At 38.4% G+C, this 57671-nt stretch carries 43 protein-coding genes and 1 tRNA gene (2 of these 44 cut by a window edge); 13 read left to right on the top strand and 31 right to left on the bottom strand.

Annotation, left to right across the window (positions count from 1 at the left end; all coding sequences use genetic code 11):
• A protein-coding gene (locus AC07YT_RS07135) for a hypothetical protein (protein ID WP_086545398.1) crosses the window boundary here: on the top strand, positions 1 to 71 show its final stretch. 238 nt of this gene lie to the left of the window's left edge; 71 of the gene's 309 nt are visible here — the last part of the coding sequence; its start codon lies off the left edge, out of view; the stop codon is at positions 69 to 71.
• A gap of 436 nt (positions 72 to 507) precedes the next feature.
• Entirely contained in the window at positions 508 to 1707 is a 1200-nt protein-coding gene (gene sucC / locus AC07YT_RS07130; protein WP_086545396.1) for an ADP-forming succinate--CoA ligase subunit beta, read from the top strand.
• 338 nt (positions 1708 to 2045) lie between these two features.
• On the opposite strand, the gene AC07YT_RS07125 is transcribed toward sucC, so the two are convergent.
• Together AC07YT_RS07125 and AC07YT_RS07120 are read right to left on the bottom strand one after the other, a co-directional pair.
• Positions 2046 to 2252 (bottom strand): helix-turn-helix domain-containing protein, encoded by a 207-nt coding sequence (locus AC07YT_RS07125; protein ID WP_086545395.1) that lies wholly within the window; start codon positions 2250 to 2252, stop codon positions 2046 to 2048.
• A gap of 5 nt (positions 2253 to 2257) precedes the next feature.
• Positions 2258 to 2815: a DUF2975 domain-containing protein gene (locus AC07YT_RS07120; protein ID WP_086545394.1), complete on the bottom strand. Its 558-nt coding sequence runs from the start codon at positions 2813 to 2815 to the stop codon at positions 2258 to 2260.
• 454 nt (positions 2816 to 3269) lie between these two features.
• Here AC07YT_RS07120 and AC07YT_RS07115 point away from each other — a divergent pair, with 454 nt between their 5' ends.
• A complete protein-coding gene (locus AC07YT_RS07115; protein WP_010601359.1) occupies positions 3270 to 4130 on the top strand; it encodes a sigma-70 family RNA polymerase sigma factor in 861 nt (286 codons plus the stop codon).
• A gap of 553 nt (positions 4131 to 4683) precedes the next feature.
• Here the strand turns inward: AC07YT_RS07115 and AC07YT_RS07110 are convergent.
• The 9 genes from AC07YT_RS07110 to AC07YT_RS07070 form a co-directional block, all read right to left on the bottom strand.
• Positions 4684 to 5547, bottom strand: coding sequence for an AMP nucleosidase (locus tag AC07YT_RS07110; protein ID WP_478358971.1), 864 nt, complete (start codon positions 5545 to 5547; stop codon positions 4684 to 4686).
• A gap of 95 nt (positions 5548 to 5642) precedes the next feature.
• Complete coding sequence (clpX, locus tag AC07YT_RS07105; RefSeq protein ID WP_086545393.1) at positions 5643 to 6881, bottom strand: ATP-dependent Clp protease ATP-binding subunit ClpX; 1239 nt, start codon at positions 6879 to 6881, stop codon at positions 5643 to 5645.
• Positions 6865 to 7572: an ATP-dependent Clp endopeptidase proteolytic subunit ClpP gene (gene clpP / locus AC07YT_RS07100; protein ID WP_057932889.1), complete on the bottom strand. Its 708-nt coding sequence runs from the start codon at positions 7570 to 7572 to the stop codon at positions 6865 to 6867. The genes clpX and clpP overlap by 17 nt, the downstream gene beginning before the upstream one ends.
• A 157-nt stretch (positions 7573 to 7729) precedes the next feature.
• Positions 7730 to 8086 (bottom strand): four helix bundle protein, encoded by a 357-nt coding sequence (locus AC07YT_RS07095; RefSeq protein ID WP_086545392.1) that lies wholly within the window; start codon positions 8084 to 8086, stop codon positions 7730 to 7732.
• 52 nt (positions 8087 to 8138) lie between these two features.
• Positions 8139 to 9491 (bottom strand): trigger factor, encoded by a 1353-nt coding sequence (tig, locus tag AC07YT_RS07090; protein ID WP_086545391.1) that lies wholly within the window; start codon positions 9489 to 9491, stop codon positions 8139 to 8141.
• A gap of 168 nt (positions 9492 to 9659) precedes the next feature.
• A tRNA-Leu gene (locus AC07YT_RS07085) sits at positions 9660 to 9741 on the bottom strand.
• A 164-nt stretch (positions 9742 to 9905) separates the two neighbouring features.
• Positions 9906 to 10208, bottom strand: coding sequence for a hypothetical protein (locus AC07YT_RS07080; RefSeq protein WP_145954206.1), 303 nt, complete (start codon positions 10206 to 10208; stop codon positions 9906 to 9908).
• Between the two features lie 62 nt (positions 10209 to 10270).
• Positions 10271 to 11068 carry a helical backbone metal receptor gene (locus AC07YT_RS07075; RefSeq protein WP_086545389.1) on the bottom strand — a complete coding sequence of 266 codons (798 nt, stop codon included), beginning with the start codon at positions 11066 to 11068 and terminating at the stop codon, positions 10271 to 10273.
• Positions 11069 to 11154: 86 nt separating this feature from the next.
• Positions 11155 to 12033 carry an AraC family transcriptional regulator gene (locus AC07YT_RS07070; RefSeq protein WP_086545388.1) on the bottom strand — a complete coding sequence of 293 codons (879 nt, stop codon included), beginning with the start codon at positions 12031 to 12033 and terminating at the stop codon, positions 11155 to 11157.
• 216 nt (positions 12034 to 12249) lie between these two features.
• Here AC07YT_RS07070 and AC07YT_RS07065 point away from each other — a divergent pair, with 216 nt between their 5' ends.
• From AC07YT_RS07065 to AC07YT_RS07040, 6 genes are all read left to right on the top strand, one after another.
• A complete protein-coding gene (locus tag AC07YT_RS07065) occupies positions 12250 to 13014 on the top strand; it encodes an SDR family NAD(P)-dependent oxidoreductase (protein WP_494945251.1) in 765 nt (254 codons plus the stop codon).
• Between the two features lie 14 nt (positions 13015 to 13028).
• Positions 13029 to 14249 (top strand): enolase C-terminal domain-like protein, encoded by a 1221-nt coding sequence (locus AC07YT_RS07060; RefSeq protein ID WP_086545386.1) that lies wholly within the window; start codon positions 13029 to 13031, stop codon positions 14247 to 14249.
• 17 nt (positions 14250 to 14266) lie between these two features.
• Complete coding sequence (locus AC07YT_RS07055; protein ID WP_086545385.1) at positions 14267 to 15919, top strand: sodium:solute symporter; 1653 nt, start codon at positions 14267 to 14269, stop codon at positions 15917 to 15919.
• 85 nt (positions 15920 to 16004) lie between these two features.
• Positions 16005 to 17345, top strand: a complete 1341-nt coding sequence (locus AC07YT_RS07050) for an alpha-L-fucosidase (RefSeq protein ID WP_086545384.1) — start codon at positions 16005 to 16007, stop codon at positions 17343 to 17345.
• Between the two features lie 23 nt (positions 17346 to 17368).
• Entirely contained in the window at positions 17369 to 17818 is a 450-nt protein-coding gene (locus AC07YT_RS07045) for an L-rhamnose mutarotase (protein WP_086545383.1), read from the top strand.
• 29 nt (positions 17819 to 17847) lie between these two features.
• Positions 17848 to 20277, top strand: a complete 2430-nt coding sequence (locus AC07YT_RS07040; RefSeq protein ID WP_086545382.1) for a glycoside hydrolase family 95 protein — start codon at positions 17848 to 17850, stop codon at positions 20275 to 20277.
• A gap of 55 nt (positions 20278 to 20332) precedes the next feature.
• Here the strand turns inward: AC07YT_RS07040 and AC07YT_RS07035 are convergent, their stop codons facing one another.
• From AC07YT_RS07035 to AC07YT_RS07005, 7 genes are all read right to left on the bottom strand, one after another.
• Positions 20333 to 21013, bottom strand: coding sequence for an ABC transporter ATP-binding protein (locus AC07YT_RS07035; protein WP_086545381.1), 681 nt, complete (start codon positions 21011 to 21013; stop codon positions 20333 to 20335).
• A gap of 76 nt (positions 21014 to 21089) precedes the next feature.
• A complete protein-coding gene (locus AC07YT_RS07030; protein WP_086545380.1) occupies positions 21090 to 23510 on the bottom strand; it encodes an ABC transporter permease in 2421 nt (806 codons plus the stop codon).
• Positions 23511 to 23585: 75 nt separating this feature from the next.
• Positions 23586 to 25985, bottom strand: coding sequence for an ABC transporter permease (locus tag AC07YT_RS07025; protein WP_086545379.1), 2400 nt, complete (start codon positions 25983 to 25985; stop codon positions 23586 to 23588).
• A gap of 89 nt (positions 25986 to 26074) precedes the next feature.
• Positions 26075 to 28450, bottom strand: a complete 2376-nt coding sequence (locus AC07YT_RS07020; RefSeq protein WP_086545378.1) for an ABC transporter permease — start codon at positions 28448 to 28450, stop codon at positions 26075 to 26077.
• Positions 28451 to 28527: 77 nt separating this feature from the next.
• Positions 28528 to 30897 carry an ABC transporter permease gene (locus AC07YT_RS07015; protein ID WP_086545377.1) on the bottom strand — a complete coding sequence of 790 codons (2370 nt, stop codon included), beginning with the start codon at positions 30895 to 30897 and terminating at the stop codon, positions 28528 to 28530.
• A gap of 217 nt (positions 30898 to 31114) precedes the next feature.
• Entirely contained in the window at positions 31115 to 31813 is a 699-nt protein-coding gene (locus AC07YT_RS07010; RefSeq protein ID WP_086545376.1) for an ABC transporter ATP-binding protein, read from the bottom strand.
• 122 nt (positions 31814 to 31935) lie between these two features.
• The gene (locus AC07YT_RS07005; protein ID WP_086549259.1) at positions 31936 to 33180 is read right to left on the bottom strand and encodes an efflux RND transporter periplasmic adaptor subunit; all 1245 of its coding nucleotides are present in this window, start codon (positions 33178 to 33180) and stop codon (positions 31936 to 31938) included.
• Positions 33181 to 33570: 390 nt separating this feature from the next.
• On the opposite strand from AC07YT_RS07005, the gene AC07YT_RS07000 reads away from it, so the two are divergent.
• The 3 genes from AC07YT_RS07000 (at position 33571) to AC07YT_RS06990 (ending at position 38655) form a co-directional block, all read left to right on the top strand.
• Positions 33571 to 34941, top strand: a complete 1371-nt coding sequence (locus tag AC07YT_RS07000) for a sigma-54-dependent transcriptional regulator (protein WP_086545375.1) — start codon at positions 33571 to 33573, stop codon at positions 34939 to 34941.
• A gap of 84 nt (positions 34942 to 35025) precedes the next feature.
• Positions 35026 to 36381, top strand: coding sequence for a sensor histidine kinase (locus tag AC07YT_RS06995; protein ID WP_494945250.1), 1356 nt, complete (start codon positions 35026 to 35028; stop codon positions 36379 to 36381).
• Between the two features lie 84 nt (positions 36382 to 36465).
• Positions 36466 to 38655, top strand: coding sequence for a bifunctional alpha,alpha-trehalose-phosphate synthase (UDP-forming)/trehalose-phosphatase (locus AC07YT_RS06990; RefSeq protein ID WP_086545373.1), 2190 nt, complete (start codon positions 36466 to 36468; stop codon positions 38653 to 38655).
• Between the two features lie 271 nt (positions 38656 to 38926).
• Here the strand turns inward: AC07YT_RS06990 and AC07YT_RS06985 are convergent, their stop codons facing one another.
• From AC07YT_RS06985 to AC07YT_RS06925, 13 genes are all read right to left on the bottom strand, one after another.
• Entirely contained in the window at positions 38927 to 40711 is a 1785-nt protein-coding gene (locus AC07YT_RS06985) for a glycoside hydrolase family 15 protein (protein ID WP_086545372.1), read from the bottom strand.
• 510 nt (positions 40712 to 41221) lie between these two features.
• A complete protein-coding gene (locus AC07YT_RS06980; protein ID WP_086545371.1) occupies positions 41222 to 42490 on the bottom strand; it encodes a glucose-1-phosphate adenylyltransferase in 1269 nt (422 codons plus the stop codon).
• A gap of 9 nt (positions 42491 to 42499) precedes the next feature.
• On the bottom strand, positions 42500 to 43912 hold the full coding sequence (locus tag AC07YT_RS06975; protein WP_086545370.1) for a glycogen synthase: 1413 nt from the start codon (positions 43910 to 43912) through the stop codon (positions 42500 to 42502).
• 295 nt (positions 43913 to 44207) lie between these two features.
• Positions 44208 to 45002 (bottom strand): uroporphyrinogen-III C-methyltransferase, encoded by a 795-nt coding sequence (gene cobA / locus AC07YT_RS06970; RefSeq protein ID WP_086545369.1) that lies wholly within the window; start codon positions 45000 to 45002, stop codon positions 44208 to 44210.
• Between the two features lie 678 nt (positions 45003 to 45680).
• Complete coding sequence (locus AC07YT_RS06965; protein ID WP_086545368.1) at positions 45681 to 46151, bottom strand: hypothetical protein; 471 nt, start codon at positions 46149 to 46151, stop codon at positions 45681 to 45683.
• Between the two features lie 76 nt (positions 46152 to 46227).
• A complete protein-coding gene (locus AC07YT_RS06960) occupies positions 46228 to 46995 on the bottom strand; it encodes a bestrophin family protein (protein WP_494945259.1) in 768 nt (255 codons plus the stop codon).
• 658 nt (positions 46996 to 47653) lie between these two features.
• Positions 47654 to 48904, bottom strand: a complete 1251-nt coding sequence (locus AC07YT_RS06955) for a sulfate adenylyltransferase subunit 1 (RefSeq protein WP_086545367.1) — start codon at positions 48902 to 48904, stop codon at positions 47654 to 47656.
• 120 nt (positions 48905 to 49024) lie between these two features.
• Complete coding sequence (cysD, locus tag AC07YT_RS06950) at positions 49025 to 49930, bottom strand: sulfate adenylyltransferase subunit CysD (RefSeq protein WP_057932867.1); 906 nt, start codon at positions 49928 to 49930, stop codon at positions 49025 to 49027.
• Between the two features lie 193 nt (positions 49931 to 50123).
• Entirely contained in the window at positions 50124 to 50822 is a 699-nt protein-coding gene (locus tag AC07YT_RS06945) for a phosphoadenylyl-sulfate reductase (protein WP_086545366.1), read from the bottom strand.
• 2 nt (positions 50823 to 50824) lie between these two features.
• The gene (locus tag AC07YT_RS06940; protein WP_086545365.1) at positions 50825 to 52336 is read right to left on the bottom strand and encodes a TSUP family transporter; all 1512 of its coding nucleotides are present in this window, start codon (positions 52334 to 52336) and stop codon (positions 50825 to 50827) included.
• On the bottom strand, positions 52320 to 53090 hold the full coding sequence (gene cobA, locus AC07YT_RS06935; RefSeq protein WP_086545364.1) for a uroporphyrinogen-III C-methyltransferase: 771 nt from the start codon (positions 53088 to 53090) through the stop codon (positions 52320 to 52322). The genes AC07YT_RS06940 and cobA (AC07YT_RS06935) overlap by 17 nt, the downstream gene beginning before the upstream one ends.
• Positions 53091 to 53194: 104 nt before the next feature.
• On the bottom strand, positions 53195 to 55285 hold the full coding sequence (locus tag AC07YT_RS06930) for a ferredoxin-like domain-containing protein (protein ID WP_086545363.1): 2091 nt from the start codon (positions 55283 to 55285) through the stop codon (positions 53195 to 53197).
• A gap of 675 nt (positions 55286 to 55960) precedes the next feature.
• Positions 55961 to 56407, bottom strand: a complete 447-nt coding sequence (locus tag AC07YT_RS06925) for an RrF2 family transcriptional regulator (protein ID WP_086545362.1) — start codon at positions 56405 to 56407, stop codon at positions 55961 to 55963.
• Positions 56408 to 56622: 215 nt separating this feature from the next.
• Between AC07YT_RS06925 and AC07YT_RS06920 the strand changes: the two genes are divergently transcribed.
• Positions 56623 to 57671: the 5' portion of a metallophosphoesterase gene (locus AC07YT_RS06920; protein ID WP_086545361.1), read on the top strand. 172 nt of this gene lie beyond the right edge of the window; only the first 1049 of its 1221 coding nucleotides appear in the window; it begins with the start codon at positions 56623 to 56625; its stop codon lies beyond the right edge, outside the window.

Below are 57671 nucleotides of genomic sequence, written 5' to 3'. Positions count from 1 at the left end.
TACTGGCATTATTCCTCATCTGGGCAGAACTGGCCGTTGGTATCTTCGGAACACCATTTGCAGGAAGCTAACGGACACTATTAACCCTTATGTTCCCGCAGATTTAAAATGATTAGCGCAGCGGAAATATTTTTTATGCATTTGGCAAAAACTCACTTTGTTTTTAAGCCTGATTGCAGCGGTAAGCCCGGAGCGTAGTGAGGACTTATAGCGGAAAGCAGGGCCGCGAGCCGCCACGAAGCACCGGGCCTTCGCTTTCAAATAAAAAATCGCTGCGTCTATCTGAGAAACCAGCAGGACACTATAAACAAGCGTCCATTACAGGCGCTAATTTCGGGTTTAACATAAAACGTTCATTTTATGAAAAAATCGGCAATTGCTATTTGTTTAAAGGGTTTGAAATTGTAGCTTTGGGCAAATTTTGTAGCAAATGAACCCGATACGATTAAAATATTATTTTAATCGTAATAGGCTCCATCTGACAGATAAAGACAAAAATATAAACAGATGAATATTCACGAATACCAGGGTAAACAAATATTAAAAAGTTTCGGTGTTAACGTTCAAGAAGGAATAGTTGCCGATACTCCTGAGCAAGCTGTTGAGGCTGCTAAGCAACTGAAAATAGATTACAATTCTGACTGGGTTGTAATTAAAGCGCAAATCCACGCAGGTGGTCGCGGTAAAGGTGGTGGTGTTAAATTAGCCAAAAACCTGGAAGAAGTTAAACAACGTGCAACCGATATTATTGGTATGCAATTGGTTACTCCTCAAACCGGCCCTGAAGGTAAATTGGTGAATAAGATTTTGGTCGCTCAGGATGTTTATTATCCAGGTGCTTCTGAAACCAAAGAATTCTACATCTCTGTATTGTTAGACCGTGCAAAAGGCCGTAACATTATTATGTACAGTACGGAAGGTGGTATGGATATCGAAGAGGTGGCAGAACACACGCCACACTTAATTTTCAAAGAAGAAATCGATCCTAAAGTTGGCTTACAAGGTTTCCAGGCACGTAAAATTGCTTTCAACTTAGGTGTAAGCGGTAATGCCTTTAAAGAAATGGTTAAATTTGTAAGCGCTTTATACAAAGCTTACGAAGCAACCGATTCTTCAATGTTCGAAATTAACCCGGTATTAAAAACATCTGATGATAAAGTAATTGCAGTTGATGCTAAAGTGAATCTGGATGAGAACGGTTTATTCCGTCACCCTGATTATGCAGCAATGCGCGATGTTACGGAAGAAGATCCGATGGAAGTTGAAGCAAGTGCTTCTAACCTAAACTTCGTTAACCTTGATGGTAACGTAGGTTGTATGGTTAACGGTGCTGGTTTAGCAATGGCGACCATGGATATTATTAAACTGGCTGGTGGTGAACCTGCTAACTTTTTAGACGTTGGTGGAACTGCTAATGCACAAACTGTTAAAGCGGCTTTCAACATCATTTTGAAAGACCCTAACGTTAAAGCAATTTTGATCAATATTTTTGGTGGTATCGTACGTTGCGACCGTGTTGCGCAAGGTGTAATCGATGCTTATAAAGAAATCGGTAACATTCCGGTGCCAATTATCTGCCGTTTACAAGGTACAAATGCTGAAGAAGCTAAAAAATTAATTGACGAGTCTGGCCTTCAGGTTTACTCAGCAATTGCTTTAAAAGAAGCTGCAGATTTAGTAACTAAAGTATTGGCTGAACAAGCATAGGTTTAAGCTTAAAGTCGAAAGGCCCAAGCTTAAAGCAATAACATATTCTAAAACCTTTCAGTGCAAACTGGAAGGTTTTTTTATTCCCCTCTTTTAGAGGGGTGTCCGCAGGACGGGGTGTTTCTTTAAACTATTATTTACCCTATACATAAATACCTTAAGATGATCTAAGGTGTCTTAGGTGGTTAAATTATTTAGAAAGTGAGGGATTCTATTGGTTTCGGTTACAAAAGCCCTGCTCTCAAACAATCTTTTTGTGATTTTCAGCCTGAGCGGAGTCGAAGACCCCGCAACAAAAAGTATTTCCATTCCATCAGGTTTATTGAACCAACCAGAAGTTAATCTGCACGGAATTCTAAAATATCACCAGGCTGACAATCTAAAGCCTTACAAATCGCCTCTAAAGTTTCCAAACGAACAGCCTTTGCTTTACCTGTTTTAAGTATCGATAAATTAGACATCGTAATCCCTACCCGATCGCTTAATTCGGTTAACGACATTTTACGCCTGGCCAACATCACATCTAAATTTACAATTATGGGCATAAGGCTTATATCGTTAAATCGTTTTCTTGTTGAATTTCAATCCCCCTGTTAACCACCTGTACAATGATAAAAAGCACAACAGCCATAAAAAACCACACATCAGCGCCATCCATATTTAATGTTTGGAGGTTAGCCCCCTCAACGCCATTTTCCGCTAACCAGATGGTAAATTTATAGCCTAAATGGGCAAAAAAACCTATGCCTAGCGCTAAAAAAACCTGTATCAAAATAAAATGCTTTAATTCTATACTGAAAGGCTGAGAAATGCTGAGTTTTTTATCGATAAACAATTTCACAATTAAATAGAACATGATGGCTTTTAGCACGGCAACGATAATCATCACGAGTGTGATGACCAGAAAATACCCCTGATCAAATTTGTAAACATTTGACAAATAATCTGCTCCATCCCAAAAGTTGCGTACGCCCTCTTGATTTATAAATGTTGTGATAATCGTATTAACGAGTACCCCACCTGCTTCGACACACAGGCCGATAAAAATGATCCAGGAAAGCAACTGTAATACTTTCAAAATCTGATTGGTTGTTATTTTAATTTCCATAATTACATAGTTGTTTAAAATGTAATGCCTGAGATTTATTTTACTGTTTAATAATAGAAGTAATTTCTTGTTTTAATTTCCATACAGACTACCTGACAAAAATTACATGATCAAAAACACACTGCAATAAGTGCATTTTTTGAATTGGCTTAAATCGTTTAAAAATTAAGAAACGTCATATTTATTTAATTATTTACAGCACAAACATAAATAATAAATTATTAAAATTCAAAATATATTTATTGATTTACAATAAATAATAACCGAAAAACAACCATAACCGTCATTTAATCACAAATAAGGTCAGAATTTTATTTGGAATGATTTTTGCTATAAGTAAAACTGTAAAAAACTTGTGCAAACAGCAACATTTTCAGCATTTTATCCTTTCGGATTGCTATACTATTTCGTAACTTTGCACACTCAATAATTAAAGAGCACACAATTCGTATAAATGAGACAACTCAAGATAACGCAATCCATTACCAACCGTGAAAGTCAGTCATTAGATAAATACCTACACGAAATTGGCAAAGTAGATTTAATAACAGCAGAAGAGGAAGTAATTTTAGCAAGGAAGATTCGTGAGGGCGATCAGGCTGCATTAGAGCGATTGACTAAAACCAACTTGCGTTTCGTTGTATCTGTTGCAAAACAATATCAAAATCAGGGTTTAACTTTAGGCGATTTAATCAATGAAGGTAACTTAGGTTTAATTAAAGCGGCCAAACGTTTTGATGAAACTAAAGGTTTCAAATTCATTTCTTATGCCGTTTGGTGGATTCGTCAATCTATTTTGCAGGCAATTGCCGAGCAAAGCCGTATTGTACGTTTACCTTTAAACCAGGTAGGTTCGTTAAGCAAAATCAGTAAAGCTTTCTCTAAATTAGAGCAAGAATACGAACGTGAGCCTTCTCCGGAAGAACTGGCCGATATTTTAGAAACGACAGTGGATAAAATTTCGGACACATTAAGTAACTCTGGCCGCCACGTATCAATGGATGCGCCATTTGTTCAAGGTGAAGAAAATACATTATTAGATGTATTGGAAAACCACGAACCCAATACTGATAGCTCATTGATTAATGAATCTTTATCAGAAGAGATTAAACGTTCTTTATCTACTTTAACGGAAAGAGAAAGAGAAATTATCGTTTTATTTTTCGGCTTAGGTTCTAACCACCCGCTTTCTTTAGAGGAAATTGGCGAGAAGTTTAATTTAACACGTGAACGTGTTCGTCAGATTAAGGATAAAGCCTTACAACGTTTACGTCATACTTCAAGAAGTAAAATTTTAAAATCTTATTTAGGATAAGATTTAAATGCATACAAACAGGAAAAGATCGGCAAATGCCGGTCTTTTTTTTGTTTATACTATTTATGATGGTAATTGGGCTTATTAAGGATCCTGAAACAAGTTCAGGATGACGATTATCCTAACTTGACACGTCATGCTGAATTTATTTCAGCATCTAAATGCTAATGATTCAAATCGAAAAGATCCTGAAACGAGTCCAGGATGACGATTATCCTAATTTATTGCGTCATGCTGAATTTATTTCAGCATCTAAATGCTAATAATTCAAACTGGAAGATCCTGAAACAAGTTCAGGATGACGAACATCTTAAAAATAATTCTTCTAAGGCGTCATGCTGAATTTATTTCAGCATCTATTTGCTAATAATTCAAACTGGAAAGATCCTGAAACAAGTTCAGGATGACGAACACCTTAAAAATAATTCTTCTAAGGCGTCATGCTGAATTTATTTCAGCATCTATCTTGCTAATAATTCAAGTCGAAAAGATCCTGACCTTTAAAACAATAATAACGACTAATAAAACGAGTTCAGGATGACGTTGTCGCAGGTTAAAACAACAAGTGTTTTACCGTTAATCCATTATTGATTAACTGTTTCAAAGAATCAATACCGATTCTTAAATGCGTTTCTACATATTTCTCGGTTACACTGCTATCACTTTCTGCGGTTTTAACACCTTCAGGGATCATGGGTTGATCGGAAACTAAAAGCAATGCACCAGCCGGGATTTTATTGGCAAATGCTGTGGTAAAAACCGTAGCGGTTTCCATATCTACAGCCATCGCCCTTAAAGTTTTCAAGTATTTTTTAAATTCTTTATCGTGCTCCCACACCCTGCGATTGGTGGTATAACAGGTGCCGGTCCAATAATCCCTACCGTGATCCCGAATGGTGGTAGAAATCGCTTTCTGCAACGCGAATGCTGGCAACGCAGGTACTTCTGCCGGCAGGTAATCATTTGAAGTACCTTCTCCCCTAATCGCTGCAATGGGTAAAATTAAATCGCCTAACTGGTTTTTCTTCTTCAAACCACCGCATTTACCTAAAAACAGAACCGCTTTAGGTTTAATGGCTGTTAGTAAGTCCATCATGGTTGCCGCTAAAGGACTTCCCATGCCAAAGTTGATAATGGTAATGCCATTTGCCGTAACACTTTGCATAGGCTTATCTAAACCCATAATCGGCGCATTATCGTTCCACTCCGAAAACATGCTTACATACTTACTGAAATTAGTTAACAGAATATAATCGCCAAATTGATCTAATGGCCTGCCAGTATAACGTGGCAACCAGTTTTTAACAATTTCGTCTTTCGATTTTAATCCTGATTTAACGGGAGATTCTACCTCCTTCACTCTTTTCGATTTCGCTACAATTTCCTCGTCTTTTTTTACGTCTTTTTCTTCGTTCATATTCTTTTAGTTTTGAGCATAGCGCTTGGCGCTTAGCGTTAACAAATATTATATTAAAAAAAAATCCCCCCGCTTTCGCGAGAGGATTTGAATTTTTATGCGGCCTGCAACTTTTTAAAGTCGGCCTTTTCAAATTTTTCTATCGCATAATCGAGATTGATGTGCAATTCCTTGACATCCGTCTGCGTTGGCGTATCGAACATCGCATCCAACATAATCGCTTCGCAGATTGATCTTAAGCCACGGGCACCCAGTTTATATTCCATTGCTTTATCCACAATAAAATCTAAAACATCATCCTCAAAAATCAATTTAACATCTTCGTAAGCAAAAAGCTTCACGTATTGTTTAATCAATGAGTTTTTAGGTGCCGTTAGAATGTTTCTTAATGATTCTTTATCCAATGGATTTAAGTGAGAAAGAACTGGTATACGACCAATTAATTCCGGAATTAATCCAAAAGATTTTAAATCCTGAGGTGTAATATACTTATAAAGATTTTTAAGATCTAAAACGGTCTCATCTTTCTTTACTTTGTAACCTACAGCCTGGGTACGTAAGCGATTGGCAATTTTGCGTTCAATACCATCAAATGCACCACCACAGATAAATAGAATATTGTTGGTGTTTACCGGGATCATTTTCTGATCCGGGTGCTTACGCCCGCCCTGAGGTGGAACATTTACAACCGTACCTTCTAAAATCTTCAATAAAGCCTGCTGCACACCTTCTCCTGATACATCACGGGTAATAGATGGGTTATCACTTTTACGGGCTACCTTATCTACCTCATCAATATATACAATGCCACGTTCGGCAGCCGTTACATCATAATCGGCGGCCTGAAGCAAGCGGGTTAAAATACTTTCCACATCTTCACCTACATAACCTGCTTCTGTTAAAACCGTGGCATCACAGATACAAAACGGCACATGCAAAATTTTTGCGATGGTTTTTGCCAAAAGTGTTTTTCCTGTTCCGGTTTCGCCCACCAGCATGATGTTCGATTTTTCAATCTCAATCTCGTCTTTATCAACTTTTTGATTTAAACGTTTGTAGTGATTGTAAACGGCAACAGATAATACCTTTTTAGCATCATCCTGACCAATCACATACTGATCAAGATGTTGTTTAATTTCAAGAGGCTTTAATAAATTTATAGCCTCCTGAATATTTTTTGTCCCTTTGGTCCCTAATTCCTGCGCAAGCAATTGATTGGCCTGGGTTACACATTTATCGCAGATAAATGCATCCATGCCTTCAATCAACATTAACGTTTCATGCTTGCCAGAATGGCAGAATGAACAACGGGATTCTTTATTTTGTTTCGCCATCTTTTTTTGCGTTTCTCGATAACACTTCATCAACCATACCAAATCCTTTTGCCTCGTCAGCTGTCATCCAGTAATCGCGATCTGAAGCTTTCTCTACCCAGTCGTATGTTTGGCCAGAGTGCTCTGAAATAATATCGTATAATTCTTTTTTCAATTTCAACATCTCTCTCAAGTTGATCTCCATATCAGATGCCACACCTTGTGCACCGCCTGATGGCTGGTGAATCATTACTCTTGAGTGAGGTAATGCAGCACGTTTTCCTTTTGCACCTGCTACCAATAAAACGGCTCCCATTGATGCGGCCATACCTGTACAAATTGTAGCTACATCTGGCTGTATATATTGCATCGTATCGTAAATACCTAAACCTGCATAAACCGATCCACCTGGAGAGTTAATGTAGATCTGAATGTCTCTGTCAGCGTCTGTTGATTGCAAAAACAACAACTGCGCCTGGATAATGTTTGCATTCTGATCGTAAATGGCATCACCTAAAAAGATAATACGATCCATCATCAACCTGGAGAAAACATCCATTTGCGCTACATTCAACTGGCGCTCTTCAATGATATATGGTGTCATGCTCTTCGGGTTCAGATTAGCCTGAGCAATAAATTTATCTACGTGTAAACCGCCAATCCCCTGATGTTTAACGGCAAATTTTCTGAATTCTTGTGAATCTATGTTCATTGTATGAGTTTTTTAGCAGAGGGCATAGAGTTTTAATTTCCTGTTCCCCATAGTTTCGTGAATAATAAAAAACCAAAATATAAATAATATTTCAATTATGTATTGGTTTAGACAAAGAGTATACCACATCAAAATCCATGACAATATAGCACGCTTGTTATTTCAAACTTTTAAAGAAGCTAGAAATCATCCTTGCTAAAATATCTAAATCTTCTAATAAATCTGCCAAATCCTTGTCAGAAATCAGTAGCCTTAAATTCAAAACCAAAAGGATATTAGCATTCTCAAAAACAGATCGATGCGCAAAGTTCAAAAACCTCCTAAAATCAGGTGTAGAATTAGATCCCGAACCTTCTGCAATATTATTAGATACGCTAAGAGCAGCTCCTCGAAGCTGCTCTGCAAATCTATACTTTTTTATTTCTTCTAATTTCTCAGAAATGTCAATTAACTTATTACCTACAATTATAGCTCTCTGCCAAATTAGCAAGTCTTGAAATCTAAATTTTGCCATAAGACAAAATAAGATTTTATATCATGACATTAAAATCACAAGGCACTCTGCCCTATGCTTTTTTATCCAGCGCAATAAACTTATCGTAATCAATATCTTTTTGCTCTAAAGTAACAACAGATTTGATTTGTTCGAAAGTTTTTAATGCTTTTACCTCTTCGAAAACACGGTTTGCATTTTCTTTTTCCTGTAAAAACTGAACTGCATATTGAGCCAGCTGATCTTCAGGAAGTGGGCTTGGGCTGTACATTCTGAATTGAGCATCTAATTTCGCTTTAGCTGCCTGAACTACATCCTCATATTTAATTTCGATGCTGTTATCTTTAATGATTTTGTTTTCGATTAAAGTCCATTTCAGGTTTTTAGCGAAATCATCGTAACCTTCTGTCAATTCCTCATCAGTCAGTTTTTCGTTTGTGGCTTTTAACCAGCGACGTAAAAACTCATCAGGCAATTCGAAAGTGTGTTTAGCTAAAAGTGCTTCATAAATATCGTTCGATAATTTACGTTCTGCATCTTGTTTAAACATACTTTCTACTTCCTCCGTAATTTTCGCTCTGAAACCCGCTTCGTCAGTTACCGTACCTTCACCAAATAATTTATCAAAAAACTCCTGGTTTAAGTCAGACTCTTCTAAACGGTTCACGTTTTTAACGTGAAGTTTAAAGTTTGCTTTTAATTCAGCTGCTTCTTCCTCCGAAATGTTTAAAGCTTTAGCAATTACCGCAGCATCTTCTAATGCTTTCTGGATATCGATGGTAACTTCATCATCTTTCTTTAAACCGATCAACGATTTAAGGATTTTTTTATCTTTAATCTGATCTAAACGAATAGTTGCTGTGCTGGTAATACCGCCTTCAACAGCAGTACCATCTGCAGCTACCTGAGTAAGTTCGGTATAAAGCACATCATCATCAGCCGAAACTTCAGGATTAGTCATTTTACCATAGCTGCGACGGATATTTTTGATACGGCTTTCTAAAGTTTCTTTATCAGCTTTAATTACGTATTCGGTAAATTTATCTTTAGATGAAAGATTTACATCAAAAGCAGGCGCTAAACCTAACTCATAATCAAATTCGAAATCATCTGTATTATCCCATTTAAATTCGCGTTCATCGTCCATTTTAGGAAGTGGTTGACCTAAAATTTCTAATTTTTGCTCTGCGATGTAGTTAGATAAGGTATCGTTCAACAAGTTGTTAACCTCTTCTACCAGGATACTTTTGCCATACATTTTTTTAATGTGGGCAGCAGGAACCATTCCTTTACGGAAACCAGGTAATTGTGCTTTTTTAGCTTGATCTTTAATGGCTTTCTCTACTTTTCCAGAGTAATCAGCAGGTGCGATTTTGATTTTTACAACAGCATTTAAGTTGCCGGTTTTTTCCTGTGTAATATTCATTTTTATGAGATATAGTAAGATGTACTTTAGACGGGAGAATTGCGATATGAGATTTGAGAAAAAACCATATATCGCCACAACCGACACCGCACATCAATTTTTATTAATCAATGTTTTTAAAAACAAAACCGTTCCGATGTTTAAATCGGAACGGCCTTTATCTTGTTGTGCGGAAGAAGGGACTCGAACCCCCACGCCGTGAAGCGCCAGATCCTAAGTCTGGTGCGGCTACCAATTACGCCACTTCCGCAGTTAGGATGTTGTAAGGACTGCAAAGATAGAAACAAGATTGGATAATCAAATTTTTGCAGCGCATTATAGGAGCATAAAATTGATTATTCAGCGCTGCGATCTGAAACATAGACCATTAAAATACAACATCACATTATCCATCTCACCTCCCCCGTTTTACAGCTAAAATTTCACCAGCGTTACTTCGACCAACTCAGGGCCGCCATCTAATGGATAACCTGCTACTTTTCTTCCTTTGATGGTGACCTTTTTATCCAGATAAGTATCCAGGTTGATGTTTGCGCTTTTTAAGGCATAAGTTTTATTGTCGGCTTTTAATAAATGTGTACCATATTGAAAAGTCGTCATTCCAAGTTTCTCTATTGTTCCACTTGCTGTAACTGTAGTGACGTCTCCTCCGTTTTTCATTGAACTGCAACCAGAAATTGCGGCTACAAATAGGGATAGTATTAATATTTTTTTCATAGTTATGGTAACGAGATGATTTAATTTTATGCTACAAATTACAAAAATTTAATCGCCAATAACTAATAAAGTTCTTTTTGAAACTCAAAAAAATACTGAACTGCTTTAACCAGCCTGCTTCCATACCAGCTAAACATTTCTCCATCAACCAGTATAATTTTTGTATCTGGAATGGCGGTTTGGATTTCTTCAATATGTTTTTCAGCAAAAGGATAGGGTTCGGAAGAAAGCAGGATCAGATCACAATTTAAAGTTTTCAGTTCTGCTAATGTAACCGATGGATAACGTTCTTGCGTAATCACATTAGTCATACCATTAGTAAGCAGCATGTCGTTAATAAATGTATTTTTTCCAGCTGCCATAAAGGGCTTACGCCAGATGAGATAGGCTATCTTTTTATCGATACGATTTTGAAGGGCGAGCGTTTGCAGATCATTAAATCCTGCAGCAATTAAATGGTTAAGATAACCGGCTTCCGGTTCGCGATCTACCAGCGCCCCTATCTGGCCAATCGTCTTCATTGCATCATCTAAAGTAAAAATATCGCTCATCCAAACCGGAAAGTCTGTTGCAAGCTCTTCTATATCACTTTGTGTATTTTCTTCTTTATTCCCAATAATCAAATCGGGTTTTAAATCCCTGATTAAATCAATGTTGAGTTTTTTGGTGCCACCAACCTTGGTTCTTGCTGCAAATTTTTCTATCGGATGGATGCAAAACTTGGTCAATCCGATAATTTCCTGATCCAGGCCCAAATCAAACAACAATTCTGTTTGTGAGGGCACCACAGAAATAATCCGTTTAGGTGGAAAATTAATAGAAATTTCCCTGCCCATTTGATCGATAAAGGATTTTTGCATGTTGCAAATATAGGTTATAGAAAGATTAGTCTGTTTAAAGCAAGCCTTTTCCAGAGTTAATCTTCATTCAGCAAGTTTTTAACTGATCAATCTACAATTAACATTTTTTTATATTCTTTTGGGGTAACGCCTTTTGCCAGCTTAAAAAATTTGTTAAAATTAGAAAGACTGTTAAAGCCACATATGTAAGCCATTTCGCTTATTTGATGATCACTTTCGGCTATTAATTTACAGGCATGGCCAATTCTTACTTCGTTAACAAAGGTTACAAAAGTTTTCTGGGTACGGTTCTTAAAGTACCTGCAAAAAGCCTGCTTATTCATATTGGTCATCTCAGCAGCATCAACCAGCAATATCTCTTTATTAAAATTATCAAAAACATATTTCAAAATCTTGTCCATTCTATCATTATCTTTTAACTGATAGTTATTGGTATAACCCGGGCTGGCCAGTAAAACATAATCTTTGTTTTGACAAAGCAGGTTTAAAATTTCCAGCACCCCTATTAAACGGGTAATTTCTTCTGTGGCCCTGGCAATTTTTAACAACAAAGGTTTAATTTCCTTTCTGGCCGAAAGGTTAAATTTCATTCCACGTTTAGCCAGTTGAAAAAAGTTTTTAAGCTTTTGTATATTCTCTGGCTCATGGAAAATATCCATTATTTTTTCGGGGTGGACAAAAAGCGAAATTGAATGTGCATGGGTATCTGGTGTAGAATCGCTAAAATACTGTTGGCTATTGTGCCATACATGAGGTAAATTAGAACCTACAAAAATCAGGTCTTCGTTATTAAAATCTTCAATGCTATCACCAATCATGCGTCGCCCCTCACTCTCCACATTATAAGTGAGCTGGCATTCTTCATGAAAATGGAATTCGGTAGAAAAGTAAGGTGCGTCTACAACCTTTATGCCGTACACATCATTTACTTTCCCATCTAGTATTTTGGCGAAAATCGGTTTCATTTGATACAGGTTATTTTCTTGACCATCAGTTTGGCAATATGTCAGTTATTTGGTTAGGAGGAACTCATTTCTGATTTAGCATCCTAAATTACCAATAACGATAGACAAATTTAATAATTAAGCTAATATAACATCACTATTAGCAAATTATACCTCAGTTTATCTCTTTTTTCCTTAATAAATTAGCTATTACAAATACTAACCGAATTAATCAACATGCTTCATCATAAAATTATTATACTCACAGGAGGTGCCGATGGTATTGGCTGGGAATGTGCAAAAGCCTATTCAAAGGCTGGTGCTACTGTTTGTATCCTGGATAAAAACCCAATAGCCGAAAGCAAACTAAACGAGCTTGAAACCGCGCAAAAAATAGCCATAACCTGCAACCTGGTTAATGAAAATGAAGTGGCTGCTGCTTTTGAAACCATCATTCAAAAGTTTGGCAATATAGATGCCATCCATAATAATGCGGGGATTGCACATCCTTCAAAAACACTTGATCAAACCACAGATGCGGAGTGGGACTTGTTGATGAATGTTAACTTAAAGAGCATTTTATATACCACCCGTTATGGCATCGAGCAGCTAAAAAAAACAAAGGGTTGTATTTTAAATACCAGCTCGATGGTAGGTACTATCGGGCAGGACAATCATGCAGCCTACGTAGCCACAAAGGGCGCAATTAATGCCCTCACGAAGGCCATGGCCTTAGATTATGCACCGTACCAAATACGTGTAAATGCGGTTTCGCCTGCGGCGATTAATACCCCAACCTTACAGTTATGGAGCAAAGAACAACCGAACAAAGAAGAAATACAGCATTACTTAGATAAACTTCAACCTTTAGGTGGTATGCCGGCTGGCGACGTAATTGCAGATGCCTGCCTATTCTTACTGAGCGATGCAGCCAGATTTATAACAGGAACCATTTTACCGGTAAGCGGTGGCGCCGAATTGGGGTATAGAACCATCATATAATCCAGATTACGAACATGATAAATAAAATAGAAATTAGCGACAAACGATTTGAACTATCAACCGGTGCGGGCAGTGATGCCATCCACAAAGACCCTCAATACTCCTATGCAGTTACCAACTTAACCAACGAGAATGGCATTACAGGAACAGGATTAGCCTTTACGCTGGGCGCGGGGAACGATTTGGTTTGCAATGCTGCTCAGTTTTATGCCAATAAGCTAAAAGGACAGGATATTGAAGAATTGATGAGCGATTTTGGGCAGACTTTTCGCACCCTATCAAACGAACAGCAATTTAGATGGTTGGGGCCGCACAAAGGTGTTGTACATTTAGGCTTAGCTTCCGTAACCAATGCCTGTTACGATTTGTGGGCAAAAAAAAGAGGTGTACCACTATGGAAACTCCTGATTGATTTAAGTCCCGAAGAAATTGTAAATACCCTCGATCTCTCCTACCTGGAAGATGTACTCACTAAGGAAGAGGCGATAGCCATGCTGCAAAGCCAAACGGATTCAAAAAAATCGAGGGAAGGTATTCTCGATACCGGTTATCCAGGCTACGACACTTCTGTGGGCTGGTTTAATTACGATGATGAAAAAGTACGCGAAAACTGCAAAAAAGCTATTGCCAATGGTTTTACCGCAATGAAACTTAAAGTAGGATCAGCTGACCCCAAACGTGATATCAGAAGGGCAAACATTGTACGCGAAGTTGCCGGCGAAAGCTCAAAAGTAATGTTAGATGCCAACCAGCAATGGACCCTGCCACAAGCCATTTCAATATGTAATGAGCTTAAAAATATGAATCCTTTTTGGGTTGAAGAACCTACACACCCGGATGATGTATTGGCGCACCAGACTTTGGCCAGAGAAATTGCGCCCGTTAAACTGGCTTTAGGGGAACATGTACCCAACCGCATTATTTTTAAAAACTACCTGCAAACTGGCTGTACGGGTTTTGCCCAGGTAGATGCCGTGCGTGTAGGCGGTGTTAGTGAGTTCATCACGATTAGTCTGTTATGTAAAAAATTTGGCGTACCCGTAGTACCCCACGTTGGCGACATGGGACAATTACATCAGCATCTGGTACTTTTTAACCACATTGCTATGGGGCACGAAGCTTTATTTCTGGAACATATCCCCCATTTAAAACAACATTTTAAACATCCGATTAAAATTGAAAAGGGCGTTTACATTACCCCGCAAGAGGCAGGAAGTAGCTGTGATTTAAAATAACCAAAATCTAACCAAATATGATCAGTACAACCGATATTGTAATTACCATTGCCTATATACTTTTTATTGTAACCATAGGTTTATGGACCGGAACGCGAAAAAAGAAAAACGAAGAAACCACCAGTGGTGAATATTTTTTGGCAGGCAAAACCTTGAAATGGCCTATGATTGGTCTGGCATTATTTGCAACAAACATTTCGTGCCTCCATTTGGTAAGTTTGGCACAGAGTGGATTTGACAGCGGGCTTTTAAATGGCAATTTTGAATGGATGGCGGCCTTTACCCTCATTCTTTTAGCCTTGTTATTTATTCCTTTTTATATCCGTTCGGGCATTTCTACTTTACCTGATTTTTTAGAACGAAGATATAACCGCGCCTGCAGAGATTGGCTGGCATTCATCTCCATTCTATCGGCCATCATTATTCACATTGCCTTTTCTTTTTTAGCAGGTGGTATCGTACTCGAAACCCTATTTGGCATCGACATGTATGTAAGCATAGTGGTAATCGCCTTACTAACCGGACTATATACGATTATAGGTGGCTTAAGGGCTGTAGTCGTTACCGAAACCATACAAAGCTTGGTGCTCATTACCGGCGCCATTATCATTACCTATTTTGCCTGGAATAAAGTTGGCGGCTGGGATCATATGACGGCGATACTACAGAAAGAAAATGCCATGGATAAACTCAGTATGATACGCCCGATTGGCGATAAAAGCGGAATGAGCTGGATAGCCGTATTTTTAGGCTATCCCGTTTTGGGTATCTGGTATTGGTGCGCCGATCAAACTATTGTGCAGCGTGTTTTAGGTGCAAAAGACGAAAACCATGCCCGTGTAGGCTCGTTATTTTGTGGCTTTATCAAAATTTTACCGGTATTTATTTTCGTGCTTCCTGGTTTATTTGCCTATATCTTATATAAATCGGGCACGATGGATTTATCGAGTTTACAAACTGTTGGTAGTAACGGTGAAACCGTATTAAACACCAAAGGCATTTATACTTTAATGATTACCCAGCTTTTGCCAAAAGGATTGGTAGGTATTTTGGTGGCCGCATTATTATCAGGTTTAATGAGTCAAATTGCAGGTGCCTTAAATTCTATCGCTACGCTAAGCAGTTATGATTTATATAAAAGATTTAAACCCGAAACCAGCGATAAAAAATTAGTGAGCGTAGGTCGTTGGTCGGCGGGTATTGCCTTAACCGTTTCAATAGGCCTGTTGCCGTTACTAAATAGCTACGAAAGTCTTTTCAATGGCATCAACGATGTAATCGCACATATTGCCCCTCCCATCACCTGCGTGTTCTTATTGGGCGTATTCTGGAAAAAAGCATCTGCAAAAGGGGCGCAATATACTTTACTGCTGGGCTCCATTATTGGCGCTGGTGTTTTTGTGGTAAACAAAGTTTATGGAACAGAAACGATAATTGGTCAAATCCCCTTCATGATGATGGCTTTTTACCTGTTCTGCATCTGTGTGTTGATCCAGGTGGTATTTTCTCACATCTATCCGGTGAAACACACCGCTCAAAGTGAAACCTTGTATTGGACCTCTATTTGGGAACCGCTGAAAAGCAAAGGCTGGAGCGGTATTGGAAACTACAAATTTCTATCGGTGCTTTTATTGGCCATAATGGGTGTCTTGTATGTTTATTTTAAATAATGTGTACATTAATTAGGAAAAACTATAGCACCATAAGTAAATCAAACTAGGCAGTTAATAAATAACATTTAAAAAAATTAAATATATGATACAATTCAAATATCCCTTACCCTACAAAATCATTAACCGTATCACTTTAGTATGCGTTTTAGCCTTTACAATGGCTTTACAGGTTGCTGCGCAATCCAAAAATAATAAACCGTCGCCAATAAACGATTTTATGGATAAACGCTTCGGCATGTTTATTCACTGGGGGCCGGTAAGTTTACGCGGCACCGAAATTGGCTGGAGCCGTGGTGAGCAGGTTCCAACGGAAGATTATGACAATCTTTATAAAGAATTCAATCCGGTTCTGTTTGACGCCGATGCAATTGTAAAAACAGCAAAAGATGCCGGAATGAAATACCTCACCATTACCGCTCGTCATCACGATGGGTTCTGTTTATGGCCAACAGCCTATACCGACTTTAACATCACCAACACACCATACAAGAAAGATATTGTTGGCGCATTAAATGAAGCCTGTAAAAAACAGGGGATTAAATTCTGTATTTATTACTCGGTATTAGACTGGCACCATCCTGATTACCCAATCCACTCGCCAAAAAACCAAACGATTGATCCCAAATCAGACATGAGCCGTTATGTGGTGTATATGAAAAACCAGTTAAAAGAACTCATTACCAAATATGATCCTTATATGCTCTGGTTTGATGGGCAATGGGAAAAACCCTGGACAGACGAAATGGGTAAAGACCTGTATGCCTATCTCAAAAATTTAAAACCAACCATCATTATCAATAACCGATTGGGAAAAGAGTTTGCCGCATTGGAGAATAAAAACATTGATGTTTCTAAAATGATAGGTGATTACGACACGCCTGAACAAGTAGTAGGAAAATTAAATATGCAAATGCCCTGGGAAAGCTGTTTTACGATTTGTAACCAATGGGCCTGGAAAGCAAATGATAAAATGAAACCCTTAAAACAGTGCCTCGAGATTATTTCGAAAACGGCAGGTGGCAATGGCAATCTTTTATTAAATGTTGGTCCGATGCCAGATGGTAGAATTGAAGCCCGCCAGATAGAACGTTTAAAAGAAATTGGCGATTGGTTAAAAACCAATGGCGAAGCCATTTATGGTACTTTAGGTGGCCCCTACCAGCCTAATGGTGAATATGCTACCACCAGAAAAGGAAATAAAATCTACCTGCATGTATTAAATTCCAGCCTGACTAAGCTTAGTTTAAAAACTATCCCAGGTTTAAAAGTTAAAAAAGCGTACCTGTTAGATAAACAACCTGTTAATGTAGTGCATAAGGATGATATTTCAGTGCAGCTTCCTGCTAACCAGGCCAGCCAGTCAGATTATATTGTGGTGCTGGAATTAAACGGAAACACCGAAAATATTCCAATTGTTAAATAAACCGATATTTAAAAAAGGCAAATATGAAAATTTTAAAAGCAATGTATTTCCTGGCATTAGCCTTCGTGCTAATGGCCTCCGCCTGTAACCCACCTGCAAAAAATGATAGCAAATCATCAAATACAGCAAACAAAGTATTACGTTATGGCAGTATTACAGGACTGAAACCCGAAAAAATGGCTTATTACAAAAAGTTACATACAGCAGCCTGGCCAGGGGTATTAAAAAAAATAACCGAATGCAACATTCATAATTATTCCATTTATTTAAAAGAAATTGAAGGCAAACCATATCTTTTTAGCTACTTCGAATATACCGGAACTGATTTTGCTGCCGACATGAAAAAGATGGCAGCTGACACCACTACGCAACGCTGGTGGAAAGAAACTGCACCAAGTCAAATCCCTTTGCCCGATGCCGCCGCAAAAGGTGAAACCTGGAGTGCTATGGAAGAGGTTTTTCACCATGATTAATCTTACAATAAATAGCTCAATAACTACTTATGATAAAGAAAATACTACCCTTCCTGCTTTTGCTGCTGATCATATTTAGCTCAAAAAAAGTGTTATCCCAGTCGAACCAGCATGACAAAATCTGGTATACCAGTCCTGCTAACGCGAGTACAAAAGACAATCCAAATGGCTGGAAAAGTGATCCTGAATGGTTAAAGGCACTGCCAATTGGCAATGGGTTTTTAGGGGCAATGGTATTCGGAGATGTAAACCAGGAACGAATACAACTTAACGAAAAATCTTTATGGAGCGGGAGTCCGCAGGATAGTGATAACCCGGAAGCAGCAAAATACATCCCCGAAATAAGAAATCTCCTTTTCGCAGGAAAATATAAGGAAGCCGCAGCATTGACCAACAAAACCCAGGTATGCAAGGGTAAAGGCTCTGGACAGGGAAATGGTGCAAATGTACCTTTTGGCTGCTACCAAACACTGGGTGATTTATGGCTGGATTTTGGAAAAAAATCTACTTTTAAGAATTATTACCGCGAACTAGACCTGATTACGGGGGTAGCATTAACCAGATACGAGCAAGATGGCGTTAAATACAAGAGAGAAGTTTTCTCGAGTTATCCCGATCGGGCTTTGGTGATTAGGCTAACGGCCGACAAACCTAATGCTTTATCCTTTTCATTATCGCTAAACAGGCCCGAAAGATTTAATACCGTGGCCAAAAACGGTCGTTTAATAATGAGCGGGATTTTAAATAACGGTAAAGATGGTGATGGAATGCGCTACAAAGCTTATGCTATACCACAACTTACAGGCGGAACAATAAAAATCAACGGAAATTCCTTACAGGTAACCAAAGCCACTTCGGTTACCATCATATTAACGGCCGCTACAAATTACCATTTGCATTATCCGGATTATACCAATGCGAATTTTGAAAGTGAATTAAATGTTATAACCCAAAAAGCAGCTGCCAAAAATTATGAATTATTACGCAAAAGGCATGTAGCAGATTTTTCATCTTTTACAAAAAGATCCTCTTTAACGTTAAATAACAGTACGAATAATCTTCCTACAAATGAGTTGATGACCAAAAATGTACAAAGCCAAAATGAATCGGCTCTTTATGGTCTTTACTATCAATATGGACGCTATCTTTTATTATCATCATCGCGCAAAGGAAGCCTGCCTGCCAATTTGCAGGGTATTTGGGCCAATCAGATACAAACGCCATGGAATGGCGATTACCATACCGATATTAATGTTCAGATGAATTACTGGCCAGCAGAAGTAACTAACCTTTCCGAATGCCAGGAGCAGCTGGTTGATCTGGTTTCGTCACTTTTAGAACCAGGCAAGCGTACTGCGAAAATCCAATACCAAATGAATGGCTGGGTATTACATCCCATTACAAATGTTTGGGGTTATACTTCTCCGGGAGAACATCCCAGCTGGGGCATGCATGTAGGCGGTGGTGGATGGATCTGTCAGCATTTGTGGGAACATTATGCCTTTACGAAGGATAAAAATTATTTAACTAAGGTATTTCCTATCCTCAAAGAAGCAAGCAAATTTTACTTAGACTGGCTGGTAAAAGATCCAAAAACAGGTAAATTGGTATCAGGTCCATCTCCATCGCCAGAAAATTCATTTTTAGCACCTGATGGTGCCAAAGTTCAGATCAGTATGGGGCCTACCCACGATCAGGAGGTGATTTACGAATTATTTAGCAATACATTAAAAGCAGCCAATATCTTAAAAAATGATGATGCTGAATTTATAAAAAAGCTGGATGATGCCAGACTAAATCTCGCCGGCCCGAAAATAGCTTCGGATGGAAGATTAATGGAATGGGCAGATGAATTTAAAGAGCTGGAAGTACAGCATCGCCATTTATCGCACTTGTATGCACTCTACCCTGGCAACCAGATTACGAAAGATAAAACACCTGAATTGGCAGAGGCGGTAAAAAAATCGTTGGAAGTTAGAGGTGATGCTGGTGTAGGATGGACATACGCCTGGAAAATTGCACTGTGGGCAAGATTAAATGACGGTAACCGTGCATTTAAAATACTAAACGCTCAATTGCGGCCAACGGATGATACCGATACCAAATACAGTGCAGGTGGTGGAAGTTATCATAACCTTTTTGATGCCTGCCCTCCTTTTCAGATAGATGGAAATTTTGGTGTAATTGCTGGTATAACTGAAATGTTGATGCAAAGCCATGAAGATTTTATAGCGCTATTACCCGCATTACCAAGCCAGTGGAAAGATGGCCATATAAAAGGCCTGGTTGCCAGAGGTGGTTTTGTGATCGATATGCAATGGCACAACAACAGTATTTCTACAATTACTATCGTTGCGAAAAACGGTGGTGAATGTTTAATCCGTTATCAAAATAAAACAGCAAAACTGCAAACCAAGGCCGGTGGGGTTTATAAACTTGCGCTTTCAGATTTTAAATAATTTTAATAAAAAATCGGGATGCGTTTAAATGCACATCCCGATTTTTTCATTTAGTTTAGGCTACCGCTACGTCTTCTTTTACTACACCATCGGCAATGTGCAAAATCCTGTTTCCATATTGCGCATTTTTTTCGGAGTGCGTAACCTGAATAATGGTAATGCCATCTTCCTGATTTAACTTTTTAAACAGGGTCATGATCTCATCTGCCTGCGCCGATTGGAGGTTACCGGTTGGCTCGTCTGCTAAAATAATGGATGGTTGCGCGGCCAATGCCCTTGCAATACCAACCAATTGCTGTTGCCCGCCCGAAAGTTGATTCGGGAATAAATCTTTTTTGGCCACAATATTAAAACGGTCTAACAGGTCGGCAATTCTACTGGCCCGCTCGGCGCTACCCACTTTTTTATATAGTAGCGGGGCTTCAATATTTTCGTAAACGGTCATTTCATCAATCAAGTGGTAAGCCTGAAAAACAAAACCAATGTGATTTCGGTAAAGTTCAATGCGTTTGCGCTCATTTAACGAGGTTACATTCTCTCCCAGAAATTCATACGAACCATAAGTTGGCTCTTCAAGCATGCCAATAATATTAAGCAAAGTAGATTTCCCCGCACCCGATGGGCCCATAATGGAAACAAATTCACCTTGTTTAATACTGGTGGTAACTAAACGCAACACATAATTTTTAATGCCTTTGTTTGCGTAATATTTTTCGATGTTATTAAGTTGTATCATATTTTTTAGGGTTTGGCGTATAGCGGTTGGGGGTTAGCGATAAATCTACACTAAGCGCCAAACGCTACACGCCAGTTTATTCATATTTAAGTGCATGTACCGGGTTGCCATTGGCTGCTTTTCTCGCCTGAATACTAACGGTTAATGCCGAGATCACTACTGAAACCATGGTGGCCATCAAAAATGGATAAACCGGCATATCAATTCTATAGGCAAAACCATCGAGCCATTTTTTAATTAAAATATAGGCTATCGGCCAGCTGATTAAATTGGCTACAGTAACCAAAATTAAAAACGATTTATTTAAAAGATTTACAATCTGAATATTAGATGCGCCCAAAATTTTTCTTACCGCAATTTCCTTAGTACGGCGTTTGGCAATGAATGTGGATAGGGCGAACAAACCTAGTAAGGACAGTGAAACAGAAACTGCACTAAACAGGATAATCATTTGCATAAAGCGGTTATTTTCTTCCAGGATGTTCGAAAAAGCTTCATCCATCGATTGGTAGCGAAAAGAAAAATCTGGATAGCTTTTTTTCCACTCCGCCGCGATATTATCGATAATTCCTTTATAGTTTTTCGTATCGAAACGTACCAACATATTGTTTGTATTGGATGTTCCGCCTAAGCTGGTTACTTTGTAAACCGTTGGCAATACCGTTTTGTCAAAACCCTCATTGTGGTAATTTTTGATCACGCCGACCACCTGAAAAGTAATCATCTTACCTTCATAATCTACTTTTGCATAAGTTTGGCCAACCATGTTTTTACCTAGTAAATTTGCTGCAGCTTCGTTAAGTATAACTGAGTTAATGGTATCTTGCTTATATTCTTTAGAAAATAATCGCCCCGAAATTAACTTAACCCCCAGGGTTTGTAAGGCATCCATTGTAACCGTTACTCCATTAAGATTAATGTTGTTGCCTTTATAAATGATTTCGCTTTTATTATTAAAGGCATTTCCCATTACCTGGGTTGTGGTAGATACGTATTGGACACCTGGAATACGTTTAATCTTCTCCGCAAAATTTTGGTCGTAACCTGTTTGAAGGTTAATCAATTTATCGCGGTCAAAACCTAAATCTTTCTGGCTAATGTATCTGGTTTGCATCTGCATTACCCCTATCGCGATAATAAAAGTTACAGAAATGACAAACTGAAAGACAACAAGCACATTACGCAGGGCGAGCCCCTTAAAACTACTCCCGTAATTGCCTTTAAGAACTGCAACGGGATCATAATTAGATAATATCCATGCGGGATAAAAGCCTGCCAAAAGTGTTACCAAAGCAAAAAGCCCTAAAAGCTGCATGCTTAAACCAAGCAAATGATCATTGTGCCAAAAACTTAATTCAACATTAAACTGATGATTAAATGTCGGTAACAAAACCTCTATTAAAATAATGCTTAAAAATAATGAGATCATGCTTTGTAGTGCAGATTCGATTAAGAATTGAGATATCAACTGTTTTTTATATGAACCTAATACTTTTCTTACACCAACCTCTTTAGCTCTTTGAACCGATTGTGCTGTGGCCAGATTCACAAAATTGATAATAGATACCAACAGCAAAAAAATAGAAATCCCGATTACAGGCTTCAACTTGCTTAACCAATCAATAGCAAATGGAGGATTCGCATGAACATCTTTTAATGCAATAGCTTTAAGTCCCGGTTTTTTCCCGTTTTTGTAAACATCTTCAAAATTGATTTTTTGCTCGGCAAATGATTTTTTCTTAAAGTCTAAATATACCTTTTGCAAAGTACTATTTGCAGTAAGCGTATCTATTCTGTTAGCCGATTTTGCATACACCTGGTTATAATGCGAACTACCCGGCTGATCGGGATCATGATCCTGATCTCCTGTATGACTTATTCCATTAAAAGTTACACTTTCAGGGGTATTAACATCAGCAACCACTCCGGTAATTTTCAAGGCTGTGCCCTTGTCATCCCGCCACCTCACCAATTTAAACTCTTTCCCTAAAACACGGTCCGTACCATAAAGTTTAATGGCCAAACTTTGCTTTAAAACTACCGTATTCGGTTCTTTCAGGGCGTTTTCTCTATTTCCCTGAATAAATTTATAAGGAAAAACATCAAAAAATGCAGAGTCGGCATCTTTAATTGATTTTACAATAATTGGATCAGCATGGGCTAACTTGACTGAAAACCCGTTTCCCCACTCAGAATCGACCTTTGTGATGGCACTAAATTGTGGTGCCTTTTCTTTAATTAAGGCTGCAACACGCGAATTGCTGATTTCCTGCCAATGATCCTGATTATCGGGCGTAAAAAAATCATGTTTCTCTCTGATCTGATAAACGTTCTGCAGATCAGGCGACCAGGTATCATAACTTTCTTCGTGATTGATATATAAGAGCATCAATACAAAAGCGGTTAAGCCAATAGCCAAACCACCAATATTTATGGCTGCATAAACTTTGTTTCTAAGTAAGTTTCGCAATGCGATTTTTAAGTTGAGCTGGAACATAAGGTGTAAGGTTTAGCGGAGAGCGGTTGGCATTAGCGATAAATCTACGCTAAGCGCCAATGGCTAAACGCCAGTTTATTCATATTTAAGTGCATCAATCGTATTTGCAGCTGCTGCTTTATAAGAGCGGATACTGACGGTAACCAAAGTAATTGCCATCGAAATCAGCATGGCGAGCGCAAAAGGCCAGATGCTGATGTCGATCCGATAGGCAAAACCGGATAACCATTTCGAAATAAACAGGTACGCAAGCGGCCATGCCACCAGGTTGGCAATAAAAACCATTAAAAGGAACGATCCATTAAGCATCCTAACCAATTCGATGGTCGAAGCGCCTAGAACTTTTCTAATGGCCACTTCTTTAGTGCGTTGTGCCGCAACAAATGATATTAAACCAAATAAACCAATAAAGGAAATAAAGATAATTACCCCCACAAACACTTTAAACAGGGCGCCCATTATTTTTTCCGTTTGATAATATTCACTTATTTTATCATCCATAAAAGTAGCGCCGTATACATACTCAGGCAGTACATTGTTCCAGGTATTTTCTATGGCCTTCATGGCAGGTAAAATAAGTTTACTATCGAGCTTTACCGCTATCGTGTTATACGATTCCTTATCGCTACTGATCAAAATCGGAGAAATGGGCTCATGCAGGCTCATGTTGTTAAAATCTTTAACCACACCGATAATATTGCCTATTTTACCATGAACCCGAATGGGTTTACCAATCGCATCATTGTAGTTAACCACATTGAGTTTTTTTAATATGGTTTCGTTGACTACGAATTCTTTGAGTGTATCACTTTTAGATAAACCTTTCCCGGCAATAATTTCTAAACCAAATGTTTTAAAATAATTTTCGTCACCGGTTTTGGTATTGGCCTGAAAAGTTGATTGTACTGTTCCATTATACCTGAAATTACTTTCATTATTAAAATCGGAAGATGGTGCTGCACTGCAATAACTGCTTGATATTACACCTGGAATTTTACTGATCCGATCTTGCAAAGTATGGTACCGGGTAATGGCGATGCTATCAAAAGGGACATCAATTAGGGCTACTGCTGTAGGGATAAAACCAAGAGGTTTCTCCCGCATATAACTCATTTGCCTTAATACAACCAAAGTGCCTATAATGAGTATAATGGTGATGGCAAATTGTACCACCACGAGAACTTTCCGCAAACTTAAACCTGCAGCGTTTGCTGTGATTTTATTTTTAATGGCTAATGCGGGACTATAACCAGACATCACCATTGCAGGATAAAAACCGGCTAAAAAGCTTACGACTAACACCAAAGCCACCATAAATATCAATATGATCGGGTGTTCGATTATACTAAATGAAATATGGTCCTTAAAGAGGCTTTGCATCCCGGGCAAGGCCGCTTCTGTTAAAACACATCCTACCAATAACGATATGACTGTTATTGTTAATGTTTCGGTTAGAAACTGTACAATTAACTGCCTGCGCAAACTGCCCATCACTTTACGTACACCAACTTCTTTCCCTCTGCTTACCGCCTGTGCAGTAGCAAGGTTTATGAAATTGATACATGCAGTTAACAACAAAAAAGCACCAATTATGGCCAGGCCATAAAGTTCTTTCTTTGGCATTACTTTATTTGCAAAATTGCCCAGGTCTGCATTGTAATGAATATCTCTCAGTGGCTGAAAACGATGCCCTTCTTTCGAAACAGCATCTTTTTGATAATATTTAGTGATAAACTGAGGGAGGTTTTTACTTGCATCATCAATAGAAACACCTTCCTTTAATAAAACGTAACATTCGGAATTAGAAGAAACTGTACCCCAATTGGTAGACTCTGGTCTTGCCTGATTCAGATATGTTTTATAAGAGATGACTACCTTCAGCGGAAAAGAGCTATTATCGGGGGTTTTGGCTATAATGCCAGTAACTTTAAGGTTTTCTTTATTTCGAAAATTAATACTTTGCCCTACTGCCTTATGCCAATCTCCAAAAAGTTTATCGGCCATATCATCTGATAAAACAACAGTATTAGGCTGGCTCAGCGACTGGCGTGGATTCCCTTCGAGCCATTTAAAGCTTAAAATCTCAAAAAAATCGGGCTCAGCATAATGCACACTTTCAGAAGTTTTAATTCTTTCTTTTCCCGATTCATCTTTCACTTTAATGATCCCTCCACCTGCCTGAATTGCAGCAACTTTATCAAATTGTTGTTTAAAATCATTGCGCATAGCTGCCGGAAGAGGTCTGGGCGTACCTGGAGATTCGAAAAAATTATCAGGGGTAGTCCAGCCACTTATGACGCGATATATGCGCCCCTCATTTTTAAAGTTTTCGTCAAAACTTAACTGGTAACGGATAAAAATAAAAATGAGGATACAACTCGCCATACCTATTGATAGGCCAAGAATGTTAATCAAGGTATAACCCTTGTTTTTCCAGAGATTTCGCCAGGCGATTTTTAAATTGAGTTTAAACATAAGGTGTAGGGTTTAGGGTGTAGGATTTAGGGTTTAGGGGCTGGGCGTTAACCTTACGCCTTACGCCTTATACCTTAAACCTTACGCCGTTATTCATATTTAAGGGCATCAACAGGGTTTGCTTTAACTGCGCTATTCGCCTGGATACTTACGGTGATAATGGTTAATAAAATGGTTAATGCAGCACTGATTAAAAAAGGAAAAAGTGGCAGATCTATTCGATATGCAAAGGTTTCGAGCCACTTTTTAGTTAATATGTATGCCAGTGGCCAGGAAATAATATTAGCGATTAGAACCATTACAAAAAATGAACTATTGATGAGTTTAAAAATCTGTAAATGACTTGCGCCAAGAATTTTCCTTACTGCAATTTCTTTAATCCTACCTGTCGTAATGTACTTTGCAAAAGCAAACAAGCCTAGTATTGCAATAAAAATGGTGAGTATAGCCGCAGCAAAAAATACAGATTGTAATTGTTCTTGTTTTTTAAAGAGTTTGCCATACATTTCATCCAGAAACTGATAGCGGAAATTATCTCCATCCAGTTTGTTAATCGCCGGCCATTGCGATTTTAGGGTGCTCAGCACATCAGCCATATTGTGCTCGGCGATCTTAATCATAATTTCAGTCTTCGGATTTCCACAAGGATCATTTATTGCATAAATGGTTGGCTCTACTGCTTTCTCAAATCCCAGCGCTTTAAAATCTTTTATCACGCCTACAATTTTATATTCTTTATTCTGGCAACCTTTTATGGTTTTACCCAGCGGGTTGGTTAGTCCATACTTGGCTACTGCGGCCTCATTCAGTATAGCAGCGTTTGCAGTATCGGTTTTAAATTCCCGGGAGAATGTTCTGCCTTCTTTAATCTTGATATCTAAGGTTTCGAAATAATCAAAATCTACATCAGTAAAACTTAAACTTTGTTCTTTCCCATCAACCGTATATTTATTTTTCCCACTGTCGGAGCCATCAGGCAAGGCATTGGCAACGGTAACAGACTTTACGCCCGGAATTTTAGAAATTCGATTTCGTATCGGCTCAAATTTACTTGGCGCAACGAAATAAGCCAGGTTTTTAATGTAAACGACTTGCTCAGGCTTGAAACCAACATCCTGTGTACGCATGTATTTCAGTTGAGAATTAATGATGAGCAAACCAATAACAAAAATTACGGCTACACTAAACTGAACCACCAACAGGCTGTTACGCAACCAATAGCTCTGTTTGCTGGTTTGAAAATTACCTTTTAAAACCAGGGCAGGCTTAAATCCTGATAAGACCATGGCAGGATAAATACCCGCGATTAGTGTAATAAAAATTAAGATAAGTGGCAGCTGCCAAAACAAGGCATTATGGGATGTCCAAATAGTTAAATTTATGGTAAACAGGTTATTAAATTTTGGCAGGATGATTTCTGCTATGATCAAACCTAAAATGGTGGCTACGAAACACTGGATCAGTATTTCTGATAAAAACTGAAAGGCAAGCTGAAAGCGGTAAGCGCCCATTACTTTTTTAACACCTACTTCTTTTGCCCGTTTGGTCGCCTGTGCTATACTCAGATTGGTAAAATTGATACAGGCAATTACTAATATTAAAATACCTAAAACCGATAAAGCCATTAGCACTTTATAGTTGGCATCGCTACCTGCTTTTGGTCTAAGGTGCTGGTTTTTTAAAGGATCAAGAAAGGTTTTGGTCTTTTTAAAAGATTCATTGTTTGGATCAGCTCCGTCTTTGAGCATTTCCTTTTTGTAAAGTGCATTTATTTTGGCTTCCAGCGCCTGAACATCTGTTCCTGGTTTTACCTGGATATAGGTAGTATAGTTGTTATACCCATAGTTTTCGCCTGTCCCAACTTCTTTCATCAATGAAATGGCATCGAAAGAAATATTAGATTGCGGATTGGCAAAAATACTTCCGCTCAGTTTACCTGTTATATTAGCAGATTTACTCCCAATCCAAACCATTTCAGGCTGACCGTTTTTATTACGAGGGAAAAGCGTTTTATAATTTTCGTTACTGAGGTAAAACAGATTTTCGGTGGTACTTTCTGGCTGGGTTAAACCGTTACTGGGTTTCAAATTAAACATTTTTGCAGCAGCATAATCGAGATAGAGGCATTTACTTAAAAAAACCACGCCATTATTGCTGGTAACAGGAAACTCAAAGTAACTTAATTTCATGGTACCAACTGCAAGTACTTCTGGCATTTCTGCCTTAATGGCTTTCCCCAACGGTGGCGGAGTATTATTGGTCTTAAAATCAGGCAACTGCCTGCCTACGACGTAAATTTCGTTATAATGAGGGTTTTCCCTGTCAAAACCTGTTTCATAGGTAAAATACATCGTAACCAAAATAAAAGCAGCTAAAGCGATAGCCAAACCACCTACGTTAATAGCGGTTATGGTTTTATTTCTCCAAAGGTTACGTAAAGCGATTTTTAAGTTTAATCTGAACATAAGGTGTAAGGTTTGAGGTATAGGGTATAAGGTCTGGGCGTTTTAACCTTACGCCCTCAACCTTTTAACCTTATACCTTATTCATATTTTAACGCATCAATAGGATTGGCTTTTGCCACTTTAACCGACTGGGCACTAACGGTTAGTATGGCAATGATTACCGACAAAGCAATTGCTACAATAAAAGGTAATGCAGATATAGAGACGCGGTACTCGAAAGCCGAAAGCCATTTATTTATAATGATATAGGCTAAGGGAAACGCTATAAGATTGGCAATGGCCACCAGTTTTATAAAATCTTTATTCAGCAACACGAGGATATTGCCCGTGCTGGCACCCAAAACCTTACGGATACTGATTTCCTTTTTGCGTTGTTCTGCCATAAAAAGCGCCAGGCCTAATAATCCTAAACAAGAAATGAAAATGGCGAAACCACCAAACCAGTTTGAAAGCGTACCTAAAAGTTTTTCATTTTTAAATTTTACTTCAAATGATTCGTTCACAAATTTGCGGTTAACCGGATAATTAGGTTCCATTTGTTTTACTAAATCGTCAATTTTAGCCAATGATGAACTGATGTTTTGATTTGGGTTTAACCGCGCAATGATAACCCTCGCATCATCCCTTCCATTTGACCTAAAAATCATTGGGGATACTCTTTGGTAAACACTTTCTACAACAAAGTCTTGTACAATACCAACTATATTTAGTTTTTTACCCCAGAAAGTAATCTGCTTACCGACCGGATTTTTTAATCCCATCATTCTCACTGCCGCTTCATTTAACAATATGCTGGTTGTATCATTTGGAAATTTCGCAGAAAACTCTCTACCACTTACTAGCTTGGTTCCAATGGTTTCAACAAAATCATATCCTATTGCTCTATGATTAAAAGAAATTTTCTCATTCGGATTTTTACCTTCCCATTCTACACCGGTTGTATTATCCCCACCTTCAGTAAAATCTGTGCTAAAAGAAGTAACATGAGTGGTTGCACCAGCGGCTATAAGTTGTGTTTTAAGCAATTCTAGCTTGGCAGCATCGTTCATTTTGCCTACTACTGCTATTTGAATTAAATTGGATTGATCATAACCAATAGGTTTGTTTTTAACATAGTTAAGTTGCTGATAAATTACTGCGGTACAAATAATTAAACCAGCAGCAAAAACGAATTGGCCAACCACCAATACTTTCCTCACCGAAGCGGATGAATCTGTTTTAAGGGTGAAACCTTTTAACACTTTAATCGGCTCGAAAGAAGATAAATAAAGTGCCGGATAACTACCTGCCACAAATCCGGTTAAAACCATTAGCCCCATAAGCGTTAACCAAAATGGGCCATTATGATAATCGATTGTTAATTTAATATCCAACAAATTATTAAAATATGGTAAACTAACCTCAATTAAGATAAAAGCTAAAACGGTGGCGATAAATGTGATGAGCAGGGATTCTAAAAAAAACTGACTAATTAACGATTTGCGTGTTGATCCAATTGCTTTACGAACGCCAACTTCTTTTGCCCTACGTTCTGATCGTGCAGTAGATAAATTCATAAAATTTACGCAGGCAATTAATAAGATGCAAAAGGCCAGCAATAAAAATATTTTGAGCTGATCTATTTTTCCACCTACCGATTTACCATTTACAAAATCATCATAAAGATGCCATTTAGACAAAGGATGCAATAAAGCTACTGCCGAATTATCTTTTTGATTGCGTTTGTAAATACCATACATCAGATCATTTGCAGTTGTGAAAAAGTTATTGTCCTTTAACTGAACGAGTGTTAAACACATGTTATTCCCCCAATTGTCTTCCTTAGCCCAGGTTTCCCGTTTTTCGAACAACGCCCAGGGCATAATACATTCAAAAATTAAGCTGCTATTTGCAGGAGCATCTTCTATTACGGCTTCTACTTTTAATACTTCTTCGTTTTCGAGCTTTACTGTTTTATTAATAGGATCTTCATTTCCGAATAATTTTTTCGCAAAAGACCTGGTTAGAATAATGGTATTTACATCTTTTAAAACGGTGGCCGAATTACCTTCAAGAAATTTATAATCCAATATTTTAATAAAATTCTGATCGGCAAATACGGCATTGCTATTTATCTTATGATCTGCAACGGTAATGAGTTGTTTCCTTGGATAAGTGGTGTGAGCGGCATATTTAACTCCAGGGATTTTTTCCTGAACTTCTTTAGCCATCACATTTGGTGTCCATGCCCAGCTAAAAGTTTTACCACTAGCCTTCATATTTTGATAAACTACATAAGTTTTATCATGATTGGAAAATTGTTTATCGTAGCTCCACTCGTAAGCAACATATAATAACAAAATCATACAGCTGGCCAAACCAATGGCTAATCCACCGATATTAATCAGGGAGAAACCTTTGTTTTTCCAGAGGTTTCGCAAAGCTATTTTTAAGTTTAATCTGAACATATTTTTATTGTTTGGCGATAGGTGTTTGGCGTATGGCGTTCAAAATGCCTACCTGGTGATCTTTACTCTTTGCCTCCCCAATCTTCCCATCCGGGAAGATTATTGGGCGGCTATTATTAACTAAACTAAAATCTTTTTAGAGGTTGAAGCGAGAAGGGCGGAGGACTAAAGGTTAATATCACTCAACCCTCTACCTTAAAACCTTCAGCCTTTAACCTTAAATAAGTTCTTCATTCCGGCTTTTGTTAATCTTCTCCGATATCACATGACCATCTTTCAGGTTGATGATCCGGTTTGAAAAACTGGCATCGTGACTGGAGTGCGTAACCATTACGATAGTTGTTCCGGTTTCATTTAATTCGCAAAGGAGCTCCATTACTTCGTTACCATGCGAACTATCCAGGTTTCCGGTAGGCTCATCAGCCAGAACCAGTTTAGGTTTGGTAACCAAAGCCCTGGCTACTGCTACACGTTGCTGCTGTCCGCCTGATAATTGTTGAGGAAAATGACCGCTACGGTTTACAATATTCATCCTTTCGATGATTTCATTGACCAGTTTTTTGCGTTCTCCGGCAGGGATCTTGTTATAAATTAATGGTAGTTCGATGTTTTCGAAAACCGTTAATTCATCAATCAGATTGAAATTCTGGAAAACGAATCCCATATTTCTTTTTCGGAAATTTGAACGTTCCCTATCGTTAAGCGTTAAAAGCTCCGTATCGATAAATTTGTAGCTTCCATTTTCAGGCTTATCTAATAAACCCATTACATTTAACAAAGTAGATTTTCCGCAACCCGAAGGTCCCATGATTGAAACAAATTCTCCTGCCGCAACATGGAGGTTAATGCCATTAAGTGCCGTCGTTTCTACTTCTTCTGTCTTGTAAACTTTTTCCAGATTTTCTATTTTAATCATCGTATCAAGTATTATTCTAGTATCATGTATTTTATCAGGTATCAAAGCCTGATTATATTAATTGTCTATTTGCTTAATCAGTTAAATTGGCGCGAAACACCTAACGCCAAACGCTTACCGCTCTACTTATTAATCTCCACCTGGTCGTACTGGTTAAACTGATCGTAAGACGAGGTAATTACTTCATCACCTTTTTGCAAACCATCCAGTATTTCGTAGTACAGGTAATTTTTTCTTCCAATTTTTACATTTTTCTTCGTTGCTTTTCCATTGGCTACCACAAATACCCAGGAGCCACCTGTACTCTGGAAAAACTGTCCCTGAGCCAGAAGCAGCGATTTGCTGTTGTCAGACAAGGTTAATTTTGTTTGCAACGATAATCCGCGACGCAAACCTTCGGGTGCTGCTCCTTTAAAAACCATTTCTACCTGAAACTGACCTGCTGTAACCTCAGGTATTACTTTACTCACAGTTAAGTTATAAGTTTTACCATTAAACTCGCAGTTAGCAGTTTGTCCTTCTTTTACCCGATTGATATAATATTCATCCACACCTGCCTGAAGTTTATAACCTTGCAACACGTCAATCTTTCCAATCATTTCGTTAGAATTGTATGATTTACCAATTACCGGATCGTAAGACGATAATTTACCAGATACAGGGGCTTTGATCGTCATATTTTCGATGTTCTTACGGATCATCTCCAAACTTTCATTCATTTGTCCCATCGACTGATCGATTTGAGCAAGTTGCATCTTACGGCTTTGATTTTCCTGTTTAATGGCCTGACGTACAATTTTCAATTTACCCTGGTAATATTCATAATCCTGGTTCGACTTGTTAAATTCTTGCAGCGTAATTACCTTTTTGGCGAAAAGCGAGCTATCTAATCTAAATTGACGGGTTGCTGTACGTAAATTATTCTCTACATCTAATACATCCTGATTCAGGATCCTTTGATTTTGCTCTAAGTCTAACCTCGATTTACGCAGTTGATTGATTTGCTCGGTGGCGGCTGTTTGCTGCGAGGTATAACCCAACATGGCATTTGAATTCGCTATACGTAATAAAGGTGTACCTTTTACTACAGAAGCACCGTTCTCGGTAAAAATTTCGGCAACTGTTCCACCTTCCGATGAACTTACAATTACCGAAGTTAAAGGAACTACACTGGCATTTAATAACACGACATCTTCAAAATCGCCATATTCAACTTTACTGATGGTTAATTTATCGGCATCTGCACTGTAAACTTTTTTGAGGGACAAAGTATAGCCATAAATTACAACCGCTACAAAAGCAATTGCTCCACCTATAATTAAAAGGCTTTTAGTGCTAAATCTTTTTTTCTCTATTTTCTTATCCATGTGTTCGGTTGTACTGTTTGGTTTCACTAATAACCAAGCTTGTGCCAAAAGAACCAAACACATTTAAAACATTAATAATCAATAGATTAATAGTAGATTTATTTTTTACATGTTCATTATCGGACAGTTGATGTGCGGGAGCGGACAGTTTTATTACTTTTGCCTCAGCCCTTTATCCCCTCTCCTGGAGGAGAGGGGGCAGGGAGGAGAAAACAGGTTTGCCCCTCTATGTTGTAACATAAAAAGCATAAAACATTATCTTTAATAGGTTAAGTTAATCTATCAGATATGGATGATTATAAGAATAAGTTATTTCATGGTGCCAATTCGAAGCTGTAGAGGGACAGCAAAAAAGAATAAATATATACGAACTTTTAATAGGTAGAGGTTATGCTTGACGCCACAGTTTTAATTATCGATGATGACGACGATATCCTGCTTAGTGCCCGTTTGTTTTTAAAGCAGCAGGTAAAGCAAGTAATTACATGTAAATCGCCTAAAGAGATCAATGTTTTATTGAGCAAAAATGAAATTGATATCATCCTGCTGGATATGAACTACCAAAAAGGTGCCAGTGATGGTAGAGAAGGCCTTTATTGGCTGGAACATATTTTATCGATTGATAAAGATTATGTAGTCATACTAATGACTGCTTTTGGGAATGTTGAACTGGCCGTAAAGGCGATTAAAAAAGGAGCTACCGATTTTATTCTAAAACCCTGGGAAAATGAAAAGCTGTTTGCCACTATTTCATCGGCATCTAAACTTCGCGAGTCGACCAAAAAGGTAAAGAAACTAGAAAAAATACATTCATCGCTCCAAAAAGACCTTACCCGGGGTTTCGAGAACATTGTGGGGCAGGCAGATGAAATAAAACAATTGCAAAATACGCTTTTAAAAGTGGCCCCTACGGACGCTAATGTGCTTATTCTGGGTGAAAACGGAACGGGGAAACAAGTTTTCGCTTATGAAATCCATGGTAACTCGCAAAGGAAAAACCAGGTTTTTATGCATGTGGATTTGGGTTCTTTAAATGAAAATTTATTTGAAAGTGAGTTATTCGGCTATGCGAAAGGTGCTTTTACCGATGCCAAAGAAGATAAACCCGGCCGCTTTGAGCTGGCCGATGGCGGAACGATATTTTTAGACGAGATTGGAAATTTAACATTACCGCTTCAGGCTAAACTGTTAAGCGTTTTGCAAAACCGGACGGTAACCCGTTTAGGAGAAAGCAAAGAACGTAAGGTAAATGTTCGCTTAATAACGGCCACCAATATGCCTTTGAATGAAATGGTAGCTAAAAATACCTTCAGGCAGGATTTACTTTTCCGCATTAACACAGTTGAACTTTTATTACCAGCTTTGCGTAAACGTGGAACAGATATTTTACTTTTAGCCAATCATTTTATGCAGGTTTTTAGCGCTAAGTATCACAAAGACATCCGTAAGCTGAGCAATAAAGCCCAGCAAGCACTTTTACAATATAAATGGCCGGGCAATGTCCGCGAGTTACAACACGTTTTAGAAAGAGCCGTTATTATGAGCGATGGTGCAGATATTGCAGAAGAAGATTTGCAGTTGAGTCCGCAGCGCTACGCACAAAACAACACCATACCAGACGAGATGGCACTGGAGGATATGGAAAAAATGATGGTGCAAAAAGCAATTGATAAACACAAAGGAAATATATCAAAAGCCGCAGCAGAACTTGGCTTAACCCGTGCTGCACTGTACAGGAGAATTGAGAAATTTGGAATTTAAAAGAGGTGTATGGTGTAAGGTTTAAGGCGTAAGGTTAATCGCCGAACAAAACCCTAAACCCTAGACCTTAAACCCTAAACCTTAATGATGTTTTACCAACGTTTTACTTTTCGTTTAATAGTTCGCCTGCTGATCATCAATCTGCTCGGCTACCTCTTATTTTACCTGATTAAAAACACGCAGCTCTGGTTTACGATAACAGGTGTTGCATTGATTTTGTTGGGAACCATCATTTCACTTTACTATTACATCAATCAAATCCGCTCAGATATTAACCGTTTTATCTTAGCCGTTAAAACAAGAGATCATACCCTAAACTTCAAAAACAAAGCAACTAAAGGAAGTTTCCCTGAATTATACGAATCATTCAGCGATATTTTACAGGTCCACAAACAAATCCGGCTGGAACAGGAAGCTATTTTTCAACTGATCAAAACCATTCTGGAACAAGTTCCTGTGGGTGTAATTGTGGTCAATAATACAGAGCAGGAGAAAGAAGAGATTGCGTTTTTTAACCAGGCAGCATCCAGTCTTTTAGGTGTTCCTGCTTATAAATATTGGCACCGGTTAAAGGAGCACCTGCCCAGTTTTTCTAACGAGGTTGAACAGATTTCTTCAGGAGGAAAAAGATTTTTGGAGTTAAAAATCCAGGATAAACTGATTCAATTATCAACCGAAGTGATCCCTTTAAACCTTTACGGAAACAATTATACCATCATCAGTTTTCAAAACATTAAAGATGAAATTGAGCAAAAAGAAACAGAAGCGTGGAATAGATTAATTGGCGTAATTTCTCATGAGATCTTAAATTCGATCACGCCGATCAGTTCACTGTCTGACACCATAAACAAAATGGTAAGTGATAAAAAAATGCTCACCGAAGATGAAATGGATGATTTAAAAACAGCTTTGCAAACCATCCAGCGTAGATCATCGGGCTTATTGGATTTTGTGAAAGACTATCGATTGATTGCTGAGTTGCCTACCCCAAACCTCGAATCGCATACCATTGGCGAAATACTGAAACACATTAAAGTATTAATGCAGCCTTTTGCAAAAGTTAAAAATGTGGTATTGGATGTGGAGCAAACTTCTTCAAAAATCACCATTCAGCTCGATTTAAAATTAATTGAACAAGTGCTGATTAACCTGATTACCAACAGTATTTATGCTGTAGAAAACAGCGAACACCCACACATCAATGTAAATTATCGCTTAGAAAACACCAAATTGTATATTGATGTGAGCGATAACGGAAAGGGTATCGATGCCGGTGATCTCGAAAAGATATTTGTCCCATTTTACACCACCAGAAAAAATGGTTCAGGAATAGGCTTAACCATTAGCCGTAATATTATGAAAATGCACAGGGGCAGTATAGAAGTTATTTCAATACCCGATAATGGCACTACTTTTTCGTTGGTATTTAATTATGTTTAATCATTTGAATGTTTTTTTGAGTTAAAATATCAAACAAAACCAGTTTGATATGCTTTTAATGATGTGGATACATCAAATACAAGCATGAAGACAGTTATAATATCGAACAGACTACCCGTTAAAATCATTGAAGAAAACGACGAATACACGTTTATTCCGAGTGAAGGCGGCCTTGCTACCGGACTAGGAGACGTTTATAAATCAGGAAATTCCATCTGGATCGGCTGGCCAGGAATTGAAGTACCAGAAGAACGTCAGGAAGAAGTTACACAAAAACTTGCCGAACTAAACCTCTACCCGGTTTTCCTTACTCAAAACGAAATCAATTTATATTACGAAGGCTTTTCGAACGAAATATTATGGCCCGTATTTCATTACCTCGTTACTTACGCACATTACGAACAAAACTACTGGGACTGCTATCGATCGGTTAATGAGAAATTTGCAAAAAGCGCGATGCAGGTGCTGAACAGAAAAGATAAAGTCTGGATCCAGGACTACCAGTTACTCCTTCTCCCAGGCATATTAAGAGAAAAACTTCCTAATGCCACCATTGGTTTTTTCCAGCATATACCCTTTCCGTCATACGAAATATTCAGGTTGATTCCCTGGCGTGAAGAGCTCTTAAACGGGCTTATCGGTGCCGATTTAATCGGTTTCCATACTTTTGATGATGTTCGCCACTTTATCAGTACCGCAACACGTTTACTTCCGGTAAATTCCTCATCAAACATACTCAGCAGCAACGAACGACAAATTGTAGTGGAAGCTTTCCCAATGGGAATCGATTATAATAAGTTTTCAGGTTTAACCGCAACGGAGGAAGTACAAAAAGAGATTGCCTATTTCAGATCAGGTAAGGAACATACGAAAGTAATCTTGTCTATCGATCGGCTCGATTATAGCAAAGGCATACTGGAAAGGTTAAAAGCTTTAGAATTACTGCTCCAGCACCATCCCGAATATATTGGCAAAATCGAACTTTTTATGATTGTGGTTCCTTCGAGGGATACCGTACCAAAATACAGTGAATTAAGAGATCAGATTGATCAGTTTGTTGGAAATTTAAATGCCAGGTACCGTTCAATGAACTGGATTCCGGTAAATTATTTTTACCGCTCCTTCCCTATTGAAGTGTTATCGGCCCTTTACTCCACAGCAGATATCTGTTTGGTTACGCCTATGCGCGATGGAATGAATCTGGTTAGTAAAGAATATGTGGCCAGCCGGAACAATAATGACGGGGTGTTGATTTTAAGCGAAATGGCCGGTGCATCCAAGGAGTTAACAGATGCAGTTATTGTTAATCCGAATAACCTCGGCGACATTATGGAAGCCATTGTAACTGCGCTTAAAATGCCTTTAGCAGAACAAAAACAACGTATGAAAGCCATGCGTGCAATTGTAGAAAAATTCAATGTTAAACATTGGGTGAACAATTTTATTTTAAGATTAAACGAAGTGAAAGATTCTCAAAAATCCTTATTAACAAAACATGCCGTAAATGCCATTAACGAAGTAATTGCAAGCCAATATGCAAAAACCCAAGATCGTGTACTATTTTTAGATTATGATGGCACACTGGTAGATTTTACGGGAAATATTGACGATGCTTCGCCAGATGCAGAATTATACGATTTAATTGAGAACCTAACGCTTGATAAGGCCAATAAAGTTGTAATTATTAGTGGCAGAAGAAATGAAACGCTTGAAAAGTGGTTTGGGCACCTAAAGGTAGATTTGATTGCGGAGCATGGAGCCTGGCAAAAATCGTTCGAAGATAAATGGAACAGCCTGCCACTGTTAACCGATCAGTGGAAACAGGAAATCAAAACGCTATTGGAAACTTATACCGACCGTACGCCGGGATCGTTTATCGAAGAAAAAAGTTACTCATTGGTTTGGCATTACCGGAAAGCAGAAGAAGGACTTGGCGATTTAAGGGCCAATGAAATTATCAGCCATATGAAAATTTTGGCTGCAGATAAAGGCCTGCAACTCATGCCAGGCAATAAGGTAATCGAGTTTAAAAACATGGAGGTTAACAAAGGCAAAGCAGCCTTAAATTGGTTGTACAATAAAAAACCTGATTTTATTTTGGCGCTTGGCGATGACCATACCGATGAAGATATTTTTAGGGCATTGCCAGATGATGCTTTTACCATTAAAGTTGGCAATAACATTTCAGAAGCCAAGTATTACCTAAATGATTTTAAAGAAGTGCGAAAACTGCTCTGGAGTTTAGTAAAAGAAGAGTTTGTGGGAAGGAGTTAAATTTTAGCGTAAACGTCATCCCCAACTCGATTGGGGATGACGTTATGCTTATTGCTCTAAGATTCCCGGATACACGGGAATGACATCAATTAAGTAAAAACATTTTCTCAATAGGAATCGTCATTTCGAGCGGAATGCAGCGTAATCGGGAAATCTAACTATATAGATCTCTCCATTTCACTGTGTTCCAGTCGAGATGACGATATTTTTAAGTTAGTCGGGATTTGCAATCCCGACTCTTGAAATGTGGATTTGCAATCCACTTACTGCCTTACAAAAATATCGGCCTATCCAGTTTAATTGCAATGCGATAAGCCGCATTCATTAATCCCACATGGCTATAAGCTTGCGGGAAATTACCCCACTGGCTACCCGTTTTAGCATCAACATCCTCACTGAATAAAAGAAGGTGGTTACAATATTTAATAATGTTTTCGAATTCTTTTATCGCTTCATCGGTTCGGCCAACGCATGCCAAAGCTTCCACATACCAAAAGGCACAAATTAAAAATGTGGTTTTTGGTTTACCAAAATCATCAGCATGTAAATAACGGTAAAATAGTCCATCTTCCGTTTTCAGTTCTTTTTCTAAAGCTATTAAATGATCCTTTGCCCGGTCTGATGCAGGATCCAAATAATTCATCATGATCAATTGTAAGGTGCTGGCATCTAAATGCGGGCTTCCTACAGCGTTGGTATACACTTTTCGTTCCGGATCGTAACAGGCTTCTATGTGTGCAGCAGCTTTATCAATTAAAACCTGCGCGCGTTTCTCAAAATCATCATTACCAATTGTTTTGGCCATTTTTAAAGCAGCCTGTGCGCCTGCCCATTGAAATAAATTACTGTAACAATGTACATTGGCAATATTTCTGAATTCCCAGATTCCGGCATCCTTTTCATCAATTGTCCGTTCAATTTTAGAAAGCACACTTTCAATCCACCTTACCGAATCGCTACGTTCTGAAAAAACAAAACGGTGGTCGGTATAGAGTGGTAACATCGAAATTAAAACCTGACCATAAATATCATTCTGAATATGTTCATAGGCCTGGTTCCCTACCCTAATGGGCTGTTCGCCCTTGTATCCTGTCAAATGGTCTAATGTACGTTCGGTAATTTCCCTTTCACCCGCAATGCCATACAGGGGTTGGTAACGTATATCCTCCGCGTGCGAAATATCAGACAGGTAATTAAAATACCGCTCCATTTCTTCAAAATGGCCAATATGGTTTAACGAAGTTAATACATAGTGAGAATCGCGCAGCCAGCAATACCGGTAATCCCAGTTTCGGGTACTACCCGGTGATTCTGGTAAACTGGTTGTACTTGCAGCTATAATTGCGCCAGTGTCTTCATATTGGTGGATTTTAAGCACCAGGGCCGAACGGATAACAAAAGGCTGGTAAAAACCTGCAATGGACGAATGTTTAATCCATAACCGCCAATAAGCTATCGTTTCACGCAAAAAATTTTCAGCAGTACTTACTACAGGAGCTTCCAGATTTTGGCCATACGTCATGATGAGATATTTAGCCTCATTCAGTACAAATGCTTTCTCGTCAAAAATATAGGTAAGCGATACATTCGTACTTAAACGGATATTTTCGTCACAACCCAGATAATCAATGTGATTACTGCCCCTGCTCGATTTCATTTTACCTTTTCCATAATCGCACACAGGCTTGCACTTGATGGTAATGCGCGGGCTCCCTTCCAAAGGTTCGATTTTTCTGATGAACATGAGCGGTTTAAAATAACGATCGTATAGATGAAAACGGGGTGCAAAATCTGTAATCCGGTATTTTCCATCTTCGGCAGTAATCTCTGTTCTTAACACATTGGTGTTCTCGATATAATATTGATGAGAAGTGAATTCGCCTTGTGGCAAGATTGAAAATTCACCTCCCTTTTTCTCATCCAATAAACTGCCAAATACAAAAGGGCTATCGAAGCGGGGCCAGCAAAGCCAGGATATATCGGTGTTTTTATTTACGTGTGCAATGAAAGCGCAATTTCCTATAATTCCGGTTTGATAAAGATGCTTTTCGGCCATAGACTATAATTTTGTTTATTTTAGTAACAAGCCGATTAGGAAAATGTTAGAGAGAAAATTTTAAAAAAGCTTTTACAGGCTTTAAAAACTTATAAAATCTGTGCTAAAATAATGAGGTATTTATTCGTTTTTGGAAATGGAGGGTTCTGTTTCAATCGCTTACTCCAGCCCTGCAATCGCTTCAAGTCCTCACTCGTTCCTCGCTCCGGGCTTTCCGCTTTATCAGGTTTATAAACAAGGGTTCTGATACATTTTTAATTAGCACAGGCCTATTTCAATAAGGCCGATTGAAATGATTTCGATTTTTCATCGGAAGTAATGAAAAGCGGGGCCAACATTAAAAAGACTTACTGCAAATGCCTTCCAAATAAAACTAAAAATTTATCAGAGTCCTCACTCGTTCCTCGCTCCGGGCTTTCCGCTTTATCAGGTTTATAAACAAGGGTTCGTCCAAATAAAAAGCCAGCCACGAAATCGCGACTGGCTTCTGGTTAATGAATAATGATTATTTTAAATCACAGTACCGCTAGGCACTACTGCTCCTTTTTTAATGACCACTATGCCATCTTTAACGGCATAAAGTTCGAAGTCGCCATCTTCTAAATGGTCGCCGCCATTAATTTTTACATCGTTCCCGATGCGACAGTTTTTATCGATAATCGCGTTGTTAATATGACAGCGGTCTCCGATACCGATTAATGAATGCCCTTTACTGGTTTCATCCTGAATTTCTTCCAGTGTTTGGTACCGATCGCTACCCATTATGTAGGCATTGGTAATTACGGTATCTTTTCCAATTCTTGATCTGATCCCTAAAACCGCATGTTCTACTTTACTGGCCTGAATAATACAGCCCTCGGCAATAATGGTTTTATCCAAAGTGGTACCCGAAATTTTCGATGGCGGTAACATCCTCGCTCTTGTAAAAATAGCATGGTTACTATCGAACATATTAAATTTAGGAATTTCATCCGTTAAGCCTAAATTGGCCTCAAAGAAAGATGAAATATTTCCAATATCAGTCCAGTAACCTTCGTACTGATAGCTTAAAACCCTGCTCTGAGAAATTGCTCTAGGCAAAATTTCTTTACCAAAATCTTTCTCCTCTTCGTTCTCATTTAAGATATTGATCAGGTACTCGCGGTTGAATACGTAAATACCCATCGAAGCTAAGAAATTACGTCCCTCGCCCTGCATTTCTTCACCGGTATCCGAAATCCAATCTTCTAAACCCGTTTTAGGTTTTTCGATAAAAGAAGTGATCATGTTTTCATCATCAGCCTTTAAAATACCAAAATCAGTTGCATCTTTTGCCGTCACCGGAATAGTTGCAATAGTAATTTCTGCATTGGCTTCGATATGTTTTTCGATCATATCTTTAAAGTCCATCTGATACAACTGATCGCCCGATAAGATTAAGATGTAATCGAACTCGTGCGAAACAATGTGATGCATACACTGACGGACTGCATCTGCTGTACCCTGAAACCAACCTGAGTTTTGTACAGTTTGTTCAGCCGCCAAAATATCAACAAAGGCCGTACTAAAATGGCTAAAGTGATACGTGTTTTTAATGTGTTTGTTTAGGGATGCTGAATTAAACTGGGTTAACACAAACATTCGATGAATACCAGAATTCAGGCAGTTTGAAATCGGGATGTCTACCAATCTGTATTTACCAGCAATCGGAACTGCCGGTTTAGAACGTGTTTGTGTTAGTGGCGATAATCTAGAGCCCTGGCCACCGCCAAGGATAACGCCTAAAACTTTGTCGGTCATAGTTTAAGCTTATTTTAATATTTGATATAATTCAATATAATTCAATGCTGCCTTATCCCACGAATGGTCTATTTTCATCATTGTTTTTCTAACTGCTTTAAAAGCTTTTTTATCATTATATAATTCAACAGCACGGTTAATGGCGTGGGTAACATCCCAAATACTGGTTTGATCGTGGCAAATCCCAAAGCCCTTATCGCCTATATCAATGACTGTATCTTTCAATCCTCCAATACGGCGCACAATAGGAACCGTTCCATACCTTAATGCATAAAGCTGATTTAAACCACAAGGTTCAACCCGTGATGGCATAATCAGAAAATCTGCTCCAGCATACATCTCGTGCGAAACCTGTTCGTTGTAGCCAATATAAGCATTGTATTTACCTGTAAAAATATCTTTCAATTGATTTAACCGGCCTTCCACCCAATTGTCTCCTGATCCCAACACCAGAACATTGATGTTATCACCATGTTGTTGTAAAGCGGTATAAAAAATATCGGGCAATAAATCGGCTCCTTTTTCATCAACTAACCTGCCGATAAAAGTAAACAGGGGTTTAGACGCATCCAATTGAAAAACATCACAGAGTGCTGTTTTGTTTGCCAGTTTGCCTGCTTCAACTGTTTTTAAATTATAACCTTTACTCAGCATCGGATCGGTTTCCGGATTCCAAACCTCGCTATCGATTCCATTTAATATTCCTAATGATTTCCATCGCTCCTGCCTTAACAAACTTTCCAATCCACGTGCATTGTTCATCATCTCATCCAGGTAACTTGGCGATACGGTGGTTACCCTCCAGGCACATTTAATGGCCGATGCTAAAGGGTTAATGGCATCTTCCCAGCCCAGTAAACCACCTTTCCATAAATCGAATGCTGGTATATAGTATAATTTATCCCAGCCAAACTGACCCTGATATTGTGCATTGTGAATGGTTAAAACTGTCGGAATGCCACTTATTGGCTTATATTTTACGCAATTTGAAACCATAAAAGGAATTAAACCTGTATGGTGATCGTGACAATGAATGACATCCGGACGATGTTCCCATTGTACAATCCAATCGAGTGTGGCAATCTGGAAAGCGACAAATCTTTCTGTATCATCGTGATATCCATATACGCCCGGGCGATCCGTTAAACCCTGGATATGAACAATGTATAAATCGAAACCAAGTTTATTGGTTTTTTCTTTTAATATGCGGTATTGAAAATGATTGTTTCCGTAATTTGCCCAGGCATCATAAGTCACTTCAAATTCACTTTCACGGATAAATTTTGTATCGTAAGCTGGTATTACCACCTTGGCAATGTGGCCTAATTTATTTTGGTACTTTGGTAAGGCTCCTACTACATCGGCTAAACCTCCAACTTTTGCTGCAGGGTAACACTCAGCACTTATATGTATAATTTCCATCAAATATTTGGTCTAGATAACCTAAGTAAGTTACTAATTGTTTTGAATTTTGCAAATAATGATAATTAAATTTTTAGTTAATCGTTTTAAACTGTTAAATACCCTATATATGGCTCATTTAACCCTTTCGGCAAGGCCATCCATCTTAAAGTAGAACAGATTATGCGGTTAATAAGAGTTATCTATACCTGGATTTTTTGACATCAACAGCGACTCTACCAAACGCAAAAAAACCGCTTAAATCCTTAAGCGGTTTTAACAACAAAACAAATATATTTTTGGTTTAAAAAATATCTTAATATTCTTCGGCGATAATTTCGTAGAAATCGCGGATCGGCTGAAATTGCGGGTGTAAGGAAACTACATCTCCAAAAACCAATAAAGCTGGTGCGGTTATTCTTTTATCTTCAACAATCTCAGCAATGGTATCAACAATGCCAACTGCAATTTTTTCTTCTGAGGTAGAACCATTTTGAATGACTGCTACTGGCAAAAGATTTTTATTTTCTGCCTGGAATATGGCTGCAATTTCTTTTACTTTTTCAATTCCGTTTAATACCACAATAGTCGCTTTGGTTTTTGCTGCGATATATAAATCTTCAGAAATTTCTCCTTTTGAGTTTGTTCCGGTTACTGCCCAAAAACTTTCGCTCAAATCTTTATAAATCATTGGGATCTTTTGCAAACTTGGCGCACCCGTTGCACTCGAAATACCCGGAATAATTTCAGTAGGGATACTGTACGATTCTGCAGCATCTATTTCTTCGTATCCTTTGGCGAAGAAAAACGGATCGCCGCTTTTTAAACGTACCACGTGACCGTAGTTTAAAGCATAATCAACAATCAGTTTGTTAACTGCATCCTGCGAAAACGATTCATCATCTGAACGTTTACCCACGTAAACTTTTGGAATACCATCTGGTGCATGACATAATAAAGCTTCGTTCACATTTGCATCATACAAAACAACATCAGCTGTTTTTAATGCTTTAACACCTTTTAAACTAAATAAATCCGGATCGCCAGGACCTGCACCTATTAAAGTAATTCTTGGTTCAATGTTCGCTTTTTCTACTTTATTCAAAATCATAACAGATAATTTAAGCTCGTTATACGTTTGTTAATTATACAAATATATAAAGTCTATGGGAATAGTAGTAATTTATTTTAAAATATTTTCATTTAATTTTTTAGCAGGTGTCGATTTTGATGATTTTAACTGTTAATGAGGAACTTATATTTCTGAACGCGATGAAGAATCCTTATTCTGACACATAAGATCTACTTCAAAGATCCTTTGACTTCGCTCAGGATGACCAACTAATTGGAGATTCCGTGTTTTCTGTGCCTCCGTGGCAAAAACAAACAAAATAAAAACGAACGGACATGGTCTTAGCGAGACGCTAAGACCAGTAGCGGCGATGAAGAATCTTTATTCTGACACAGAAGATCTATTTCAAAAGATCCTTCGACTCCGCTCAGGACGACCAACTGATTGGAGATTCCGTATTTTCTGTGCCTCCGTGGCAAAAACAAACATAGTAAAATGAACATGGTCTTAGCGAGACGCTAAGACCAGTAGCATGGATAATCTTTATGCTGACACATGAGAGCTACTTCAAAGATCCTTCGGCTCCGCTCAGGACGACCAACTGATTGGAGATTCCGTGTTTTCTGTGCCTCCGTGGCAAAAACAAACATAGTAAAATGAACATGGTCTTAGCGAGACGCTAAGACCATTAGCTTTCATTTTAGCTCAGAATTAAATTTACTTACAATCTACACCTTGAAAAATAAATTTACCGGCTTCGAAATTAATAGGTTTATCTTTAACAAAATACGACCTTCCGAGCGTGGTTTCAATTTGCCCTATGCCCATAATGAGTTTTCCATCTTTCTTTAAAAATGCCAATGGATTGGTATAAACGCTTACCGTATCTTCACCGGTTTTAAAGCGGTAATCGACCAATAAAGTATCGCCATTAAATTTTCCATCAATGGTGCCATTGTTATGGGGTTTCTCTCCGTAGTTAATCAATAATGAGCCTGTAACTTTACCAGAGGCCAATATTTTAACATTCATGGCAGCACTGTCTTTTTCAAAGGCCGCAGCATAACAGTTCTCAGTAACCAAAGAATCGGTTTTGGTTTTAGCGCCAGTGGCTGTTTTATTATTTTGGGTACAGGCATACGCAAAAGGGATTGCTGCCAGGGCAAGGTAAAGGATATTTCTTTTCATGGTATTTGTCGTTTATTGTTTTCTACTTCAATATACAAATACGATGACTATTTCCCATCATTTCCATAATGCAAATTTACATCAGAATACTATTTTCGGGTGTTAGTACCGGCGGCAGATCTGTTTCATCAAGCATATCCCTCATATCGATTTCTATTGTCCGCGAGATATTGCTAATTGGCACATCATTGGCACTTCCTTCAAAAGGGTTGGTAGAACTTTCGCCAACAATATCCAGCGAGTTAAACACCCAGGTGAGTAAAATGGCGAATGGAATATTTAACCAAATAGAATAACCCTCAATCAAAGTACCATTCCCCAGTTTGTTAAACTCGTTTAATAAGCCATATGGCACTAAAAACACAAATAAGTTTAACATAATGGTTGCTATTGATGAAAAGTGGCGTGGGTAAGGGAAATTTTTAATTCTTTCGGCTTTGCCCTGGTTATCGTAAAAACTGGTAACCGAACTTTGCAAAGATTGTAGTTGCAAGTCGGATAAGTTCCCTGCAGCAGCCAATTTATTGATATGGCGAGATTGTAAAGCCATTAACTGAGTAGATTTATTTTTCTTGGTTAAAATGTATTTCAACTCATCTGTTGAAAGATATTTCGATAAGATATCTTCTAACTTCTCCGTTTTTTCGGAAACATGATATAGTCTGGCATATTCTATATTACGGGGATCGTTCGAGTTTTCCCAGGCCCTCGGCTCTCTTAACTGAAACCGAAGGGCGGTTAACCAGGCGAAATGGCGGTAAAAAATAACCTGAATGTCTGCCTTTTTATCCTGATTGGCCAGGTAATCGCGTACCATGACCCCAAAAGCACGACTCGCATTGATAATTCCACCATAAATCTGCCTGGCTTCCCAAAGACGTGCGTAACTGGCATTATTTTAAAACTTATGATAAAGGAAACAGCAGTACCTAAAAGTGCCACCGGGACCCAGGAAATGGAAAGAAATGTGAACTTACAGAAATGATAAAGAACAGTTGGAATAATGGCGAGAATGGTTAAACGATAAATATCTCGTCGGGTCCATACAATAAATTCGAAAAAGGTGTATTTCTTTCCAGCGTGCATAGTTTTAGGTTTATTCGGAAAATTATCTGAGGGATTTAAACTAAGATATAAAAAAAATTAAAGGGCTTAAATTTAAAATATTTAAAAAGCGTGTAAACGAAAAACGGGGCTGCCTGATGGTGCCCCGCTGAAATTGCTTTCCCTTTAGATTAAAAACCTAAAGTCTTCATTATTATATTTGGTTGTGGTTCTACTGGATTATATCTTCCATCACACATAGGATTTAGGATCAATGAGTTGAAATAAAATATTCATCATTTCCATCTCACCGCTTATATCATCCGTTCTTCTAGCATTAAGGAATTAAAAATATCAAGATTTTAGCGATATGCGATAAAGCTACAGCCATTGAGGATTGAAAATTGGTTATTGATCATTTTCCATCCCACATCTTCCATTTTACATTCCCTACTTTTCTACTCTACTGCTGCCCTGAACATTAAAGCACCAACGGTTAAGTTCGTACGCGTATCTACCAAAATGGCTGAACCATTTGCCCGGTTATCATCATATAAATCGAAGGCCAAAGCATCAGCAGTTTTAATAATCACACGACCAATATCATTCAATTTAAATTCATCAGCAGCATGTTTTTCAAGGGTATTGATATCAACCTTATGCAAAATTTCACTGATTTTACAGCGGGTAATTTTACTGTTATGCTGAATATTGTACATGATAGAGGTATCTAATGCACGGCCATCCATCCAGCAAAGATCTGCTTCAATCAGCTTCGATTCCTGTGGTAAAGCCGAAGCATTTACAATGGTATCGCCACGGCTAATGTCTACATCATCTTTTAGGTGGATAATTACCGATTGGCCAGCATGAGCGGCATCTGGGGTTTGATCAAAAAATTCAATCTTCTCCACTGTAGAGCTCGCACCACTAGGCAATACCGTAACCTTGTCATTTAAGTTAAAGGTTCCGCTTAATACCCTACCTGCATAACCGCGGTAATCGTGTAATTCTTCAGTTTGCGGACGCACCACCCACTGTACAGGCATACGGGCCAATTGCGATTTATCTAAGTTATCGGTATCAACTTTTTCTAAGAAGTGTAACAAACTCTCTCCTTCATACCAATCCATATTACCTGAATTTTGCACGATGTTATCGCCTTTTAAGGCACTAACCGGAATGTAGGTTACATCAGCCAGCTTTAACTGCTGTGCCAAAACCTTGTACTTTTCTATAATTGCGCTATAAACGGTCTCGCTATAATCAACCATATCCATTTTGTTGATACAAACCACTACATGTTTAATACCCAATAGGGAAACAATATAGGAGTGACGGATGGTTTGTTCTACCACGCCGTTACGGGCATCGATTAAGATAATGGCGAGGTTGGCTGTAGAAGCGCCTGTAACCATGTTTCTTGTATATTGAATATGACCAGGAGTATCGGCAATAATAAATTTGCGTTTTTCGGTCTGAAAGTACTTATAGGCTACATCAATGGTAATGCCCTGCTCGCGCTCTGCCCTTAAACCATCGGTTAAAATGGCTAAATCTATTGTGCCGTCATCATTTTTGCGGTTAGAGCTCTGTAAAGCTTCTAACTGATCGGCCAAAATAGAATCTGTATCGTATAACAAACGGCCGATTAAGGTACTTTTACCATCATCTACACTGCCTGCTGTGAAAAATTTTAATATGTTCACGATTGTTGAAATGTTTTAATGTTGAAATATTTTAATGTTTTGGTTGATGGTTAATAGTTTTTTAGTTGATGGCCTAAATGATGAGCCACAGACTAAAGACTATTGACTTAGGACTCTGGACTAAAAATATCCCCCTTTTTTTCTGTCTTCCATTGCGGCTTCAGAAACTTTATCATCCATACGGGCACCACGCTCTGAAATTTTAGAAGCGCTGATTTCAGAAATAATATCATCAATCAAAGTGGCATCCGATTCTACTGCAGCGGTACAAGACATATCGCCCACGGTACGGAAACGAACCTGTTTGCGTTCTACCACATCTTCATCATCCATATTTAAAAATGGCGAAGCGGCCATCAACTGTCCGTTTCTGGTGATACAATCGCGTTCGTGTGAGAAATAAATACTTGGCAAATCTATTTTCTCTCTGCGGATATAATTCCAAACATCTAATTCTGTCCAGTTACTGATCGGGAATACTCGGATGTTTTCTCCTTTGTGGATTTTACCGTTGTAAATGTTCCAAAGTTCAGGACGCTGACGTTTTGGATCCCATTGGCCAAATTCATCACGAACAGAGAAAATACGTTCTTTTGCCCTTGCTTTTTCCTCATCTCTGCGTGCACCACCGATGCAGGCATCGAACTGGTATTTCGCGATGGTATCGAGTAAGGTTACCGTCTGCAAAGCATTTCTACTGGCATTTTTACCAGTTTGCTCTACCACTTTACCCTGATCTATTGATTCCTGCACAGATCCGATGATTAATTTTTCACCAATCCGCTCTACCATCTGATCGCGGTAAGTAATGGTTTCTTCAAAATTATGGCCTGTATCAATATGGACTAAAGGAAAAGGAAATTTCCCCGGACGGAAAGCTTTTTCTGCCAAACGAACCAAAGTAATTGAATCTTTTCCACCCGAAAATAATAAGGCTGGCTTTTCAAACTGACCCGCTACTTCACGTAAAATGTGAATGGCTTCGGCCTCTAGTTCATCTAAATAATCGAAATTATATGTACTCATTGCAAATGTTGGAATGTTTAAATGTTGAATGATTAAATGCTAAATGGCTTCATTATTCAACTTGTTATATTTGTTGTGTTGTTGTTGTTGTTAAAATTGTTGTAAAGTTGAAAGGTTTGAACGTTGAAATATTCCAACGTTTCGTCGAGTAAGGAGTATAAACCTTCCACCTTTTAGCCCTCCGCCTTATACCTTAAGTAGCGTGCAAACCGCATTCTTTTTTACTCTGGTCTTCCCACCACCATCTTCCGGCCCTAAAATCTTCGCCTGGCTGTACTGCTCTGGTACATGGGGCACAACCGATACTAGGGAAACCTTTATCATGCAGGGTATTGTAAACAATGTTGTTTTCTTTAATGTAGGCTTTCACATCATCTAAAGTCCAATCGAAGATAGGATGAAATTTAACCAGTTGGTTTCCTTCGTCCCATTCTAAATCGTGCATATCTTCACGATTGGCACTTTGATCGGCCCTGATTCCGGTTACCCAGATTTCATTACCTTTTAATGCTCTTTTTAAAGGTTCGATTTTACGGATATAACAGCATTCTTTTCTGTTTTCTACCGATTCGTAAAAACTACTCGGGCCTTTTGTATTTACCATATCCTGCAACAGCTCGTTTTGCGGATAATAGGCATAAATGGGTTTATTATAAATTTCTAAGGTTCGGTTCCAAACGTAATACGTTTCCGGGAACAAACGTCCGGTTTCTAAAGTAAAAACCTTAATCGGAATATTATTGGCAAAAATTAAATGTGTAATCGCCTGATCTTCCCAACCAAAACTGGTCGAAAATATAATACGGTCGGCATATTTAGCTGCCAAAAATTTCAGTTTATCAATTGTACTTAAACCTGCCAGTTCTGCTTTGATCTCCTCTAGGTTCTCCATCACTAAATTAATTTTAAAATAAACATAATCACACTGCGCAAGCTTACAATCATCACAATAATCCCTACAGCAACCATAATCGTTTTTGCCGAAATTTTGTTCGATACTTTTGCGGCGATTGGCGATGCAATTGCGCTACCAATAATCAAGCCCAAAACAGCTTCCCAGTGTTTGCCACCTAACATGGTAAAAAAGGTAAGCGAACTCAGCGTGGCAATAAAAAAGCGGCTTATTTTTACCGTACCCAATGAAAATAATGGGTGCCTGCCGCCTGCAATTAAACTCGACAATACGATTGAACCCCAGCCACCACCAAAGGCCGCATCGATAAAACCGCCTACAAAGCCTAACAAGCCAATTTTCTTAATTTTATCCTGTGCTTTTTTTCTTTTAATATTAAAGGCTTTCATTAAAATAATTGCCCCTAAAACTAAGGTATAAACAGCAACAACCGGTTTAACGTAAGCACTGTAATGTTCTAATGACGACAGAATATAAGCCCCTAAAACTGCCCCGATAATGGCAGGGATAATTAAAATTTTGAATAGTTTCCAGTTTACGTTACCCATACGGTAGTGCATCCAGCCTGCAATACCATTACTCATTACTTCAGAAATGTGAATGGCCATACTTGCCGATGCCGGTGGTAAACCCATCGCTAACGAAAAAGATGCTGTGGTAACACCGTACGACATTCCAATTGCGCCATCAATTAAGGCAAATACAAATCCAGCACCTAAAAACCAATAGAATAATGGATCGATATTAATTAAAAATGCTTGAAATTCTGGTTCCGTATTCCACAAAGAAAAGCCGATAGCACCAATGAGTAGAACGGATGCCACCCAGATTAACCATTTAATGTTCCGTTCGGCAAAACTTTTTTTAGGGTTAATTAAACTTTGGGTAACCTTATTGAGTTTTTTAACCTTTGCCGAAAAATCGCCATTTAAAGTTTGACGCAAAGCACTCATATTCTGCAGTGTTTCATCAAGCTCAGCTGGCAAACCTTCATTTAAAATCTGCTTTAAACGTTTGGCTATGGTTGGTGATTTTCCATTTGTGGAAATGGCAATTTTTAAATCGCCTTTTTGAACGATTGATCCCAAATAGAAATCGCACAGTTCTGGCTTATCTGCCACATTGATCAACAGGCCACGCTCGTGCGTCACCTTTCTGATCTCTTCATTTAAAATATTGTTATTGGTTGCCGCAAAAACGATATCAATATCGTTCAGATCATCTACGTCGAAACTTTTTTGCTTCACCTTTATCAGCGGATAATTGGCGATAAGGGCATAAACTTCTGGCGATATTAATTCTGCAACAATGGTGATGGTTGCCTGCTGACTGTTATTTACAATCGCTGTTAACTTCTCCAGCCCAATATTTCCTGCACCAATTAATAATGTACGCAGCTTGTTCAGCTTTACAAAAACCGGAAAGAGCTGGTTACCTTTTTCTTCTTCCGAAAAAGATTCTGCATTATTAGGTTGGTTAGGCAATACTTGCATATTGTTTAATTAATTTCTTAAATGATGGATGTAATGATACAACTTCTCCAAAAATTAATAAAGCGGGTGCTTTAATATTTTCTTGTTGCACTAAGCCTTCTATAGTTTCAACCACACCAACTACTAATCTTTCATCTTCTGCCGATCCGTTCTGAACCACTGCAGTTGGTAAATGATGTTTGCCTGCGGCTTTAAAAATCTCTACAATTTTTGGCAACTTTTTAAGTCCCATCAGTACCACAACAGTGGCATTAGAATGTGCGGCCTGGTAAATATCAGCCGAAACTTCTCCGGAAGTGGTTGTTCCGGTAATTACCCAAAAACTTTCGCTCATGCCACGGTGTGTAACCGGAATCTGCTGCAAGCCTGGTACACCGATAGAACTCGAAATACCCGGGATTACACTTACCGGAATACTATACGATGCCGCATAATCTAACTCTTCGTAACCTCTGCCAAAAACAAATGGGTCGCCACCTTTTAAACGCACCACGTGACCGTAGTTTAAGGCATAATCAATCATTAATTTATTGATGGTATCCTGAGGATAAGAATGCTCACCTGAACGTTTCCCTACATAAACTTTAATGGCTTCTGCCGGAGCATGCTCTAATAAAGCTTCGTTGGTTAAGGCATCATACAAAACCACATCAGCAGTTTGCAATGCTTTTACGCCTTTTAGTGTCAATAAATCAGGATCTCCAGGACCAGCGCCTAAAAGGGTTATTTTTGATTCTTTATTTTGATTAACCATGTTTCTTTTTAATTGTTGAATTTTGAATGACTAGATGAAGAGTTGTTTGGCGCATGGCATTTAGCGTCTGCAGTTCTCCAATCTCCTATCTATTGTATCAAATCTCATTTCGCTAATACGGCCCTTTTCTCCTTAATCTGATTTAAAAATTGTTTTGCTTCTTCAAAATATTTCTGAGCAAACTCGGCTGTTGGTTCGTTTTTGTTAATCTGTAAAACCAGGTCAGAGAAATTGGTCGATAAATTAAATTCTCCGGTTTCTACATAATGGTTATCAAATTCGCGAATCACACCAACCTGTGTGCTGCTATTTACACCTTTATCTAACAATAACGATTTGGCAGCGCTCACAAAAGTGCTGTAAGTATGATAAATGGCATCGGCATAAGCAGCTTTCTCAAGGTTTTGTTTCGCCCAATCGAATTTTTCATCGGCCTCTAACAATAAGGTAGCGACTAAGTCAATTACCACACCGGCACACTCGCCTACACCAATTGCAGTTACAAACTCTTCTACGTGTCCCCAATCTACAAATTCTTCTGTTTTAAGATTGGTTAAATCGGCCAGTGGCTTTAACAACTGATAAAAATGGTCTTTACCTTTTCTATCATAATATTGGTGAAAGTTCTCCTCTTCCAGGTTATTGGCTTTAAAATCATTTAAAATGAAATGTAAAACACTGGTTGCTCTTTTTGAAGGCACTTTAATTACACGTTCTGCTACTCTACCCACACCATTACCTACTGTACCACCACCCAACATCACCTGAACTGCCGGAACAACTTTTCCTTCAGCTTTTACCGAACTTCCGTGGAAACCAATTTCAGCTAAACCATGCTGACCGCAAGAGTTCATACATCCGCTGATTTTGATCTTGATGTTTTTCTCGTAAATAAACTCAGGGAAATCCGTATAAATCACCTCTTCTAAAACCTCAGCCAGGGTCATTGAATTGGAAATACCCAAATTACAGGTATCGGTACCAGGGCAAGTGGTAATATCAGCTAAACTATCAAAGCCTGCTGTAGTAAAACCAATTTTATTTAAAGCTGAATATAATGAAGGCAATGCTTCCTTACGTACAAACTTTAATAATAAGCCCTGGTTTTGCGTAATCCTGATTTCATCAGCCACATAAAGTCTGATGGCATCAACAAAAGCACGCGCCTTATCAGTTTTAATATCGCCTACCTGAACTTTTACATAAACGCCATAAAATCCGGCTTGTTTCTGCTCAATTACATTGGTCGCTAACCAGTGTTTGTAATGAGCTTCGTTTAATATTTCTACCGCAGGGTACTCCTGTTCTAAAGGCAAGAGTGGCTGAGGTACCGTATTAATATCGATTTTAAAGGTTTTTACTTTGTTGGCAATGCGCTCTTCAGCAACCAAACGTAAAACTTCTTCTAAACCTAATTTTTGAACTAAATATTTTAAACGCGCTTTGTTACGGTTGGTGCGTTCGCCATAACGGTCGAATACACGAAGAACCGATTCAGTAAATGGAATTAACTGGTCTTCAGGTAAAAACTCATGTACCGCATTGGCTAAAAACGGCTGCGCACCTAAACCACCTGCAAATAAAACTTTAAATCCACGTTCGCCATTTTCGTTAATTTTAGGAATAAAACCTAAATCGTGAATATAGCTAAACGCGGTATCTCTATCACTCGAAGAGAATGAAATTTTAATCTTTCTACCCATTTCCTGACAGATTGGGTTACGCAAAAAGTAAGCAAATACGGCCTGCGCATATGGCGAAACATCAAAAGGTTCTTCTGCATCAATTCCAGCATTTGGAGAAGCGGTTACATTACGTACCGTATTTCCACAAGCCTCGCGAAGCGTAATATCATCCTGCTCTAATTTAGCCCAAAGTTCTGGTGTGCGATCTAAACTTACATAGTGAATCTGAATATCCTGACGGGTAGTTAAGTGTAAATTTCCACTTCCATACTCATCAGCAATATCGGCAATACGTAACAACTGCTTAAAAGTTACCTTACCAAAAGGCAGTTTAATACGCACCATTTGTACTCCAGGCTGTCTTTGACCGTAAACACCGCGTGCTAAGCGGAGGCTTCTAAACTTTTCGTCGTGGATGGTTCCATCTCTAAAAGCTTTAATTTTATTCTCCAAATCGATAATGTCCTGCTCGACAATCGGATTTTCGAGTTCTGTTCTGAAACTTTGCATATGTGTTGTTAGCTTTATTCTAAAAATGCTTCCCTGTTACCGAGAAGCATTCCATATTTTATACTTAAAATTATCTGTAGGCTCCTATTACTGCGTTTTACAACAACACATTATTTGCATAGCGATTAATTGATTAGGTATAAAATTGAAATTCATACGCCAAATATATAAAGTATATAGGAATAGTCGTAATTTATTATGAAAAATTTTACGAAAACCTGTTAAACCTGGCAGGTGACCTCCGCTAAACGCCATCCTGAACTTGTTTCAGGATCTGTTTTGAATGGCTGGTTAATAAATAGCTAACTGTCAACCTGTAACTTAATTCCAGATTGATAACTGAAAACCGAAAATTGTCAACTGATTAGGGCGCTAACGCGGATTAAGACCTCGCATGTTTTAAAAACCTTCGAGGTCTTAACTCCCGATCTTGCTACTACCGCTGTTAAATAAACCCGATTGCAGTGGTAGCTGCCGGCTTCAAGCCGGCACTACAAACGGAAAGCGGGACTGAAAACCCCTATGAAAAACTGAACTTTCATTTCCAAAAAAAAAAATCCCAAACTCAATAAATGAATTTGGGATTAATATTTTAAAACCTGCGAGGTTTAAGACATATCGTATTAGACCCTGAAATGAATTCCGGGTGACGGATTTAATGGCGAAAAATAAATATTATAAATTAATAACCCCGATTTTCAGGTTATCCTCACGGCCAATTACATCTGCAATGCTCGTTTCGGTTAAAACCTTAAGCGTAGCATCTCTAACATCAATAAAGGCACTTCTGATTCCGCAGGTTTTCTCGTCAACACATTCATCACATTTGTGATAAAAATTTAAACTTGCACAAGGCACCATGGCAATAGGACCATCAGTTACACGCATTACGTGTACCAATAAAATCTCTTCGGGCTTTTTGTTTAAGCTATAACCACCGCCTGCGCCTTTTTTACTGTATAAAAAACCAGCGTTACGTAAATCGAGCAGGATTTGCTCTAAGAATTTTTTCGGGATATGCTCCTCCTCTGCAATTTTTGAAATTTGCATAGGTGGTTTATCTAAATTTTTACCAAGCGCAACAAGCGCTTTAATGGCATACTTTGTTTTTTTGGACAGCATATTTGCACAAAGCTAATAAAAGAAAGTAAATTATAAAATATGCAACAGGAAGTTGATTTTAATTCAACAAACTATGATATTGATAAATATAAGGCTTAATAACGATAATTGCTTTAATCAAACCAGCGTAAAAATAATCGCTAACCGTAACAGTAGCTTATTATCAGCGTTTAAATTCTACTTTTACCTATATTCTGAATTACAGATTTTTAACAATGAAAAGAAAACTCAATCTATTGCCGCTCCTAATCGTTGCAATTATATTTTTTGCCCTTAACGCCTATGTTTTATCTGGCCTGGGTACCATCAATCAATCTACCTGGCTTAGTCCTATTTTCTGGGTCTTTATTGTTGGACTAACTTTCGCTTTACTTTACGCCATTCAGCAGATGCGGATTCAGGGCATGAACAGGTTCTTCCAGATCATCAGCCATGCCTTTCTGATCATTTTTGCCGCAGAAATTGTATTTGCCTTTTTTCTGCTTCTGGGCGATGTTTACCGCTTGCTATTAGGGCTTTCAACTAATTTTCAGCCAGAAGGTTTCCATATTTTAGGCCGCAGCAATTACTGGGTTGATTTTGCCTTTGTAATGTTCTGTTTAACCATTGCCTTATTTGCTTATGGCATTACCCAGGGAAAATATGCTTACCGCGTAATTAAACATACTTTATACTTTGATGATCTGCCTGCCAGTTTTGATGGTTTCACGCTAACCCAAATATCGGATGTACACGCGGGAAGTTTTACCAATCCTAAAGCGGTACAAAAAGGTATCGACATGATCAATGCCCAAAAGAGCGATCTGTTTGTTTTTACCGGCGATTTGGTCAATAATGCCTCTTCTGAAATTGTGCCTTACATTGGCCATTTTTCGCAAATCAAAGCACCCTTCGGACAATTTTCCGTTTTGGGCAATCACGATTATGGTGACTATATCAAGTGGCCTACAGAAGCGGATAAAACACAGAATCTAAATCAGTTAAAAGCTTATCATAAAGAACTTGGCTTTAAGCTTTTATTGGATGAACATGTGGAACTGCATAAAAATGGCGAGAAAATTATACTGGCCGGAATAGAAAACTGGGGAATTGGTTTTGGAGAGCGCGGCGATTTGAATAAAGCCCTGCAAAATACCGCTGTTAACGATTTCAAGATTCTCTTATCACACGATCCTTCGCATTGGGATGCGCAGGTAAAAAATTATCCTTCGAAAATTCAGCTGTCGCTGGCCGGACATACACACGGTATGCAGTTTGGGATCGA

The organism is Pedobacter sp. GW460-11-11-14-TSB4 (assembly GCF_059423705.1).
This window is presented reverse-complemented; position numbering and strand designations above follow the sequence as displayed.

Coding starts and splice junctions, on each gene's coding strand:
- tig (WP_086545391.1), bottom strand. CDS start 9,491: ATGAATATTACACAGGAAAAAACCGGCAACTTAAATGCTGTTGTAAAA.
- AC07YT_RS06940 (WP_086545365.1), bottom strand. CDS start 52,336: ATGCAAGTATTGCCTAACCAACCTAATAATGCAGAATCTTTTTCGGAA.
- AC07YT_RS07120 (WP_086545394.1), bottom strand. CDS start 2,815: ATGGAAATTAAAATAACAACCAATCAGATTTTGAAAGTATTACAGTTG.
- AC07YT_RS07015 (WP_086545377.1), bottom strand. CDS start 30,897: ATGTTCAGATTAAACTTAAAAATAGCTTTGCGAAACCTCTGGAAAAAC.
- AC07YT_RS07115 (WP_010601359.1), top strand. CDS start 3,270: ATGAGACAACTCAAGATAACGCAATCCATTACCAACCGTGAAAGTCAG.
- sucC (WP_086545396.1), top strand. CDS start 508: ATGAATATTCACGAATACCAGGGTAAACAAATATTAAAAAGTTTCGGT.
- AC07YT_RS07025 (WP_086545379.1), bottom strand. CDS start 25,985: ATGTTTAAACTCAATTTAAAAATCGCCTGGCGAAATCTCTGGAAAAAC.
- AC07YT_RS06925 (WP_086545362.1), bottom strand. CDS start 56,407: ATGCTGTCCAAAAAAACAAAGTATGCCATTAAAGCGCTTGTTGCGCTT.
- clpX (WP_086545393.1), bottom strand. CDS start 6,881: ATGGCGAAACAAAATAAAGAATCCCGTTGTTCATTCTGCCATTCTGGC.
- AC07YT_RS07060 (WP_086545386.1), top strand. CDS start 13,029: ATGATAAATAAAATAGAAATTAGCGACAAACGATTTGAACTATCAACC.
- AC07YT_RS07010 (WP_086545376.1), bottom strand. CDS start 31,813: ATGATTAAAATAGAAAATCTGGAAAAAGTTTACAAGACAGAAGAAGTA.
- AC07YT_RS07005 (WP_086549259.1), bottom strand. CDS start 33,180: ATGGATAAGAAAATAGAGAAAAAAAGATTTAGCACTAAAAGCCTTTTA.
- AC07YT_RS07040 (WP_086545382.1), top strand. CDS start 17,848: ATGATAAAGAAAATACTACCCTTCCTGCTTTTGCTGCTGATCATATTT.
- AC07YT_RS06980 (WP_086545371.1), bottom strand. CDS start 42,490: ATGACCGACAAAGTTTTAGGCGTTATCCTTGGCGGTGGCCAGGGCTCT.
- AC07YT_RS07110 (WP_478358971.1), bottom strand. CDS start 5,547: ATGAACGAAGAAAAAGACGTAAAAAAAGACGAGGAAATTGTAGCGAAA.
- AC07YT_RS07065 (WP_494945251.1), top strand. CDS start 12,250: ATGCTTCATCATAAAATTATTATACTCACAGGAGGTGCCGATGGTATT.
- cobA (WP_086545364.1), bottom strand. CDS start 53,090: ATGGTTAATCAAAATAAAGAATCAAAAATAACCCTTTTAGGCGCTGGT.
- clpP (WP_057932889.1), bottom strand. CDS start 7,572: ATGAACATAGATTCACAAGAATTCAGAAAATTTGCCGTTAAACATCAG.
- AC07YT_RS07125 (WP_086545395.1), bottom strand. CDS start 2,252: ATGCCCATAATTGTAAATTTAGATGTGATGTTGGCCAGGCGTAAAATG.
- cobA (WP_086545369.1), bottom strand. CDS start 45,002: ATGATTTTGAATAAAGTAGAAAAAGCGAACATTGAACCAAGAATTACT.
- AC07YT_RS06995 (WP_494945250.1), top strand. CDS start 35,026: ATGATGTTTTACCAACGTTTTACTTTTCGTTTAATAGTTCGCCTGCTG.
- AC07YT_RS07050 (WP_086545384.1), top strand. CDS start 16,005: ATGATACAATTCAAATATCCCTTACCCTACAAAATCATTAACCGTATC.
- AC07YT_RS06945 (WP_086545366.1), bottom strand. CDS start 50,822: ATGGAGAACCTAGAGGAGATCAAAGCAGAACTGGCAGGTTTAAGTACA.
- AC07YT_RS06965 (WP_086545368.1), bottom strand. CDS start 46,151: ATGAAAAGAAATATCCTTTACCTTGCCCTGGCAGCAATCCCTTTTGCG.
- AC07YT_RS07000 (WP_086545375.1), top strand. CDS start 33,571: ATGCTTGACGCCACAGTTTTAATTATCGATGATGACGACGATATCCTG.
- AC07YT_RS07030 (WP_086545380.1), bottom strand. CDS start 23,510: ATGTTCCAGCTCAACTTAAAAATCGCATTGCGAAACTTACTTAGAAAC.
- AC07YT_RS07045 (WP_086545383.1), top strand. CDS start 17,369: ATGAAAATTTTAAAAGCAATGTATTTCCTGGCATTAGCCTTCGTGCTA.
- AC07YT_RS07055 (WP_086545385.1), top strand. CDS start 14,267: ATGATCAGTACAACCGATATTGTAATTACCATTGCCTATATACTTTTT.
- AC07YT_RS07080 (WP_145954206.1), bottom strand. CDS start 10,208: ATGAAAAAAATATTAATACTATCCCTATTTGTAGCCGCAATTTCTGGT.
- AC07YT_RS06985 (WP_086545372.1), bottom strand. CDS start 40,711: ATGGCCGAAAAGCATCTTTATCAAACCGGAATTATAGGAAATTGCGCT.
- AC07YT_RS07095 (WP_086545392.1), bottom strand. CDS start 8,086: ATGGCAAAATTTAGATTTCAAGACTTGCTAATTTGGCAGAGAGCTATA.
- AC07YT_RS07075 (WP_086545389.1), bottom strand. CDS start 11,068: ATGCAAAAATCCTTTATCGATCAAATGGGCAGGGAAATTTCTATTAAT.
- AC07YT_RS07020 (WP_086545378.1), bottom strand. CDS start 28,450: ATGTTCAGATTAAACTTAAAAATCGCTTTACGTAACCTTTGGAGAAAT.
- AC07YT_RS07070 (WP_086545388.1), bottom strand. CDS start 12,033: ATGAAACCGATTTTCGCCAAAATACTAGATGGGAAAGTAAATGATGTG.
- AC07YT_RS07035 (WP_086545381.1), bottom strand. CDS start 21,013: ATGATACAACTTAATAACATCGAAAAATATTACGCAAACAAAGGCATT.
- AC07YT_RS06930 (WP_086545363.1), bottom strand. CDS start 55,285: ATGCAAAGTTTCAGAACAGAACTCGAAAATCCGATTGTCGAGCAGGAC.
- cysD (WP_057932867.1), bottom strand. CDS start 49,930: ATGAGTACATATAATTTCGATTATTTAGATGAACTAGAGGCCGAAGCC.
- AC07YT_RS06990 (WP_086545373.1), top strand. CDS start 36,466: ATGAAGACAGTTATAATATCGAACAGACTACCCGTTAAAATCATTGAA.
- AC07YT_RS06975 (WP_086545370.1), bottom strand. CDS start 43,912: ATGGAAATTATACATATAAGTGCTGAGTGTTACCCTGCAGCAAAAGTT.